The organism is Azoarcus sp. DN11, assembly GCF_003628555.1.
In the GTDB taxonomy this organism is placed as follows: Bacteria; Pseudomonadota; Gammaproteobacteria; order Burkholderiales; family Rhodocyclaceae; genus Aromatoleum.
The window spans coordinates 905,165-959,089 of the sequence record NZ_CP021731.1; the positions used below are offsets into that span (position 1 = coordinate 905,165).

General features: G+C 67.6%; 55 protein-coding genes and 1 tRNA gene (2 of these 56 only partly in view). 38 read left to right on the top strand and 18 right to left on the bottom strand.

Annotation, left to right across the window (positions count from 1 at the left end; all coding sequences use genetic code 11):
- On the bottom strand, positions 1-722 hold the 5' end (the start) of the coding sequence (locus tag CDA09_RS04050; RefSeq protein WP_121427443.1) for a tetratricopeptide repeat protein. 994 nt of this gene lie to the left of the window's left edge; the window shows 722 of its 1,716 coding nt (coding positions 1-722); it begins with the start codon at positions 720-722; the stop codon falls past the left edge of the window.
- Positions 723-936: 214 nt separating this feature from the next.
- Between CDA09_RS04050 and mutM the strand changes: the two genes are divergently transcribed.
- Together mutM and CDA09_RS04060 are read left to right on the top strand one after the other, a co-directional pair.
- The gene (gene mutM / locus CDA09_RS04055; protein WP_121427444.1) at positions 937-1,752 is read left to right on the top strand and encodes a bifunctional DNA-formamidopyrimidine glycosylase/DNA-(apurinic or apyrimidinic site) lyase; all 816 of its coding nucleotides are present in this window, start codon (positions 937-939) and stop codon (positions 1,750-1,752) included.
- A 171-nt stretch (positions 1,753-1,923) separates the two neighbouring features.
- Entirely contained in the window at positions 1,924-3,894 is a 1,971-nt protein-coding gene (locus tag CDA09_RS04060; RefSeq protein WP_121427445.1) for a dynamin family protein, read from the top strand.
- 94 nt (positions 3,895-3,988) lie between these two features.
- Here the strand turns inward: CDA09_RS04060 and CDA09_RS04065 are convergent, their stop codons facing one another.
- The 5 genes from CDA09_RS04065 to CDA09_RS04085 are packed head-to-tail and all read right to left on the bottom strand — an operon-like array spanning position 3,989 to position 8,063.
- Positions 3,989-4,243, bottom strand: a complete 255-nt coding sequence (locus tag CDA09_RS04065; RefSeq protein ID WP_121427446.1) for a YfhL family 4Fe-4S dicluster ferredoxin — start codon at positions 4,241-4,243, stop codon at positions 3,989-3,991.
- Positions 4,244-4,260: 17 nt separating this feature from the next.
- Positions 4,261-4,749 (bottom strand): pantetheine-phosphate adenylyltransferase, encoded by a 489-nt coding sequence (coaD, locus tag CDA09_RS04070; RefSeq protein WP_121427447.1) that lies wholly within the window; start codon positions 4,747-4,749, stop codon positions 4,261-4,263.
- The gene (gene rsmD, locus CDA09_RS04075; RefSeq protein ID WP_121427448.1) at positions 4,746-5,285 is read right to left on the bottom strand and encodes a 16S rRNA (guanine(966)-N(2))-methyltransferase RsmD; all 540 of its coding nucleotides are present in this window, start codon (positions 5,283-5,285) and stop codon (positions 4,746-4,748) included. The genes coaD and rsmD overlap by 4 nt, the downstream gene beginning before the upstream one ends.
- A complete protein-coding gene (locus CDA09_RS04080; protein WP_121427449.1) occupies positions 5,282-6,685 on the bottom strand; it encodes a M16 family metallopeptidase in 1,404 nt (467 codons plus the stop codon). Before CDA09_RS04080 ends, rsmD begins: the two co-directional genes overlap by 4 nt.
- A 1-nt stretch (position 6,686) precedes the next feature.
- Entirely contained in the window at positions 6,687-8,063 is a 1,377-nt protein-coding gene (locus tag CDA09_RS04085; RefSeq protein ID WP_121430726.1) for a M16 family metallopeptidase, read from the bottom strand.
- A gap of 141 nt (positions 8,064-8,204) precedes the next feature.
- On the opposite strand from CDA09_RS04085, the gene ftsY reads away from it, so the two are divergent.
- The 4 genes from ftsY (at position 8,205) to CDA09_RS04105 (ending at position 12,254) form a co-directional block, all read left to right on the top strand.
- Positions 8,205-9,278 carry a signal recognition particle-docking protein FtsY gene (ftsY, locus tag CDA09_RS04090; protein ID WP_121427450.1) on the top strand — a complete coding sequence of 358 codons (1,074 nt, stop codon included), beginning with the start codon at positions 8,205-8,207 and terminating at the stop codon, positions 9,276-9,278.
- On the top strand, positions 9,275-9,937 hold the full coding sequence (locus CDA09_RS04095; protein WP_121427451.1) for a cell division ATP-binding protein FtsE: 663 nt from the start codon (positions 9,275-9,277) through the stop codon (positions 9,935-9,937). The genes ftsY and CDA09_RS04095 overlap by 4 nt, the downstream gene beginning before the upstream one ends.
- Positions 9,934-10,836, top strand: coding sequence for a permease-like cell division protein FtsX (gene ftsX, locus CDA09_RS04100; protein WP_121427452.1), 903 nt, complete (start codon positions 9,934-9,936; stop codon positions 10,834-10,836). Before CDA09_RS04095 ends, ftsX begins: the two co-directional genes overlap by 4 nt.
- 287 nt (positions 10,837-11,123) lie before the next feature.
- Complete coding sequence (locus tag CDA09_RS04105; RefSeq protein ID WP_121427453.1) at positions 11,124-12,254, top strand: radical SAM/SPASM domain-containing protein; 1,131 nt, start codon at positions 11,124-11,126, stop codon at positions 12,252-12,254.
- Positions 12,255-12,257: 3 nt separating this feature from the next.
- Here the strand turns inward: CDA09_RS04105 and CDA09_RS04110 are convergent, their stop codons facing one another.
- Positions 12,258-13,973 (bottom strand): PAS domain S-box protein, encoded by a 1,716-nt coding sequence (locus CDA09_RS04110; protein ID WP_121427454.1) that lies wholly within the window; start codon positions 13,971-13,973, stop codon positions 12,258-12,260.
- A 203-nt stretch (positions 13,974-14,176) separates the two neighbouring features.
- On the opposite strand from CDA09_RS04110, the gene CDA09_RS04115 reads away from it, so the two are divergent.
- A complete protein-coding gene (locus CDA09_RS04115) occupies positions 14,177-15,184 on the top strand; it encodes a nucleoid-associated protein (RefSeq protein WP_121427455.1) in 1,008 nt (335 codons plus the stop codon).
- 10 nt (positions 15,185-15,194) lie between these two features.
- Here CDA09_RS04115 and CDA09_RS04120 read toward each other — a convergent pair whose 3' ends face one another.
- Positions 15,195-15,686, bottom strand: a complete 492-nt coding sequence (locus CDA09_RS04120; protein ID WP_121427456.1) for an acyl-CoA thioesterase — start codon at positions 15,684-15,686, stop codon at positions 15,195-15,197.
- A 477-nt stretch (positions 15,687-16,163) separates the two neighbouring features.
- Here CDA09_RS04120 and CDA09_RS23100 point away from each other — a divergent pair, with 477 nt between their 5' ends.
- The 3 genes from CDA09_RS23100 to CDA09_RS04130 all read left to right on the top strand — a co-directional run bounded on the left by CDA09_RS23100 (position 16,164) and on the right by CDA09_RS04130 (position 19,489).
- Positions 16,164-16,535, top strand: coding sequence for a hypothetical protein (locus tag CDA09_RS23100; protein WP_128106530.1), 372 nt, complete (start codon positions 16,164-16,166; stop codon positions 16,533-16,535).
- A gap of 154 nt (positions 16,536-16,689) precedes the next feature.
- Positions 16,690-17,718, top strand: coding sequence for a type I glyceraldehyde-3-phosphate dehydrogenase (locus CDA09_RS04125; protein ID WP_121427457.1), 1,029 nt, complete (start codon positions 16,690-16,692; stop codon positions 17,716-17,718).
- A 22-nt stretch (positions 17,719-17,740) separates the two neighbouring features.
- Entirely contained in the window at positions 17,741-19,489 is a 1,749-nt protein-coding gene (locus CDA09_RS04130) for a SulP family inorganic anion transporter (RefSeq protein WP_217351280.1), read from the top strand.
- A 25-nt stretch (positions 19,490-19,514) separates the two neighbouring features.
- On the opposite strand, the gene CDA09_RS04135 is transcribed toward CDA09_RS04130, so the two are convergent.
- From CDA09_RS04135 to CDA09_RS04145, 3 genes are all read right to left on the bottom strand, one after another.
- The gene (locus tag CDA09_RS04135) at positions 19,515-20,669 is read right to left on the bottom strand and encodes a DUF3734 domain-containing protein (protein WP_121427459.1); all 1,155 of its coding nucleotides are present in this window, start codon (positions 20,667-20,669) and stop codon (positions 19,515-19,517) included.
- Positions 20,666-20,932, bottom strand: coding sequence for an SDR family NAD(P)-dependent oxidoreductase (locus CDA09_RS23755; protein WP_353616640.1), 267 nt, complete (start codon positions 20,930-20,932; stop codon positions 20,666-20,668). The genes CDA09_RS04135 and CDA09_RS23755 overlap by 4 nt, the downstream gene beginning before the upstream one ends.
- Before the next feature lie 427 nt (positions 20,933-21,359).
- A tRNA-Met gene (locus CDA09_RS04145) sits at positions 21,360-21,436 on the bottom strand.
- Positions 21,437-21,488: 52 nt separating this feature from the next.
- Here CDA09_RS04145 and miaB point away from each other — a divergent pair.
- The 11 genes from miaB to CDA09_RS04200 all read left to right on the top strand — a co-directional run bounded on the left by miaB (position 21,489) and on the right by CDA09_RS04200 (position 34,275).
- Complete coding sequence (miaB, locus tag CDA09_RS04150; RefSeq protein ID WP_121427460.1) at positions 21,489-22,826, top strand: tRNA (N6-isopentenyl adenosine(37)-C2)-methylthiotransferase MiaB; 1,338 nt, start codon at positions 21,489-21,491, stop codon at positions 22,824-22,826.
- Entirely contained in the window at positions 22,827-23,810 is a 984-nt protein-coding gene (locus tag CDA09_RS04155; protein WP_121427461.1) for a PhoH family protein, read from the top strand.
- A complete protein-coding gene (gene ybeY, locus CDA09_RS04160) occupies positions 23,810-24,301 on the top strand; it encodes an rRNA maturation RNase YbeY (RefSeq protein WP_121427462.1) in 492 nt (163 codons plus the stop codon). Before CDA09_RS04155 ends, ybeY begins: the two co-directional genes overlap by 1 nt.
- A gap of 12 nt (positions 24,302-24,313) precedes the next feature.
- Positions 24,314-25,147, top strand: coding sequence for a CorC family transporter (locus CDA09_RS04165; RefSeq protein ID WP_121427463.1), 834 nt, complete (start codon positions 24,314-24,316; stop codon positions 25,145-25,147).
- Positions 25,148-25,191: 44 nt separating this feature from the next.
- Positions 25,192-26,670: an apolipoprotein N-acyltransferase gene (gene lnt / locus CDA09_RS04170; protein WP_121430727.1), complete on the top strand. Its 1,479-nt coding sequence runs from the start codon at positions 25,192-25,194 to the stop codon at positions 26,668-26,670.
- Positions 26,671-26,831: 161 nt separating this feature from the next.
- Positions 26,832-27,755 carry a glycine--tRNA ligase subunit alpha gene (glyQ, locus tag CDA09_RS04175; RefSeq protein WP_121427464.1) on the top strand — a complete coding sequence of 308 codons (924 nt, stop codon included), beginning with the start codon at positions 26,832-26,834 and terminating at the stop codon, positions 27,753-27,755.
- Positions 27,752-29,842 carry a glycine--tRNA ligase subunit beta gene (gene glyS, locus CDA09_RS04180; RefSeq protein WP_121427465.1) on the top strand — a complete coding sequence of 697 codons (2,091 nt, stop codon included), beginning with the start codon at positions 27,752-27,754 and terminating at the stop codon, positions 29,840-29,842. The genes glyQ and glyS overlap by 4 nt, the downstream gene beginning before the upstream one ends.
- A gap of 12 nt (positions 29,843-29,854) precedes the next feature.
- Complete coding sequence (gene gmhB / locus CDA09_RS04185) at positions 29,855-30,394, top strand: D-glycero-beta-D-manno-heptose 1,7-bisphosphate 7-phosphatase (protein ID WP_121427466.1); 540 nt, start codon at positions 29,855-29,857, stop codon at positions 30,392-30,394.
- 8 nt (positions 30,395-30,402) lie between these two features.
- On the top strand, positions 30,403-31,173 hold the full coding sequence (locus tag CDA09_RS04190) for a lysophospholipid acyltransferase family protein (protein WP_121427467.1): 771 nt from the start codon (positions 30,403-30,405) through the stop codon (positions 31,171-31,173).
- Positions 31,174-31,257: 84 nt separating this feature from the next.
- The gene (locus tag CDA09_RS04195) at positions 31,258-32,967 is read left to right on the top strand and encodes a sensor histidine kinase (RefSeq protein ID WP_286164374.1); all 1,710 of its coding nucleotides are present in this window, start codon (positions 31,258-31,260) and stop codon (positions 32,965-32,967) included.
- 90 nt (positions 32,968-33,057) lie between these two features.
- Positions 33,058-34,275, top strand: coding sequence for a PilT/PilU family type 4a pilus ATPase (locus tag CDA09_RS04200; protein WP_121427469.1), 1,218 nt, complete (start codon positions 33,058-33,060; stop codon positions 34,273-34,275).
- Positions 34,276-34,498: 223 nt separating this feature from the next.
- On the opposite strand, the gene CDA09_RS04205 is transcribed toward CDA09_RS04200, so the two are convergent.
- The 5 genes from CDA09_RS04205 to CDA09_RS04225 form a co-directional block, all read right to left on the bottom strand.
- Positions 34,499-35,065: a phasin family protein gene (locus CDA09_RS04205; protein ID WP_121427470.1), complete on the bottom strand. Its 567-nt coding sequence runs from the start codon at positions 35,063-35,065 to the stop codon at positions 34,499-34,501.
- 332 nt (positions 35,066-35,397) lie between these two features.
- The gene (locus CDA09_RS04210) at positions 35,398-36,174 is read right to left on the bottom strand and encodes an enoyl-CoA hydratase (RefSeq protein ID WP_121427471.1); all 777 of its coding nucleotides are present in this window, start codon (positions 36,172-36,174) and stop codon (positions 35,398-35,400) included.
- A 29-nt stretch (positions 36,175-36,203) separates the two neighbouring features.
- Entirely contained in the window at positions 36,204-36,749 is a 546-nt protein-coding gene (gene lptA, locus CDA09_RS04215) for a lipopolysaccharide transport periplasmic protein LptA (RefSeq protein WP_121427472.1), read from the bottom strand.
- A 5-nt stretch (positions 36,750-36,754) separates the two neighbouring features.
- Positions 36,755-37,330 carry an LPS export ABC transporter periplasmic protein LptC gene (gene lptC / locus CDA09_RS04220; protein ID WP_121427473.1) on the bottom strand — a complete coding sequence of 192 codons (576 nt, stop codon included), beginning with the start codon at positions 37,328-37,330 and terminating at the stop codon, positions 36,755-36,757.
- 55 nt (positions 37,331-37,385) lie between these two features.
- Entirely contained in the window at positions 37,386-38,381 is a 996-nt protein-coding gene (locus CDA09_RS04225) for a KpsF/GutQ family sugar-phosphate isomerase (protein ID WP_121427474.1), read from the bottom strand.
- 117 nt (positions 38,382-38,498) lie between these two features.
- Here CDA09_RS04225 and CDA09_RS04230 point away from each other — a divergent pair, with 117 nt between their 5' ends.
- From CDA09_RS04230 to murA, 11 genes are all read left to right on the top strand, one after another.
- Positions 38,499-40,469, top strand: coding sequence for a monovalent cation:proton antiporter family protein (locus CDA09_RS04230; RefSeq protein WP_121427475.1), 1,971 nt, complete (start codon positions 38,499-38,501; stop codon positions 40,467-40,469).
- Between the two features lie 156 nt (positions 40,470-40,625).
- Positions 40,626-41,444: an ABC transporter ATP-binding protein gene (locus CDA09_RS04235; RefSeq protein WP_121427476.1), complete on the top strand. Its 819-nt coding sequence runs from the start codon at positions 40,626-40,628 to the stop codon at positions 41,442-41,444.
- Positions 41,441-42,235 carry a lipid asymmetry maintenance ABC transporter permease subunit MlaE gene (gene mlaE, locus CDA09_RS04240; RefSeq protein WP_121427477.1) on the top strand — a complete coding sequence of 265 codons (795 nt, stop codon included), beginning with the start codon at positions 41,441-41,443 and terminating at the stop codon, positions 42,233-42,235. Before CDA09_RS04235 ends, mlaE begins: the two co-directional genes overlap by 4 nt.
- Positions 42,232-42,708, top strand: a complete 477-nt coding sequence (mlaD, locus tag CDA09_RS04245) for an outer membrane lipid asymmetry maintenance protein MlaD (protein ID WP_121427478.1) — start codon at positions 42,232-42,234, stop codon at positions 42,706-42,708. The genes mlaE and mlaD overlap by 4 nt, the downstream gene beginning before the upstream one ends.
- A 28-nt stretch (positions 42,709-42,736) precedes the next feature.
- Positions 42,737-43,504: an MlaA family lipoprotein gene (locus CDA09_RS04250; RefSeq protein ID WP_121427479.1), complete on the top strand. Its 768-nt coding sequence runs from the start codon at positions 42,737-42,739 to the stop codon at positions 43,502-43,504.
- 51 nt (positions 43,505-43,555) lie between these two features.
- Complete coding sequence (locus CDA09_RS04255) at positions 43,556-44,176, top strand: MlaC/ttg2D family ABC transporter substrate-binding protein (RefSeq protein WP_121427480.1); 621 nt, start codon at positions 43,556-43,558, stop codon at positions 44,174-44,176.
- Positions 44,173-44,457 (top strand): STAS domain-containing protein, encoded by a 285-nt coding sequence (locus tag CDA09_RS04260; RefSeq protein WP_121427481.1) that lies wholly within the window; start codon positions 44,173-44,175, stop codon positions 44,455-44,457. Before CDA09_RS04255 ends, CDA09_RS04260 begins: the two co-directional genes overlap by 4 nt.
- 13 nt (positions 44,458-44,470) lie before the next feature.
- Positions 44,471-45,367 carry an ABC transporter ATP-binding protein gene (locus tag CDA09_RS04265; RefSeq protein ID WP_121427482.1) on the top strand — a complete coding sequence of 299 codons (897 nt, stop codon included), beginning with the start codon at positions 44,471-44,473 and terminating at the stop codon, positions 45,365-45,367.
- Positions 45,357-46,127, top strand: coding sequence for an ABC transporter permease (locus tag CDA09_RS04270; RefSeq protein ID WP_121427483.1), 771 nt, complete (start codon positions 45,357-45,359; stop codon positions 46,125-46,127). The genes CDA09_RS04265 and CDA09_RS04270 overlap by 11 nt, the downstream gene beginning before the upstream one ends.
- Before the next feature lie 11 nt (positions 46,128-46,138).
- Positions 46,139-46,396: a BolA family protein gene (locus CDA09_RS04275; protein WP_121430728.1), complete on the top strand. Its 258-nt coding sequence runs from the start codon at positions 46,139-46,141 to the stop codon at positions 46,394-46,396.
- Between the two features lie 10 nt (positions 46,397-46,406).
- The gene (murA, locus tag CDA09_RS04280; RefSeq protein WP_121427484.1) at positions 46,407-47,669 is read left to right on the top strand and encodes a UDP-N-acetylglucosamine 1-carboxyvinyltransferase; all 1,263 of its coding nucleotides are present in this window, start codon (positions 46,407-46,409) and stop codon (positions 47,667-47,669) included.
- Between the two features lie 46 nt (positions 47,670-47,715).
- On the opposite strand, the gene rnk is transcribed toward murA, so the two are convergent.
- Positions 47,716-48,123, bottom strand: a complete 408-nt coding sequence (rnk, locus tag CDA09_RS04285) for a nucleoside diphosphate kinase regulator (protein ID WP_121427485.1) — start codon at positions 48,121-48,123, stop codon at positions 47,716-47,718.
- A gap of 130 nt (positions 48,124-48,253) precedes the next feature.
- Between rnk and hisG the strand changes: the two genes are divergently transcribed.
- Both hisG and hisD read left to right on the top strand, forming a co-directional pair.
- Entirely contained in the window at positions 48,254-48,895 is a 642-nt protein-coding gene (gene hisG, locus CDA09_RS04290) for an ATP phosphoribosyltransferase (protein ID WP_121427486.1), read from the top strand.
- The gene (gene hisD, locus CDA09_RS04295) at positions 48,892-50,205 is read left to right on the top strand and encodes a histidinol dehydrogenase (RefSeq protein WP_121427487.1); all 1,314 of its coding nucleotides are present in this window, start codon (positions 48,892-48,894) and stop codon (positions 50,203-50,205) included. Before hisG ends, hisD begins: the two co-directional genes overlap by 4 nt.
- A gap of 66 nt (positions 50,206-50,271) precedes the next feature.
- Here the strand turns inward: hisD and hisC are convergent, their stop codons facing one another.
- Complete coding sequence (gene hisC, locus CDA09_RS04300; protein WP_121427488.1) at positions 50,272-51,342, bottom strand: histidinol-phosphate transaminase; 1,071 nt, start codon at positions 51,340-51,342, stop codon at positions 50,272-50,274.
- A gap of 167 nt (positions 51,343-51,509) precedes the next feature.
- On the opposite strand from hisC, the gene hisB reads away from it, so the two are divergent.
- The 4 genes from hisB to hisF form a co-directional block, all read left to right on the top strand.
- Positions 51,510-52,097, top strand: a complete 588-nt coding sequence (gene hisB, locus CDA09_RS04305; protein ID WP_121427489.1) for an imidazoleglycerol-phosphate dehydratase HisB — start codon at positions 51,510-51,512, stop codon at positions 52,095-52,097.
- A gap of 43 nt (positions 52,098-52,140) precedes the next feature.
- A complete protein-coding gene (hisH, locus tag CDA09_RS04310) occupies positions 52,141-52,779 on the top strand; it encodes an imidazole glycerol phosphate synthase subunit HisH (protein ID WP_121427490.1) in 639 nt (212 codons plus the stop codon).
- 63 nt (positions 52,780-52,842) lie between these two features.
- Positions 52,843-53,592: a 1-(5-phosphoribosyl)-5-[(5-phosphoribosylamino)methylideneamino]imidazole-4-carboxamide isomerase gene (gene hisA / locus CDA09_RS04315; RefSeq protein WP_121427491.1), complete on the top strand. Its 750-nt coding sequence runs from the start codon at positions 52,843-52,845 to the stop codon at positions 53,590-53,592.
- A protein-coding gene (hisF, locus tag CDA09_RS04320) for an imidazole glycerol phosphate synthase subunit HisF (protein ID WP_121427492.1) crosses the window boundary here: on the top strand, positions 53,592-53,925 show its 5' end (the start). It continues 425 nt past the right edge of the window; the window shows 334 of its 759 coding nt (coding positions 1-334); its start codon is at positions 53,592-53,594; its stop codon lies beyond the right edge, outside the window. Before hisA ends, hisF begins: the two co-directional genes overlap by 1 nt.

The window sequence follows — 53,925 nt, forward strand, 5'->3', positions numbered from 1 at the left end:
ACGATCCGCATCGCTTCCTGCATGGCACCGGACTGCGAGAGCAGCTGCGCCTTGAACAGGACGGCGGGTTCCCAGTCCGGGCGCATGCGCAGCGCGGTGTCGATCGATGCGACCGATTCCATCGCGTCGCCGGCGGCAATGGCGGCCTGGGCGCGCGCGAAGTAGGCTTCCGGGTGGCCCGTGTAGGGGTCCGTCAGGCGCATGATGATGCCCTTGACGGCTTCCTTGTCCTGCACGCGGGAAAACGCGCGGTTCAGTCCCATCAGGTGGTTGTCGATGTTTTCCGGCGACTCGGCGAGCAGGCGCGCCAACTGGGCCTGCACCTGTTCGAGCTGACCGTCGCCGCCGGCGAGGAGCCCGGCGAGGATGCGGCGCGCTTCGTCGGACGACGGATCGGCTTCGGACCAGATCCGCGCCGCGTCGATCGCGGCCGGCATGTTGCGCGCGTACAGCGCGACTTCCATCGCCCGGCGCGCGATGCGCGGGTCGCGCGTGCGCTGCGCGAGGTCGGCGTAGGCCTGGACGGCGACGCCGATCTCACCGCGGGCGCCGGCGATTTCGGCCAGCAGGAAGGTGTACAGGGTGCGTGGCGTGAGTTCCTGCGCCGGCAGTGACGCGGTTGCGGGCTCCTCCGGGGAGGGGGTTGCTTGTGCAGAGATCGGGAAGGCGAGTGCGACGGCCAGTCCCAGACCGGAGGTGAACAAGGAGAGGAGGCGATTCATTGGCTTGGCCCAGAGGGAATTGCACGAACTTCAAACCGGCCCTGCGGTCGTGTCTGACGTATGCTGTTGCCGCGGTGCGTCGGTAGTCGTCTTTTAGAAGGCCCGGATGCGGATGCGTTCGCCGGATGTTATGCAGTTTCCTCGTCCGCGGGCAAGGGCGTTGGTCGCGCGCCCCGGTATCCGGCCCTGTCCCCATTCCTTTCGAGTGTCGTGAATGCCTGAATTGCCTGAAGTGGAAACGACCTGCCGCGGCATCCGCCCGGCGATCGATGGCCGGATCATGACCGGCGTGCGCGTGCGTAACGGGCGCTTGCGCGTGCCGGTGCCCGCCGACCTTGGCGAGCGCGTGACGGGGGCCCCGCTGCAGGCCGTGAGGCGGCGGGCGAAATACCTGCTGCTCGATTTTCCCGCCGGCAGCGTGATCGTGCATCTGGGCATGTCGGGGAGCCTGCGCGTGGTCGCGGCCGACCAGCCGCCGGGGGCGCATGACCACGTCGACCTGCTGTTCGGCGACTGCGCGCTGCGCCTGCGCGATCCGCGGCGCTTCGGGCTGATCGTGTGGCAGCCGGGGGATGCGCTCGCCCACCCCCTGCTCGCGCGCCTCGGCATCGAGCCGCTCGGTGACGAATTCACCGGCCCGTGGCTGCATCGCGCGTTCCAGGGCGTGCGGGCGCCGATCAAGCAGGCGCTGATGGACGGGCATCGCCTCGTCGGCGTCGGCAACATCTATGCGTCCGAGAGCCTGTTCCGCGCGCGTATCCACCCGCTCGCGCCGGCCGGCAGCGTCGGCCCGCGGCGCCTCGCGCGCCTGGTCGCGGCCGTGCGCGAAACGCTGCTGGCGGCGATCGCCGCGGGCGGCAGCACGCTGCGCGACTTCGTCGGCGGCGACGGCAGGAAGGGCTACTTCCAGCAGGACTACTACGTCTACGGCCGCGAAGGGTTGCCGTGCCGCGTGTGCGCAAGCCCGGTGCAGCGCGTGGTGTGCGGCCAGCGGTCCACCTTCTTCTGCCCGCGCTGCCAGCGCATGTAATCGGGGCACGGCGGCGCCGAATGCGCGTCCGCCCGCGTTCGTCGGCGCCGGTATGCCGTCGGTCGAGCAGGCGTTTTCACGCATTGGAGGGCGCCGGATTCGGCGCTATGCTGACGCGATGTAAAAACTGTGCGCGGCGGCTTCTCCCGGGCCCGCGCGAGCGAGACTTTCATGACCCTCGTGGATCAATTCTCCGCCTACAGCCGGTGGCGCGCCGACGCCGCCACCGCCGTGGGGCGCCTGCGCCAGTGGCTGTCGCGCAACGAACTCGGCGATGTGCAGGGCGACCTGCGGCTGCAGTACGTGCTGGACCGCCTGCGCGACGACAAGCTCACGGTCGCTTTCGTGGCGGAATTTTCGCGCGGCAAGTCGGAGCTGATCAACGCGATCTTCTTCTCGGGGCACGGCGACCGCGTGCTGCCGTCGAGCGCGGGGCGCACGACGATGTGCCCGACCGAACTGCAATGGACGCCCGGTGCGCGCGCCGAGATCCGCATGCTGCCGATCCGCACGCGCGCGACGCACGCGAGCGTGAGCGAACTCAAGCAGTTCCCGGATGAGTGGATGGTGCTGCGGCTCGACGCGGAGTCGCTCACGGACCTGCAGCAGGCCTTCGCGCGCGTCGGCGAAACCGAGCGGGTCACGGCCGAGATGGCGTCGCGCCTCGGGTTCGACATCGACGAGAGCGGCGAGAAGGGGCTGAAGCCGGGCGCCGACGGCACGGTCGAGATCCCGAGCTGGCGTCACGCGGTGATCCAGTTTCCGCATCCGCTGCTCGAGCAGGGGTTGGTCGTGCTCGACACGCCGGGCCTCAACGCGATCGGCGCCGAGCCGGAGCTGACGTTGTCGCTGCTGCCCAATGCCCACGCGGTGCTCTTCGTGCTGGCGGCCGACACCGGCGTCACGCAGAGCGACATGGCGGTGTGGCGCGAGTACGTGCAGGGCGGGCAGCGGCGCAGGGGCCGTCTCGTCGTGCTCAACAAGATCGACGGGTTGTGGGACGGACTGCGCGATGGGGCGCAGATCGATGCCGAGATCGCGCGCCAGGTGCGTTCGGTCGCGGAAACGCTGGAGGTTCCCGAGGCGGCGGTGTTCCCGGTGTCGGCGCAGAAGGGGCTGGTGGGGCGGATTTCGGGGGACGCGGAGCTCGTCGCGCGCAGCCGCCTCGACGAGCTGGAGCGGGCGCTGGCCGAGGATCTGCTGCCGACCAAGCAGGAGATCGTGCGCGACAGCACGCTCACCGAGGTCGACGATCTGGCCCGGCAGACCGGCACGCTGCTGGCGGCGCGGCTGTCGGGGCTGCGCGAGCAGCTGCAGGAGCTGACGGACCTGCGCGGCAAGAACCAGAGCGTCATCGAGTACATGATGCGCAAGATCCGCAGCGAGAAGACCGAATTCGAGCAGGGGCTGCAGAAGTATTATGCGGTGCGCAGCGTGTTCTCGACGCTGACGAACAACCTGCTCGCGCATCTGGGCATGGACGCGCTGCGTGACGAGACGCGGCGCACGCGCGAGGCGATGATGGAGTCGACCTTCACGAAGGGCTTGCGCCAGGCGATGGAGCGCTTCTTCCTTTCGCTGCGCGGCAACCTGGCGCGCTCGTCGGACGAGATCTCGGAGATCACGCGCATGCTCGACAGCATGTACAAGCGCTTCAGCGTCGAGCACGGGCTCAAGCTCGCCACCCCCGAGTCGTTTTCGACGCTGCGCTACGAGCGCGAGCTCGACCGCCTGGAGTCGGCCTTCAACCGCCAGATCAATTCCGCGCTGACGCTGGTGACGACCGAGAAGCACACGCTGACGCAGAAGTTCTTCGAGACCGTGGCGGTCGAGGCGCGGCGGACCTTCGAGGGTGCCAACCGCGACGTCGAGCAGTGGCTGCGTGCGGTGATGTCGCCGCTGGAGACGCAGGTGCGCGAATATCAGCTGCAGCTGAAGCGCCGCCTGGAAAGCGTCAAGCGCATCCACCAGGCGACCGACACGCTGGAGGAGCGCGTCGCGGAGCTGGAGCAGGCCGAGGCGGCGATGCTGCGGCAGCTGGGGGAGCTGAAGGACATCACCGAAGGCATCCGTTCGGCGCTGGGGGGGGCGGCCGAAGCGGCAGGCGCACCCGCTGCCGTGCCCGAGGGGTGCGCGGCCTGAGGGGACTGCGCGGCGCATCGCCTGCCGGCGTGAACGAAAAAGCGGACCCTTGCGGTCCGCTTTTTCGTGAATCCTCCGGCGCCGGCCGGGGTGTTCAGGCCTTCGCGGCGGTCAGGCGAACGAACTTCTGCATCAGCTGTTCCTTGGTTTCGACGACATCCGGGTTCATCGGGATACAGTCGACCGGGCACACCTGCTGGCACTGCGGTTCGTCGAAATGGCCGACGCACTCGGTGCACTTGTTCGGGTCGATCTGATAGATCTCGTCACCCTGGGAGATCGCGCCATTGGGACATTCCGGCTCGCACACATCGCAATTGATGCATTCGTCCGTAATCATCAGTGCCATCTTTCAATTCCTCGTTTTCACTTCACAGAAACTTTCTGCAGCAACCGCTGGTAGACCGCGGGCTGCACAAACTTGCTCACATCGCCGCCGAAACGGGCGATTTCGCGCACCATCGTGGCCGAGATGAACATGTACTCCTCCGCCGGCGTCAGGAACACTGTTTCGACGTCGGGAAAGAGCTTGCGGTTCATTCCGGCCATCTGGAATTCGTACTCGAAGTCCGACACGGCCCGCAGGCCGCGCAGGATCAGGCGCGCATTCTGGGCGCGCAGGAAATCCATCAGCAGGCCGTCGAAGCCGATGACGGTCACGTTGCCGAACGGTGCCACGATGTCGCGGGCGATTTCCACGCGCTCGGCCAGCGTGAAGATCGGACCCTTGCCGCGGCTCTCGGCGACGGCGACGACCACCCTGTTGAACAGCAGCGACGCGCGCCGCACGAGGTCCTCGTGCCCGCGTGTGAACGGGTCGAAGGTCCCCGGATAGATCGCCACCTCTTCCTTCATTCCTGCCTCCCATGCAGAAGATGAAAATGCACCTGGCCGGCGCGGCCGGCCTTGACCGTGCTCAATCCTGCCAGTTCTGCCACTGCTGTTTCAGATTCGGCGTAAATCCAGCCGTCCGGCTTCAGTACCCGGCCGAGCCAGGGCTCCAGCCGCTCGATCCAGCCCTTGTTGTAGGGCGGGTCGAGGAACACCACGTCGAACCTGTCGGAGGTGGTTCGCGCGAATTCTAGCGCATCGCCGCGCACGAGCTCCACCCGCGATGCTTGCAGGCTCTCCGCGGCCCGGCGCAGCGCCGCGAAGGCACGGGGGTCCGACTCGACGATCACGACGCGCTCCGCGCCGCGCGAGGCGGCTTCGAAGCCGATGATGCCGGAGCCGCCGAAGAGGTCGAGGCAGCTCAGGCCGTCGAGATCCTGCCCGAGCCAGTTGAAGAGCGTCTCGCGCACGCGGTCGGGCGTCGGGCGCAGGCCGGGGACGCTCGCCACGTCGATCAGGCGCGAGCGCCACTCGCCGCCGACGATGCGGACCCGGCTCAATTCCCGCGGCCCGCCTTCTTCGCGCCGCCGCCGTTAGCCGCCGTGTCGCCGTCGCCGCCGGCGACCACGGTGACGAGGTTGGCGGGCTTCACGCGGCGCGCGAAGGCGTCACGCACGGATTCGACCGTGACCGCGGCGACCTTCTTCGGGTAGGTCTCGAGCCAGTCGAGCGGCAGCTGGTAGAACGCGATCATGCCGACGTAGTCGAGGATCTTGCGGTTGGAGTCGAGGCGCAGGCCGAATCCGTTGACGAGGTTGTCGCGCGCGGCCTTCAGTTCGGCCGGGGTCGGCCCTTTGGCGATGAAGTCCTCCAGCACGTCGGTGGCCACCTTCAGCGCGTCGTCGGCCTGGTTGCCGCGCGTCTGCAGGCCGATCTCGAACGGGCCGGCGACGCGCAGCGGCATGAAGTAGCTCGACACGCTGTAGGCGAAGCCGCGCTTCTCGCGCACTTCCTTCATCAGGCGCGACACGAAGCCGCCGCCGCCGAGCACGTAGTTGCCGACGAGCAGCGGGAAGTAGTCGGGGTCGTCGCGGCTCATGCCGGGCATGCCCATCAGGATGTGGGCCTGCGCCGACGGGTGGGCGATGTGCTCGGTGCCGCGCGCGGGTAGTTGCGGCGCGGCGATCGGGGCCGGTGCCGCGCCCGTGGGGAGGCCCTCGGTGAGCTGGCGCGCGATCGCGTCGGCCTCGTCGCGGCTCACGTCGCCGACGATGGTCACGGCCGCGCTGCCGGCCGTGTAGTGCGTGCGGTGGAAGGCCTGCAGCTGTTCGCGCGTGATCGACTGCAGCGACTCGACGGTCGTGGAGCGGCCGTAGGGGTGGTTGCCGTAGATCATCGCCATGAAGCGGCGCGACGCGAGGGTGTCGGGCTGGGTGAGCGATTCCTTCAGGCCGGCGATGGCGCGGGCGCGCTCGCGTTCGAGGACGTCGGCGGGGAAGGTCGGCTTCGCGAGCAGGCGGGCTGCCAGCGCGATCGCGGCGTCGCGCTCGGTCGCGCTCGACAGGGTGCGCACCGACAGCGTCGCCATGTCGGTATCTGCACCGCCGCCGATGCGAGCGCCGGTGTCGGCGATGCGCTCGGCGATCTGCTGTTCGTCGAGGCCCTCGGTGCCGGCGTCGAGCAGGCCGCGCGTGAGGCCCGCGATGCCGCTGCCGCCTTCCGGCTCATAGGCGCTGCCGGCGGGGAAGGAGACCTGGATGTCGACGAGCGGCAGGGCGTGGCTCTCGACGAAATACACGCGCGCGCCGGTCGCGGCATCCCAGTGCTTGATGTCGGGGCCGACCGCCGCGGCCGGAAGGCTCGCGAGCGGAATCATCGCGGCGGCGAGGGCGAGCAGGGCCCGGAAGGGGCGGAAGTCGGGGCGGAGGATGCGCAATGCGGTCATGGGCTTCGTCTGCATGTCAGTGCTTCGCTCCGTGGGTGGCTGCGCGCGGCTTCGCGTCGGCGGGCAGCGGCAGCGGATCGAGGCGGGCGCGGGTGAGGTTGTTGTCGGTGAAGTACTTGCGGGCGACGGCCTGCACGTCCTCGGCAGTGACCTTGCGGATGCCTTCGAGGAGCTTGTCCTCGTCGCGCCAGGACAGGCCGCTGGATTCGAGGAAGCCGATCTCCATCGCCTGCCCCATCAGCGAGTCGCGCTTGTACACCTGGCCGGCGACGGTCTGCGTCTTGACCCGGCGCAGTTCGTCCTCGGCGACGCCTTCCTTCTGGATGCGTTCGATCTCGGCGCGCAGCGCGGCCTCGACGTCGGCGACGGTCTTGCCGGCGGCAGGCGAGCCGTCGAGGATGAAGAGCTGCGGACCGCGGCCGGTGCCGTCGTAGCCGGCGCTGGCCGACACGGCGACCTTGCTCTCGCGCACCAGACGGCGCGGCAGGCGGGCGCCTTCGTAGCCGTCGAGGATCGCCGCGAGCACCTTCAGCGCGTGCACGTCGCGGTCGTCGTTGGGGTCGTGCAGCGTCGGCGCGCGCCAGGCGAGCGCGATGTAGGGCAGCTCTGCCGGCGCCTTGACGACGGTTTCGCGCGGCCCGAGCTGTTCGGGTTCCGGGGTGATGCGCCGCACGGGCAACGCGTGCGATTTGATCGGGCCGTAGTACTTGCGCGCCATCTCGAACACGGCCTTGTGATCGACGTCGCCGACGACGACCAGGCGCGCGTTGCTCGGCGTGTACCAGGTCCGGTGCCACTTGCGCGCGTCTTCCGAGGTCATCGTGTCGAGATCGGTCATCCAGCCGATGACCGGGCGGCCGTAGGGGCTGGCCTGGAAGGCGGTGGCCATGAGCTGCTCGCTGACCAGCGAGCGCGGCTGGTCGTCGGTGCGCAGGCGGCGCTCTTCCTTCACGACCGCGAGTTCCGGCTTGAAGTTGGCGTCGGTGATCTTGAGGTTGCTCATGCGGTCGGCTTCGAGCTGCATCACGTCGGCGAGGCGCGCCGACGGGATCTGCTGGAAGTAGGCCGTGTAATCCTGCGACGTGAAGGCGTTGTCGCGGCCGCCGATCGCGGCGACGCGCTTGTTGAATTCGCCCGGGCCGACCTTGTCGGTGCCCTTGAACATCATGTGCTCGAGCATGTGGGCGATGCCGGACACGCCCGCGGGCTCGTCCATCGAGCCGACGCCGTACCACACCATGTGGACGACGGACGGGGCGCGGCGGTCTTCCTTGACGATGATCTTCATGCCGTTCGCAAGCGTGGTCTCGAACGGATTGGCATACAGCGGGCCGGCCGCGACGGTGAGTGCGGCGGCCAGCAGTGCGGCGCGTGGAAAGGTCTGGCGAAACATGGACATGTCCTGCATCTGGTAGAATTCTCGGCTCACGTCGCCCGTGGATGGGGCGTCCGAATCGACGCGAAGCCGCATCTTAGCGTTATTGGCAGTTCGGCGTCCGCCGAAGTTAGAACCTCACCAGAGACCCGAGTGAGCATGTTTGGTTTCCTGAAGAAATCCCCCAAGCCCGAGCCGGCGGTGCAGCCGCAGGCCGAGGTCGTGCCGTCCGCGACGCCGGACGTGCCCGTAGCAACCCCCGCGCCGACCCCTGCACCGGCCGCCGAGCCGGTGGTGAAGCGGTCCTGGACCGAGCGCCTGAAGGCGGGCCTGTCGCGCACGCGACAGCAGATCGGCGGCGGGCTGGCGAGCCTGTTCGGTCGGCGCAAGATCGACGAGGACCTGCTCGAGGAGCTGGAGGCGACGCTGCTGATGGCCGATTGCGGCGTGGAAGCGACGCAGCACCTGCTGGACGCGCTGCGCAAGCGCTGGAAGCGCGACAAGCTCGAGACCGCCGACCAGCTGCAGAGCGCACTCGCGGAAGAGCTGCTGGCGGTGCTGCAGCCGCTCGAGCAGCCGCTCGACGTGTCCGGGCATTCGCCCTACATCATCATGATCGCGGGCGTGAACGGCTCCGGCAAGACGACCTCGATCGGCAAGCTCGCGAAGTATTTCCAGTCGCAGGGCAGGAGCGTGCTGCTCGCGGCCGGCGACACCTTCCGCGCGGCGGCGCGCGAGCAGCTCATGACCTGGGGCGAGCGCAACAACGTCACGGTGATCGCGCAGGACGGCGGCGACTCGGCGGCGGTGATCTTCGATGCGATCAATGCGGCCAAGGCGCGGCGCATCGACGTCGTGCTCGCGGATACCGCGGGGCGCCTGCCGACGCAGCTCCACCTGATGGAAGAGATCGCCAAGGTGCGCCGCGTGATTGCGAAGGCCGAGCCGTCCGGGCCGCACGAGGTGCTGCTGGTGCTGGACGCGAACATCGGCCAGAACGCGCTCGCGCAGGTGAAGGCGTTCGATGCGTCGATCGGTGTCACGGGGCTGGTCGTCACGAAGCTCGACGGCACCGCGAAGGGCGGCGTCGTCGCGGCGATCGCGCGCCAGTATCCGCGCCCGCTGCGCTTCATCGGCGTCGGCGAGGGCATCGACGACCTGCAGCCCTTCAACGCGCGCGAGTTCGTCGAGGCGCTGTTCGAACCCGTCGCAGGAGCCGGCGGCGCGGCATGATCGCCTTCAACGAAGTCGTCAAGCGTTACCCCGGCGGCTACACCGCGCTGGCGGGCGTCAGTTTCGAGATCCGCCACGGCGAGCTGGCGGTGCTGTCGGGCCACTCGGGGGCGGGCAAGAGCACGCTGCTGAAGCTGATCGCCGCGATCGAGCGGCCGACCTCGGGCAGCGTGAGCATCAACGGGCAGGACGTCTCGGCGCTGCGCCCGCGTGCGATTCCCTACCTGCGGCGCAACCTCGGCCTCGTGCTGCAGGAGCACCGGCTGCTGTACGACCGCAGCGTGTACGACAACGTGATGCTGCCGCTGGTGATCACCGGACATCCGGCGCGCGACGCGGTGAAGCGCGTCGCGGCGGCGCTCGAGCGCGTCGGGCTGGCGGGGCGCGAGCGCGAGATGCCGGCGGGCCTGTCGGGCGGCGAGCAGCAGCGCGTCGCGATCGCACGCGCGATCGTGAATCGCCCGACCATCCTGATCGCCGACGAGCCGACCGCGCACCTCGACACCGCCTACGCGAACGAGATCGCGAACCTCTTCAAGTCATTCAACGCCGCGGGAGTCACCGTGCTGGTGTCGACGCACGACGAGCGCCTGTTCGCGCAGCACAACCCGCGCCGCCTGGTGCTCAGCAAGGGGCTGCTGCAGGGGGCGGGCGCATGATGAACTGGTTCTACCTGCATGGCCGCGCGTTCATGCAGGCGCTGCGGCGCCTCGCCTCGCAGCCGCTCGGCACGCTGCTGTCGGCGCTGGTCGTGGGTATCGCGCTGTCGCTGCCGGCCGCGGGCTACCTGCTCATCGACAATGTCGCCTCGCTCGCGCGCGGCGTGTCGGGGACGCCGGAGATCAGCGTGTTCATGACGCAGGATGCGTCCGCGGAGGACATCGCCGCGGCCGAAAGGCGCTTGCGGGGGGATGTGCAGCTCGCGGGCTACCGCCACGTCACCAAGGACGAGGCCTTGCACCAGCTCGAAAAGAGCGGGCTGGGCGATGTGCTCGGCGGCCTCGCGGCCAATCCGCTGCCGGATGCCTTCATCGTCACGCCGCGCGGCGAGGATCCCGCGCTGTACGACAACCTGCACGCGCGTTTCGCCGCCTGGCCGGGCGTCGCGCACGTACAGCTCGACTCCGCGTGGGTGAAGCGCCTGCATGCGCTGCTGGGGCTGGGCCGTTCGGCGGTGCTGCTGCTCGCGGGCCTGCTGGGCTTCGCACTCGTGATCGTCACCTTCAACACGATCCGCCTGCAGATCCTCACGCAGCGCCACGAGATCGACGTGAGCCGGCTGCTGGGCGCGACCGATCCCTTCATCCGCCGTCCGTTCTACTGGTTCGGCAGCCTGCAGGGGCTGCTCGGCGGTTGCGTGGCGCTCGCGACCGTGTGGGCGACCGTGCAGGCGCTGGGCCGTCCGGTCGCGAGCCTTGCGGAAACCTACGGCGCGGTGTTCGCGCTGAGCGGCCCGGGCTTGCCCGAGAGCGCGGCGATCCTCGGCTTCGCGGCTTTCCTCGGCTGGCTCGGCAGCGCGATCTCGGTGCGCCGGCACCTGGCTGAACGTTTGCGCTGAACCGCTGGCGTGCCGGGGCCTGCCTCCCGGCGGGCAGGCGCTCGCGGCCTTCGGCTTCCCGTGCCGCAACGGGCTGCGGGGGCGGCGACGCAAACTCGCCCGCGTTGCGCGGGCTCAGACATGCGTCGCCTTCATCCCCCGCATCCCGTCGCGGTACGGCGCTCGCGGACAGCCCGCCGGGAGGCAGGCCCCGGCACGCTTCACGCCATCCGAATGCACCGCGGGGCTGCGGCCCGCTATAATTTCCGCCCCCAATGTTGGGGGTAAATCTTTCATCGGACTCGCCCATGAATGCGCCGGAACTGCGTTCGCCCATCGTCGGCAATCGCGTCGAACTGAACATCTTCACGACGCTGACCTGCAACCTGAAGTGCTCGTACTGCTCGATCGCGGTCGGCGACGTCGTCGGTTCGCAGGGCAAGGCCGAGTATTCGCTCGATACGCTGGATGCCTTCGTCGCGACGCATCTCGCCGACAAGGAGATCTATGTCACCTTCTACGGCGGCGAGCCGACGTTGAACATCCCCTTCATCGTCGGGCTGATGGAGCGCCACCCGACCTGGCGCTTCCAGTTGCAGACCAACGGCACGCTGCTGCACCGCCTGCCCGACGCGGTGCTGGCGAAGCTGTCGAACGTGCTGGTGTCGGTGGATGGCGCGGAGCATACGACCGATCACTACCGCGGCCGCGGGGTGTATCGCAAGGTCACGTCGAACATCGAAAAGATCCGCCCGAAGCTCGGCGGCAAGCTCACCGCGCGCGTGACCTGGGGGCACGAGGACATCAGCTTCGAGGAACTCGACAGCCTGCTGCCGACCTTCGACTACGTGTATTGGCAGTTCGCGCAGGCGCACGGTTTCTATCGCCCCGAGCACATGCGCCGCAAGAAGGACGCGCTGGTGCAGCTGATCGACAAGTTCTTCGCCGTCGACGGCCTGTATCCGTTCATCCCGCTGATGGGCACGGTGCGCAACAAGGTGCTGCCCTCGCGTGCCCGCGAGGCGTGCAGCGGACACACGCAGTGCCGCTCGTCCACGCACATCCTCAACATCCTGCCCGACGGGCGCATCTTCCCGTGCCCGGATCTCACCCATCTGCCCGAACTGCAGAGCGGCGATCTGAACGCCAACTGGCTCAAGCCCAGCCTGCTGCAGCCCGCGCCGGAAATGCCCTGCGAGGGCTGTGAGGCCTTGTCCTTCTGTCGCCGCAACTGCATGAAGAACCTCTACGTCGGTTACGTGCTGGACGATGCGCCCTACCGCGAGCGGGTGGTCGAGCCGATCTGCGAGCTGGTGAAGTTCATGGGCGCGGAGATCGACCGGCGCGACCCGCATGCGTGGTATGCGAAGGCGTCGCTGCCGGTGCGGCGCGAGATTTCGGACTGTGAGATCTACGAGTACGTCGAGGTGATGCCCTGAGGCCTAAACCGGCGGTCGGTCCAGCACTTCGCGCACGATCTGCGCGAGGTCCTCGATCGCGTAGGGCTTGCTGATCATGCGGAACTCGCCGGGGATCGCCTCGTGTTCCTGCAGCGCGTTGCCGGTGTAGCCCGAGGTGTACAGCAGCTTCAGGTCCGGCCGCAGCTGCCGCGCGCGGCGGGCGATCTCGGGGCCGTTCATGCCGCCGGGCAGGACGACGTCGGTGAATAGCAGGTCGATGCCGGGGTCCTGGGCGAGGAGCGCGAGCGCCGTCCTGCCTTCGGCGGCCTGCAGGATGCGGTAGCCCAGCGCGTCGAGCACGCGGCACACGAGTTCGCGCACGTTGTCCTCGTCCTCGACGACGAGGATGGTTTCGCTGCCCGTCGCCTCCGGGCGTGGCGAGTGCGGGGCGTCGCCAGGGCGTGCGCCCGCGGGGCGGGCGATGACCGGCAGGAAGAGCTTGATCGTGGTGCCGGTCCCCGGTTCGCTGTAGATCTTCACGTGGCCGCCCGACTGGTTGACGAAGCCATGCACCATCGCCAGGCCGAGGCCGCTGCCCTTGCCGGTTTCCTTGGTCGTGAAGAAGGGGTCGAAGGCGCGCTGGACCACGTCTGACGTCATGCCGCAACCGGTGTCCGACACGGCGAGCATGACGTAGGGGCCGGGCTTCACGTCGCCCTCCAGCGCGGCATAGTGCTCGTCCAGGCTCACGGCGTCGGTCTCGATGGTCAGGGTGCCGCCTGCAGGCATCGCGTCGCGCGCGTTGACCGCGAGGTTGAGCAGCGCCGCTTCGAGCTGGGGCACGTCCGCGAGGGCCGGCGGCAGATCGGTGGCGGCATGGACCTTGATGTTGATGTGTGCGCCGAGGCTGCGCTGCAGCAGGCTGACCATGCCGGCGATCAGGTCGTTGAGATTCAGCGGGACCGGGGCGAGGCGCTGCTTGCGCGAGAAGGCGAGGAGCCGGCGATTGAGCTCGGCGCCCCGCCAGGCGGCGTCCAGCGCGCCCTTGACGAGCTCGGCCGCCGCGGCGTCGTCCCGCAGGCGGCGCGCGAGCAACTGCAGGTTGCCCATCACGACCGTCAGCAGGTTGTTGAAGTCGTGGGCGATGCCGCCGGTGAGCTGGCCGACCGCTTCCATCTTCTGCGCCTGGTGCAAGGCCCGCTCGGCGGCGGCGCGGTCTCCCATTTCCGACTTGAGGGCGCGATTGGCCGCTTCGAGCTCCGCGGTGCGTTCCTGCACGCGCAGTTCCAGCTCGTCGTGGGCCTTGCGCAGGGCGTCCTGTGACGCCCGGCGGTCAGTGATGTCGCGGATCGCGGCCGAGACCAGCACGCTGTCCCCCGTGCCCAGAGGGCTCAGGCTGATCTCGACCGGTACCTGCGAGCCGTCCTTCCTTTGGCCGGCGAGATCCAGGGCGGAACCCATCGGCCGCAGGGAGGGCGTGCCGATGTATCGGTCGCGCTTGCCGATATGGCCGTTCCGGAACTGCTGCGGGACCAGCAACTCGATCGACTGGCCGATGAGCTCCTCGCGCGCATAGCCGAACAGCCGCTCCGTCTGCGCGTTCACGAGGATGATGCGTCCGTCATGGTCGACGACGACGATCGCATCGGGGGCCGCCTCGATGAGCTGGCAAGCGCGCGCCTCCATCGCCCGGCTGCGGGCGAGTTCTTCCTCGAGGCGGGCAATTCCCGCTGCGTGTGATGTGCCGGATCCTTCCATCGGGAGCCCCTCTGCGGCCGGAACGGGACTGCGGGCGCTGCGCGCCTGCACACCCGCTTCGCCGTTTTGTGTCCGGGGTCTACCTGTTGTTGATCGGATGCGGTGCCTATCGGTTCCCGGGCCGCGGGCGCCGATGACGAGTGTCGTGGTGCGGGGGGCGGCGCCGTGCGAGAATCGCGCCCCGGTCATTCCGAGTCGCCGCCATGAGCCAGGTCCAGCACACCGTCACCCACCTCGCCGTCCACAAGCTCCACCGCTCGGGCGACAGCCCGGCGAGCGCCGAACTGCGCGAGGCCGCCTGTCGTGTCGATGACGCCGCCGTGCGCATGGTCGAGCGCCTGTGCAGCCACTACGCCGACCGCAGCAGCAAGGGTTACGGGCGCTTCGAGGAGGGCGAGGCGGAGTTTCCGCTGCCGCGCCTCGTGCGCGAGCACGTTGTCGACAAGGGCCTAGACTTCGCCGCGCTGTCGCACCGGATGATGGATGCGCTGCGCCGGTGCGCGGACGAGGAGGGCGCCGAGGTCTCGGGTTATGTCGTGATCGCGCGCATCGCCGAGGGCGCGACCGATTGCCTGTGGATCGCGGTGGTCGGCGAGGCGGTCGGCAGCGCGGTCACCGGCGCGCTCGACATCGTCGACTGCCTGCATCTCGACTTCGCGACGCTGCCCGCGGCCGGGCGCATCGACCTCAGCGGCTGGCAGCGCGGCGACGAACGCTACGTCAGTTTCCTCAAGGGGCGCGGCGACGTCGCGCCGTGGTTCAAGCGCTTCCTCGGCTGCAGCGACGTCGTGATCGCGCTGAAGGAAACGAAGAAGCTCGTGCAGCGGCTGTCGGATTTTGCCGAGACGCAGCGCCTGGAGCCGCCCGCGCGCGACGCGATGCTCGAACGCGCGCACGGCTACCTCGACGAACTGGGCGAGGCGGGCGCGCCGCTCGCGCTCGACGAGATCGCGCGCAAGGTCTGGCCCGAGCAGCCCGAACGCCTCGATGCGGCCCTCGCGGCGGGTGAGGCGCCGCTCGCCGGCGGCTTCGTCCCGGACCGCCGTGCGATCCGCCCGCTGGTCCGCTTCCGTGCCGCCGGCGAGCAGTGGAAGCTCGAATTCGATCGCGCGAGCCTGCATTCGGGCGCCGTGCACTACGACCGCGCGAGCGACACGCTGGTGCTGTCGGGCCTGCCGGACTACCTCAAGCGCATGCTGCAGGACGAGTAAGTCGCAGCGTTCAGCCCGCGTCGTCCGCGCCGTGTGTCTCCGCGAAGCGGCGCTCGAGCTCGAGCCGTAGCGCCTTGCGCGCCTCGGCGGCGGCGAAGCGGCGTTTCTCCTTCGGGCTGAAGGGGCGCAGCGTCGGTACGGCGACCGGTTTGCCGTCGTCGTCGACGGCGACCATCGTGAAGAAGCAGCTGTTCGCGTGGCGGACTTCCTGGGTGCGGATGTTTTCCGCCAGCACCTTGATGCCGACTTCCATCGACGATTTGCCGGTGTAATTCACGCTGGCGAGAAAGGTCACCAGCTCGCCGACCATGATCGGCTGGCGGAACATCACCTGATCCACCGACAGCGTGACGACATAGCGTGCGGCGTAGCGGCTCGCGCAGGCGTACGCGACCTGATCGAGCAGCCTGAGCACGGCGCCGCCGTGCACCTTGCCGGAGAAGTTCGCCATGTCCGGCGTCATCAGCACCGTCATCGTGAGTTGGTGTGCGGGAAGATCCATCGGGGCTCTCGTTGCAGGGGTGTGGTGAAAAGTGCCCTGTCGACAGGGGCTGCGGCCGGGTTTCGGGTGTGGGAATTCTGATTGCTGGCGCAGCGCGGAGCAAGGTCCGCAGCGAGTCGGGCGAGCGCGGCCCCGATCTCCAGAACTTCCATCACCACTGCTTTTTCTTCATCGTCGTCTTCATCTCATCGGACCATTCCGCATGGCCCAACCGTGGGGGCTCCCCGGGGGCATATTCCCCGCGGGTGGGGGGGGATGGCGTCACCGTGATGACGTGCGCGACTGTCCCGTGCGCCCGATGTGACGGTCGAGCGACGAGCTGCCAATAGAAACAAGCCCTTGGCGTCTCATTCCATCGAAAGTCTGGCGCTGGCACGCGGAATGCTCTGGGAGCTCCGTCGGGCTGGGTCTGGTGACGCGAAGTCGCAAGGAGCCTTCGGCCCGTGCCGCAGCCTCAACCCCAACAGGAGAAACAAAATGAAAACCCTTTCCTGCAAGCTCGCCGCAGCAGTCATTGTCCTCGTCGCGACGTCTGCCAGCCATGCCGCGACCACGTCCGCCACGACCTCGCCACAAGGTAGCCAGGCAAATCCTATTGCTGCGCCGGCGACGATACTGGCCGCGAAAGGGGCTGACACCCCCCTGCCGATACCGGGTTGTGACGACCACGGCACCAACACGTGCCATTCGACTGTCGTCGGAAGCGGACCGGATGACCCCGTGCCCGGCTGCGACGACCACGGCAGCAACACTTGCCATTCGACCGTCGCCGGCAATGGTGCTGACGATCCGTCGCCGTGCGATGACAAGGGCACGAACGTTTGCCTGATGTCAGTGAAGCAGGCCTGAGGTTTACGTCCCTCGCCGGATGCGTTCGCCTCGGAGCGGGCGCGCGGTGGGGGATCCGGCTCTGCCGGGCGGAGAAGGGGCTCGAGCGCGACGCGATACCCCTTCTCCGGCTATGCTTCGGTCTGAACGTCCCGACGCATGGTCCCTTTCCCGCATGACTTTCCGCATCGCCATCAACGGTTACGGCCGCATCGGCCGCTGTTTCCTCCGCGCCCTGCACGAATCGCCGCTGCGCCAGTCGCTTTCGATCGTCGCCATCAACGAGCCGGCAGACCTCGAGAGCATGGCCTACCTCACGCGCTTCGACTCGACCCACGGCTGTTTTCCGGGCACGGTCGGCATCCGCGACGGCTGTCTGCATGTCGATGACCGGAACATTGCGGTGACCCACGCGGCGACCCCGGACGGCGTGGATTGGCGGGCCTTCGAGGCGGACCTGCTCGTCGAGGCCTCGGGGCGCTACCGTTTCCGCCACGAGCTCGAAGCCTTCCTCGCCGCGGGCTGTCCGCGCCTGCTGCTGTCGCACCCCGGCCACAGTGCCGCGGACGTCGATCGCACCGTCGTGTTCGGCATGAACCACGAGGCGCTCGACGGCAGCGAACGCATCGTGTCGGCCGCCTCGTGCACGACCAACGCCGTCGTGCCCATTCTCGCGCTCCTCGAGCAGGCCTTCGGCATCGAGCACGCGCTGACGACGACGCTGCATTCGGTGATGAACGACCAGCCCGTGATCGACGGCTATCACGCGACCGACCTGCGCATGACGCGCTCGGCGATGCAGTCGATGATCCCGGTGCAGACGGGGCTGGCGAAAGGCATCGTCCGCCTGCTGCCGGCGCTCGAAGGGCGGATCGCGGCCAAGGCGATCCGCGTGCCGGTGCCCAACGTCTCGGCGATCGACCTGACGGTGACGCTCCGGCGCAATGCCACGGTCGAAACGATCAACCGCCTGCTGCGGCGCGTCGCCGAGGAAGACCGCCACGGCGTGCTCGCGTACTCGGACGGGCCGCATGCGTCGGTGGATTTCAACCACAACGGCTTCTCGGCGATCATCGACGGCAGCCAGACGCGCGCGAGCGGCGAACGCCTCGTGAACCTGCTGTTGTGGTTCGACAACGAATGGGCCTTCTCGCGTCGCATGCTGGATGTGGCGGCGTTCTGGGCGAAGCGGTTGGGGCGCTGAGCGCCATCGCACGGAGCGCCGAGTGTCGTCCCCGGCGCAGACCGAGCCCCCGGATTCGCCCGCAGCGGACGGCGCCTGGTGGCGCAGCCTCTCCTTCCCGGCGCTGCGTGCCGACCTCCTCGCGGGGCTTCTCGGTGCGCTGCTGGTGCTGCCGCAGGGGGTCGCGTTCGCGCGCCTTGCCGGCATGCCCGCGGAGTACGGCATCTACTCCGCGATCGTGCCGTGCATCGTCGCGGCGCTGTTCGGTTCGAGCCGCCATGTCGTCTCCGGCCCGACGAACGCGAACTCGCTCGCGCTCTTCGCGATGTTGTCGCCGTTCGCCCTGCCGGGGAGCCCGGAATACATCCGCCTCGTCCTGACGACGACCCTCATGGTCGGCGTGTTCCAGTTCCTCATCGCGCGCTTCCGCCTCGGCTCGCTCGCGAACTTCATCGCCCCGTCGGTGCTGATCGGTTTCATGTCGGGCGCCGCCTGCCTGATCGCCTATCACGCGGCGCTCGACCTGTGGCATCTGGTCCTGCGCGATGGCGGGACGCCGTGGGGTGCTCATTGGCGTGAACTCGCCGTTGCGCTGACCACCGTCACGACCACCGCCGTCGTCGCGCGCCTGCGGCCGCGCTGGCCGGCGATGCTGGCGGGGCTCGCCGCGGGCTACGTGCTGGCGGAGGTGTGGCAACTGCGCACCGGTGAAACCTACGTCCACCTGGAGGCGATCGCCTCGGTGTTGCCGCCGTTCAGCCTGCCCGATTTCTCGCCGGCGACGCTCGCGCAGCTCTCGGGCATCGCGCTGTCGCTCACGATCGTCGCGCTCGGGCAGTCGGTGTCGATCGCGAAGGCGGTCGCGGAGCGCTCGGGCCAGCCCATCGACGTCAATCGCGAATTTCTCGGGCAGGGGCTCTCCAATATTGCCGGCAGCTTCTTCTCCTCCTATCTTTCCTGCGGTTCGCTCAACCGCTCGATGCCGAACTACGAGGCCGGCGCGCGGACGCCGCTCGCCGCGGTGTTTTCGAGCGTCCTGCTGCTGGTGCTGGTGGGCGCGAGCGCCGATCTGCTCGCCGGGATCCCGATGGCGGCGATCGCCGCGCTGCTGCTGTACGTCGCCTGGACGCTGATCAACATCCCGAAGATCCGCGAGACCGTGCGCTTCAGCCGCCAAGAAGCGGTGTGCCTCGGTGCCACCTGGATGGCCACGCTGCTCATCCCGATCGAGTTCGCGGTGCTGATCGGCGTCGGCCTGTCGCTGGTGTTCTACCTGCATCAGACCTCGCGCCCGGTCATGCGCGTGCTCGTGCCGCACGGACCCGCGCGCCACTTCATGCCCGTCGAGGACATTGCCGATCCCGTCGGCGAGTGCCCGCAGCTCAAGCTCGTGCGCATGGAAGGCGACGTGTATTTCGGTGCCGCGCAGTACGTCGGCGACATGCTGACGCACTACCGCGAGCGCTTCCCCGGCCAGAAGCATCTGCTGGTGATGGCCAAGAGCATGAATTTCGTCGATCTCGCCGGCGCGCGGCTGTGGTCGCAGGAATTCCGCCTGCGGCAGGAAGCGGGCGGATCGCTGCAGTTCCATCGCCCGCGCGCGCGGGTCGTGAATGCCTGGCGGCGCAGCGGTCTCTACGAGCGACTCGACCGCGAGCACATCTTCGACAGCAAGTCGGACGCGCTCGCCGCCGTGGTGCCGAGGCTCGACCCCGACGTGTGTGCGCGCTGCACGAAGCGTATCTTCCTCGAATGCGCCGCGATGCCGGCGCCGCCGCCCGAAAAGGCTTGAAGACGAGCGCGCTCCCGGGCCGGCCTCACTGGCGGTGGAGGTCGTAGGTGACGAAACGCTGGTGGTGCGGCGGCAGTTCCAGCCACTCCTTGTGGGCGAGACTCGCACGGATGTCGTCGAGGCCGCTCGCCCAGTGGTCGCGCATCGTCTGCGGGCCGAACTCGTAGTCCTTCGCGAGCCCGTCCCATTCCTTCTCCTGGTAGATCAGGTGGATCACGCTCACCTGCCGCCCGCAGGCCCACTGGTCTGCGCGGGTGCACCAGTGGTCGGACAGCCGGGTGTCCTGCGGGACGTACTTCAGCAGCTCGCGCACGATGTTGCGCAGCTCCTGCTCGCGCGCCATCAAATCCGTGATCGCGCGCGTGCGGCTCGAATACTGGATGTCCTTCTGGCGCTCCTGCACGTCCCAGATATTCGTCGGCACCATCCCGAGCGCGCTCCACAGGTCGACCTGGAAAGCCAGCGTGTCATGGCGCGGCTCGTCGGCCAGCACGCGCCCCAGCGGCGTGTTCGACACCAGTCCGCCGTCCCAGTAATACTCGCCGTCGATCTCGACCGGAGGGAAACCCGGGGGCAGGGCGCCCGACGCCATGAAATGCTCGAGCCGCAAGCGCCCCTTCCACGGGCCGATGGTGTTGTCGAAATACTCGAAGTTGCCGGTACGGACATTGACGGCGCCGACCGACACGCGCGGGCTGCCGGCGTTGATGCGCTCGAGGTCCACGAGCTGCGCCAGCGTCGCGCGCAGCGGCGAGATGTCGTAGTAGCTCGCTTCCGCCGGCGGCAGGCTCACGGACAGCCAGGGTGGCGGCAGCCGCGGCTTGAAGAAGCCCGCCTGCCCTTCGACCACGCCGCGCCACGCCGTGGCGGCATTGAACGCCCGCCGCGCGTCATCGCCGAGATGGCCGACCCAGGACTGCATGACCGCGGCAAGCGGCTGGGTGAAGGCCGGGCGGCACACCGTCTCCCAGAAGGTGCGCAGGTTGGCGACCCGCTGCGCGGGCGGACTGCCGGCGATCAACGCCGTGTTGATCGCGCCGATCGAGATCCCGGCCAGCCAGTCCGGCTCGATCCCGCCATCGTTAAGCCCCTGATACACCCCCGCCTGGTAGGCGCCCAACGCGCCGCCGCCCTGGAGGACCAGGGCGATCGTCCGGAAAGGCGGCCTGGGGCGTCTCATGCGTGTGGTTTCGCGGGCGCGGAAGCGTGACCCGGCCAGTGCATGACCCAGCCGAAGCTCGGGCACACCACGTACGAGCGCACGCCATGCTTAGCGACACCCATCGCCACCCCGACCGCCCGTACCTGTTCGGCGCCCGCAAGATTGATGTCCGCGACCGCGACCATCGCGCCGGCCTGCGCCAGCTTCTCCGCGATCGCCCTGCCGATGCCGCTTCCCGCCCCAGTGACCACGGCCACCTTCCCGCCCATTTCCCGAGCCATGCTCCGCACTCCTTCGCACGCTGCGCATCGTTCCATACGGAAAAAGTCTGGGTGACCCGATCGGGGAAATCAAGATTCGCGGGGCGGACGCCTTGCCGCATCACGCTGCTCTTCTGGTTGTTGAAGTGGCGATGACCGTGATTCGTCTCGAATCATCAGGAAGACGTGCCCCCGATCCCATTCAGCATCTGCCCTGTCTGCCCGCCGAGGGCGTCGGGACTGAAGATCGACGATGTCGTATCCCGCTGGTCGGCGAGTTTGTCGAGTCGAAACCGGCCAGGGTGTCGGTGGCGGTGAAGGTGCGCGGTACTCGGTAGGCCACGCAGCCCTCGCGGCGGATTGCCCCGAACGGCGTTTGGACACCAAACCGTTTCGGAAGGCTGAAAAAGCGAAACCCGCTGACGAGTCAGCGGGTCTCATGATCCTGTGGTGGTGATGGGCAGAATCGAACTGCCGACCTATGGGTTATGAATCCATCGCTCTAACCGTCTGAGCTACATCACCGCTCGAGCCTGCTAATATAGCGGTTTGCGAAACCGCGCGTCAACATGCTTCAATGAAGAAACTGTATATCCGCACCTTCGGGTGCCAGATGAACGAGTACGACTCCGACAAGATGGCGGATGTGCTCGGCGCGACCGAGGAACTGGTCAAGACCGACAACCCCGAAGAGGCCGACGTGATCCTCTTCAACACCTGTTCGGTGCGCGAGAAGGCGCAGGAGCGGGTGTTCCACGACCTCGGGCGGGTGAAGCACCTGAAGCAGGCGAATCCGAACCTCATCATCGGCGTGGGCGGCTGCGTCGCGAGCCAGGAAGGGGCGGCGATCGTCGCGCGCGCGCCCTATGTCGACGTCGTCTTCGGGCCGCAGACCCTGCACCGCCTGCCGCAACTGATCGCCGAGCGGCGCTACAGCGGTCGCTCGCAGGTCGACATTTCCTTTCCGGAAATCGAGAAGTTCGACAACCTGCCGCCAGCGCGCGTCGAGGGGGCGAGCGCCTTCGTCTCGATCATGGAAGGCTGTTCCAAGTATTGCACCTACTGCGTCGTGCCCTACACGCGTGGCGAAGAGGTGTCGCGGCCGCTCGACGACATCCTGACCGAAGTCGCCGGCCTGGCCGATCAGGGCGTCAAGGAAGTGACGCTGCTGGGGCAGAATGTCAACGCGTGGCGCGGACCGATCACGAAAAACGGCGGCGAGACGGGCGACTTCGCCTTCCTGCTCGAATGCGTTGCCGAGATTCCCGGCATCGAGCGCATGCGCTACACGACTTCGCATCCGCGCGAGATGACGCCGCGTGTGTTCGACGTGTATGCGAACATCCCGAAACTCGTGAGCCACCTGCACCTGCCCGTGCAGTCGGGCTCGGACCGTATCCTCGCGGCGATGAAGCGCGGCTATTCGGTGCTCGAGTTCAAGTCGGTCGTGCGCAAGCTGCGCGCGGCGCGGCCGGATCTCTCGCTGTCGTCGGACTTCATCGTCGGCTTCCCGGGGGAGACCGAGGAGGACTTCGAGAAGACGATGAAGTTGATCGAGGAGGTCGGTTTCGATGCGTCCTTCAGCTTCGTCTTCAGCGCGCGCCCCGGGACGCCGGCCGCGGACCTCGACGACCCGGTGCCGCAGGAGACCAAGCTGCGCTGGCTCGCGCGCCTGCAGAAGCGCATCGACGCGCAGGCGCAGGCGATCAGCCAGGCGATGGTCGGGCGCGTCGAGCGCGTGCTCGTCGAAGGCCGTTCGCGCAAGGACGAGAACGAGCTGGCGGCGCGCACCGCGAACAACCGTGTGGTGAATTTCCTCGGCAATCCGCGCCTGATCGGGCAGTTTGTCGACCTGACCATCACCGCCGCGCTGCCGCACAGCCTGCGCGGCGAAATCGTGACCAGAGAGGCCTGAATGGGGCGACCCACGGAAGTGGTACTGGAGCCGCTGGACAACCAGCGGCTTGCGAACCTGTGCGGCGCGCTCGACGAGAACCTGCGCCAGATCGAGACCGCTTACGACGTGACCATCGCGCGCCGCGGCGAGCGCTTCCTGCTGCAGGGGCAGGCGGCCGAGGTGGCGCTTGCGGCCAAGGCGCTGCACGAGTTCTACGAGCAGGCGAACGAGCACCTCACCGTCGATGACATCCAGCTCGGCCTGATCGAGGTCGCCAACCGCCGCAAGTCCGACCACGCGGCGCCGGCGCTGATGACGCGCAAGACCGAGCTGCACGGTCGCACGCCGCGCCAGGTCGAATACCTGAAGAACATCCAGGCGCACGACATCACCTTCGGCATCGGCCCGGCCGGTACGGGCAAGACCTACCTCGCGGTCGCCAGCGCCGTGGACGCCTTCGAGCGCCAGCTCGTCGAACGCATCATCCTGACGCGCCCGGCGGTCGAGGCCGGCGAGCGCCTCGGCTTCCTGCCCGGCGACCTCGCGCAGAAGGTCGACCCCTACCTGCGCCCGCTCTACGACGCGCTCTACGACCTGATGGGCTTCGACCGCGTCGCCAAGCTCTTCGAGCGCGGCAGCATCGAGATCGCGCCGCTCGCCTTCATGCGCGGACGCACGCTCAACCACGCCTTCATCATCCTCGACGAGGCGCAGAACACGACGCCCGAGCAGATGAAGATGTTCCTCACGCGCATCGGCATCGGCGCGAAGGCGGTCGTCACCGGCGACCTCACGCAGATCGACCTGCCGCGCGGGCATCGCAGCGGACTGCTGGAAGCGCGCGAAGTCCTCGCGTCGGTGCGCGGCATCGCCTTCACCGAGTTCCAGAAGGAGGACGTCGTGCGTCACCCGCTCGTCGCGCGCATCGTCGAGGCCTACGACAACCAGGCGACGCGCGCCGCGACGCAGGCCGCGCTCGCGGCGAAGAAGGAGCAGGGGTGATGATCGACTCCCCGCCGCAACTCGCGCTCACGATCCAGAAGGCCATCGGCAAGGCCAATCGCGGGAGTGCCCCATCCTCGGCCGACATCCGACGCTGGGCGCAGGCCGCGCTGCAGGCGGGCGACGCCGAAGTCACGGTGCGCCTGGTCGGCGCGACGGAGGGGCGCGAGCTCAACCGCGACTTTCGCGGCAAGGACTACGCCACCAACGTCCTGACCTTCGTCTATGACGAGGGCGAGGACCTGCGCGGTGGCACCGACGCGCCGCTCACCGGTGATCTCGTGCTGTGCGTCCCGGTCGTCGTGCGCGAATCGGCCGAGCAGGGCAAGCCGCTGGCCGCGCATTTCGCGCATCTGATCGTGCATGGCCTGCTGCACCTGCAGGGCTACGACCACGAGGACAGCGACGAAGCCGAGGAAATGGAGGCGCTGGAAACGCGGATTCTCGCCGAACTGGGCTATCCTGATCCCTACGCCGAACGATCCGCCTGACCCGCCCGAAATATGGACCCTGCCTCACCCCGACCTAGTCTGCTCGAACGCCTCTCCGCGCTGCTCACGCGCCAACCCGAGGACCGCGAAGAACTGCTGACCCTGCTGCACGCGGCCTGCGAACGCGACCTGCTCGATACCGATGCGCTCGCGATCATCGAGGGCGCGCTGGAAATGTCCGAAATGCAGGTCGGCGACGTGATGATCCCGCGCGCGCAGATGGACATCATCCGCCTCGACGATCCGGTCGACGGCATCGCCGCGCACGTCATCGACACCGGCCATTCGCGTTTCCCGGTCGGCAACAGCAAGGACGACATCGTCGGCATCTTCCTCGCGAAGGACCTGCTGCGCTACTACGCAGGGCGCGATTTCGACATCGACGCGCTGCTGCGTCCGGCGGTGTTCGTGCCGGAGTCGAAGCGCCTCAACGTCCTGCTGCGCGACTTCCGCGTCAGCCGCAACCACATGGCGATCGTCGTCGACGAATACGGCAGCGTGGCCGGCCTCGTCACGATCGAGGACGTGCTCGAGCAGATCGTCGGCGACATCGAGGACGAGTTCGACCGCCTCGAACCCAGCGACAACATCCAGCTCGACGCGGACGGCTGCTACCGCGTCCGCGCGACCACCGAGATCGGAGAATTCAATGCCGCCTTCGCCGCGGATTTCAGCGATGCCGAGGTCGACACCGTGGGCGGACTGCTGATCTGCCAGCTCGGCCGCCTGCCGCGGCGCGGCGAAGTCGTAATGCTCGGGAACCTGAGGGTGACGGCGCTGCGCGTCGATGGCCGGCGAGTGCACACCCTGCTCGTGCAGCCCGCCATCGGAACGGCCGCAGCGTGACCGTCCTCGTGCAGGATTCGGGCGCCGTGCGGGCATCCGGGCGGATGCGCGGCCCGCTCGCGGCGACGCTGGCCGGTGGCGCATCGGTGTTCGCCTTCGCGCCCTTCGAGGCTTTCCCGCTGGCGGTGGCGAGCCTTGCGGTGCTGGCATTCCTCGCCGCGCGGGAATCGCGTGCCCGCAGTGGATTCGCGCTCGGCTTCGCGTGGGGTCTGGGTGCCTTCCTCGCCGGCGTGTCCTGGCTCTACGTCGCCTTGAACCGCTACGGCGGCATGCCGATGCCGCTCGCCGCGTTCGCGATCCTGCTCTTCTGCGCCTACCTCGCGCTGTTTCCCGCCGCCGTCGGTGCGCTGTTCGTGCGCCTCGGCCGCGGCGGCGTGTGGCTGCGTGCGTTGTGCTTCGCCGGGCTGTGGATCGGCGCGGAACTGCTGCGCGGCTGGCTGTTCACCGGCTTCCCGTGGCTCGCGCTCGGTTACTCGCAGACGCCGCCCAGCCCGCTTGCCGGCTACTTCTCCGTGCTCGGCGTATATGGCGTCGGCGGGCTGGTCGCGCTGATCGCGGCGCTCTTCGCGCTCACGCCCTGGCGCAGCCGGCGCGCGGCCGCGGCGACGCTGGTGGCGGTCGCGGCCCTGTCCGTCCTTGGCTACGGCCTTGGGCGCGTCGCGTGGACCGCGCCGGCCGGCAAGCCGGTGAACGTCGCGCTGATCCAGACCAACATCGAACAGAGTCTCAAATGGCGCCCCGAGCTGCTCTCGGAATGGCTGGAGAGCAACGCGCGCCTCGTGCGCGCGCATCCTGCCGACCTCGTCGTGCTGCCCGAGACGACGCTGCCGCTCCTCGCCGACCGCCTGCCCGACGGCTACCTCGAGGAGCTCGCCGCGCCGGTCGCGGCGCGCGGTGGCGATCTCGTGTTCGGCGTCTTCCTGCGCGATGCGCGCGGCGCGATCTACAACGCCGCGCTGAGCCTGGGCGCTTCTCCGTCGCAGGCTTACGCGAAGCAGCACCTCGTGCCCTTCGGCGAATATTCCCCGCCGCTTTTCGGCTGGTTCTACGACCTCGTCAGCATCCCGATGTCGGACCAGACGCGCGGCGCGCCCGACCAGCCGCCGCTGCACCTCGGCGGGCAGCGCGTCGCGGTCAACATCTGCTACGAGGATCTCTTCGGGCGCGAGCTGATCCACGGCCTGCCCGAGGCGACGCTGATGCTGAACCTGTCGAACCTCGCGTGGTACGGCGACTCCTTCGCCCAGCCGCAGCACCTGCAGATCGCGCGCGTGCGGGCGATGGAAACGGGCAGGCCGATGCTGCGCTCGACCAACACCGGCATGACGGCGCTGGTCCAACCCGACGGCCGCGTTGCCGGCGTGCTGCCCGAGTTCCAGGAGGGGGTGCTGAAAGTTGCGGTGCAGGGTCGTGAAGGGCTCACCCCTTATGCACGCTGGGGCGATGTGGCCGCCGTGCTGCTGGCGCTGGCCGCCGTCCTTGCCGGTGCAGTTCGCCGGGAGGGGCGCCGCAGGGCCGGATGAAATCCCGCCCTGCGCCATGCGGTCGTTTCCCCGTGGCATTTCGCCGCACGCCACCCAATTTCCGGCGGGCAAATTTCGCCCCTCGGTCGAATGCCAGTAAAATCCACCCTTTGCGTTTGCCGCGCGGCGCCCCCGTCGTCGCCCATAGCTGTCGAGAGACCATGTCCCTGCAAAAACCCACCTTCCAGCAAGTCATCCTGACGCTCCAGCAATTCTGGGGCGATCGCGGCTGCGTGCTGCTGCAGCCCTACGACCTCGAAGTCGGCGCCGGCACCTCGCACACCGCGACCTTCCTGCGCGCGATCGGCCCCGAGCCGTGGAACGCCGCCTACGTGCAGCCCTCGCGCCGCCCCAAGGACGGCCGCTACGGCGAGAACCCCAACCGCCTGCAGCACTACTACCAGTTCCAGGTCGTGCTCAAGCCCTCGCCGCTGAACATCCAGGAGCTCTACCTCGACTCGCTGCGCGCGCTCGGCATCGACACCAATGCGCACGACGTGCGCTTCGTCGAGGACGACTGGGAAAACCCCACGCTCGGCGCCTGGGGCCTCGGCTGGGAAGTGTGGCTCGACGGCATGGAAGTCACGCAGTTCACCTATTTTCAGCAGGTCGGCGGCCTCGACTGCAAGCCGGTGCTCGGCGAGATCACCTACGGCCTCGAGCGCCTCGCGATGTACCTGCAAGGCGTCGAGAACGTCTATGACCTCGTCTGGGCGGTCTATCCGGACGGCCGCAAAGTCACTTACGGCGACGTCTACCACCAGAACGAAGTCGAGCAATCGACCTACAACTTCGAGCACGCCAACGTCGACTTCTTCTTCTCGCTCTTCGGCAACTACGAATCCGAAGCCAAGCGCATGATCGAGATCGGCCTCGCGCTGCCCGCCTACGAACTGGTCCTGAAGGCCGCGCACAGCTTCAACATGCTCGATGCGCGTGGCGCGATTTCCGTCACCGAGCGCGCCGCCTACATCGGCCGCATCCGCAACCTGTCGCGCGCCGTCGCGCAGGCCTATTACGACTCCCGCGAGAGCCTGGGCTTCCCGATGCTCAACACCGCTGCAACCAAGACGGAGGCCGCATGATGACCGCCTCCCTGCTTGTCGAACTGCTGACCGAAGAGCTCCCGCCCAAGGCCCTGCCGCGCCTCGGCGAAACCTTCGCCGCGAAGATCTTCGACGGCCTCAAGGCCCGCGACCTCCTCGCCGAGGACCGGGGTTTCCGCTGGTTCGCCGCCCCGCGCCGCATCGCGATCACCGTGCCGCACGTGCGCGCTGCCGCCCCCGCGCGCGAAGTCACCGAAAAGATCATGCCGGTGCAGGTCGCGCTCGACGCCGAAGGCCGCCCGACCCCGGCGCTGCTGAAGAAGCTCGAAGCCAAGGGCATTTCGGCCGACGCCGTGGCGAGCTTCGAGCGCCGCCTGGACGGCAAGGCCGAAGCTCTCTTCTACACCCGTAACGAAGCCGGTGCGACGCTGGACACGGTGCTCGCGGCGATCGTCCAGGACGCCGTCAAGGCGCTGCCTATCCCCAAGCTGATGCGCTGGGGCGCGGGCGACGCGCAGTTCGTGCGCCCCGTGCATAAGCTCTCGATGCTGCACGGCGAACGCGTCGTCCCGGGCCGCGTGCTCGACCTCGACTCCGACCGCGTCACCCGCGGCCACCGCTTCATGAGCCGCGGCGACATCGCGCTCGCGACCGCCGAAGCCTACGAGCCGACGCTGCTCGCCGAAGGCAAGGTGATCCCGCACTTCGCCGAGCGCCGCGCCGACATCGAACGCCAGCTCCTCGCGGCTGCCGCGCGTGAAGGCGCGAGCCTGGGCGAATACGCCGACCTGCTGGATGAGGTCACCGCGCTCGTCGAACACCCCACCGTCTACGTCGGCGAATTCGAGGCCGAATTCCTCGCCGTGCCGCAGGAATGCCTGATCCTGACGATGCGCGCGAACCAGAAGTACTTCCCGCTGTTCGACGCCGCCGGCAAGCTGCGCAACCGCTTCCTGATCGTCTCGAACATGCATCTCGCGAACCCGGCGAACATCATCGCGGGCAACCAGCGCGTCGTGCGCCCGCGCCTCTCGGACGCGCGCTTCTTCTTCGAGCAGGACCGCAAGCACACCCTCGACAGCCGCCTGCCGCGCCTCGCACCCGTCGTCTATCACAACAAGCTCGGCAGCCAGTTGGAGCGCGTCGAACGCCTCGAACGCCTCGCCACCGCGATCGCCACCCGCCTGCATGGTGATGCGACCGCCGCCGCGCGCGCCGCGCGCCTCGCCAAGGCCGACCTCGTCACCGACATGGTCGGCGAGTTCCCCGAGCTGCAAGGCATCATGGGCCGCTACTACGCGCTCAACGACCAGGAAGGCGAAGTCGTGGCCGATGCGATCCAGTCGCACTACCAGCCGCGCTTCGCCGGCGACGCGCTGCCGGTGGGCAACGTCGCCTGCGCGGTCGCGCTCGCCGACAAGCTCGACGCGCTCGTCGGCTTCTTCGGCATCGGCCAGCTTCCGACCGGTGACAGGGACCCCTTCGGCCTGCGCCGCGCCGCCCTCGGCGTGCTGCGCATCCTGATCGAGACGCCGCTGCCGCTCGATCTCGCCGAGCTCGTCGCTGACGCCGCGGCCGGTTTCAAGCCCGGCCTGCTGACGGCCGCCGGTTTCGAAGCCCAGCTCCTCGACTTCATGTTCGAGCGCCTGAAGAACCTGCTGCGCGATGGCGGCCACGCGGGTGACGTCATCGATGCCGTGCTGGCGCTGCGCCCGATGCGCATGGACCGCATTCCTGCCAAGCTTGACGCCGTGCGCATTTTCCGCGCCCTGCCCGAAGCCGAAGCGCTCGCCGCCGCCAACAAGCGCATCATCAACATCCTGAAGAAGGTCGAAGGCGAACTGCCCGAACCGGACGTTGCGCTGCTGCAGGAAGAAGCCGAGAAGGCGCTCTTCCATCGGGTCGTCGACGTCGCGCCGCTCGTGCGCTCGCACATGGCGAACGAGGACTACACCGACGCGTTGTGCGTGCTCGCGGGCCTGCGCGCGGCGGTCGATACCTTTTTCGACGAAGTCATGGTGATGGCCGAGGAGCCGCTCACGCGCCAGAACCGACTGGCCCTTCTGCGCCAGCTCGCCGGTCTGATGAACCAGGTCGCCGACCTGTCGCGCCTGTCCGCCGCCTGACGGGAGCCGATCATGCCGAACAAGCTGATCATCCTGGACCGCGACGGCGTCATCAACTACGACTCCGAACAGTTCATCAAGTCGCCCGACGAGTGGAAGCCGATCCCCGGTTCGCTCGAAGCGATCGCGCGCCTCAACCAGTGGGGCTGGCGCGTGGTCGTCGCGTCGAACCAGTCGGGCGTCGGGCGCGGGCTCTTCGGCATGGACACGCTCAACGCGATCAACGAGAAGATGGTGAAAAGCCTCGCCCAGGTCGGCGGCCGGCTCGACGCGATCTTCTTCTGCCCGCATTCGGCCGATTCGACCTGCGACTGCCGCAAGCCCAAACCGGGCCTGTTCCTGCAGATCGCGGAGCGTTTCAACGTGAGCCTCGATCGCGTGCCGGCGGTCGGCGACAGCCTGCGCGACCTGCAGGCCGGCGTCGCGGTCGGCTGCAAGCCCTATCTGGTCCTCACCGGCAAGGGCGCAAAGACGCGCGACGATCCCGCGCTGCCGGAGGGCACGCTCATCTACCCCGATCTCGCGGCCGTCGTCGCCGATCTCACCGCCTGAAGGATATCGTGGTCGTCCTGCGCTCCCTGCTGTTTGCCGTCATCCTCGCGATCTTCACGCCGCCGTTCGCGCTGGGCGGCATCCTCGCCTTCCCCCTGTCGCCGCGCACGCGCCACCGCATCGTCACGGCCTGGGCGCCGCTGATGATGTGGTTCATCCCGCGCATCCTGGGCATCCGCTACAAGGTCATCGGGCGCGAGAACATCCCCTCCGTGCCCTCCGTGATCCTCTCCAAGCATCAGTCCGCGTGGGAGACGATGGCCTTGCAGGTGATCTTCCCGCCGCTGTGTTTCGTCCTCAAGCGCGAACTCCTCAAGGTGCCCTTCTTCGGCTGGGGCCTCGCGTCGATTCCCGGCATCGCGATCGACCGCGCCGCCGGCAAGGATGCGCTCGCGCAGGTCGTCGAGCAGGGCAGCGCCCGCCTGTCGGAGGGGTATTGGGTCGCCGTGTTCCCGGAAGGCACCCGCACCGCGCCCGGCGCGAAACGCCGCTACAAGGCCGGCGGGGCGGCCCTCGCGCAGCAGGCAGGTGCGCCGGTCGTACCCGTGGCGCATAATGCCGGAGAATTCTGGGGGCGCAATGCGTTCCTCAAGTATCCGGGCGAGATCACCGTCAGCATCGGTCCCGCGATCGACCCGGCCGGCCTGGATGCGGCGGAGGTGAATCGTCGCTCCGCCGCATGGATCGAAGGCGAGATGCACCGCCTGTTCCCGCACCACTACCGGAGCGGACGCGCCGCGGCCGGCCCGGTTTCAGGCGAGGTCGAAAAGGCGGACTGAGTCCCGCGGTTGCGGTTGTCCCGCAGCCCGGGTTGGCGGGCAGGGCAGGAAGGGAAAAGGGGAGGTGGGGGCAGGATGCAGGTGATGGATCGCCGCGGCAGGCCTTCGCCGGATGCCGCCGGGCCGCAGAAGCGTGCCGCCGGGCCGCAGAAGCGTGCCGCCGCCGGACAGTTCCGCCTGATGCGCTATTTCACGCTCGCCAGCCTCGCCGCGTTCGTGATCGTCGGGGGCGTGCTGTTCTCCCTCCAGCGCGCCGAGGTCGTCTTCTTTTCACAAGTCCAGCGCGAACAGGGCAATTTCTTCGCCCGGGCCCAGACCAACCTTGCCGCGAGGCAGGATCAGGCGGCTCGCGCGAGCCTGATCTCCCTGCACGAGGCCGGCCATGTCACGCTGACGCGCGTGGTCAGCAACGTGTTGTGGGATTCCCACATCGCACCGTTGGTCGCGCGGGCGCAAACCATCTCCATCGCACCCTGCCGCAACCTGCCGGTGGCCGAGACGGGGGCTACAGGGCCCGATTTGCGCCGTGCCTGCTTTGCGGAACTGGGCCGTACGCTCATGGGGCTGCCGGGTTTTGCCGAACTCGACGCCGAGGCCTACGCGACGATGCGCGCGAGCAGTGTCTTCAAGATCAAGGTCTTCGATCTGCGCGGCATCACGATCTACTCGTCGGAGCACGCCCAGATCGGCGAGGACAAGGCCGACAACAGTGGTTGGAAGAGCGCCGTGTCGGGCACGCCGGCAAGCGAGATGACACACCGCGAGCGTTTCAGCGCCTTCGAGGGCGTAGTCGAGAACCGCGACCTGATCTCGAGCTACATTCCCGTGCGTGAGCGCGGCAGCGACCGCGTCATTGGCGTGTTCGAGATCTACTCGGACGTCACCTCCTTCCTCGAGCGCATCAAGAACGTGTCGGCCGAAGTCGGCGAGCTCGCAGCGGCAAATCAACAGGCGCTGGAAGGTGCGATGGCCGGGAACCAGCGCAAGGTCGGTGACAGTTCGGATGCTTTCCTGCTGATCGTCTGCGGTACGCTGGCGGCGCTTTACGCCGTGCTGCTGGGGATCGTGCGCATCGGGCAGCGCATCATCGACTCGCAGGCGGACGCCCAGGAGCGGGCGATGGAGCGCGAGGAGCGCTGGCATCACGAGAAGATGGCCGCGCTGGCGACGATGGCGGCGAACGTGTCCCACGAAGTCGGCAACCCGCTCGCGACGATTTCGATGCTCGCGCAGGAGATGCAGCTGCACAAGGGCAGGACCGGCTGCGACGCCTGCAAGCCGGCGCAGATCCTCGAGCAGACCCGGCGCATCGCCGGGATGACGCGGCAGATCTCGGAGTTCGCCGCGGCACGGCGCGAATCGCGCGAGCTCGTCGACGTCAACCAGCTGGTCAAGGCCGTGCTCGATTTCCTTGGCTTCGACCGGAGGTTCCGCGCGATCCGGCTCGAGCTCAAGGCCGGCGAGGACCTGCCTGCGCTGTCGGTGATTCCGGACTATCTCAACGAAGTGCTGATGAACCTGCTGCAGGCCTGCACCGAGTGCCCCGCCGGACCCGGCGGGAAAGGCGGTGTCATCGTGGTCGAAACGATGGGCAGCGACGCGGAAATCCTGATCCGCATCACCAGCGAGTGCAAAGCCTATCCGGGCGTGTGCCGCGAGCACGCCCGCTTCGAGGACAGCCGTTTCGACGTCGTGAGAAGGCGAGTCCAGAGCATGGGCGGCCGTGTCACGCGCGAGCGCTCGCATTACGAGATCGCCCTGCCGGCTGAAGCGCCGGGCGCGCCCGCGTCCTGATTTCGCTGCCGATACTCTAAAATTCCGTTTTCATCTTGAATCGGGTCGCCCCGCGAGCGCGTGCCGGGTCTGCCCCCTGAAGGAAGCCTTATGTCGTCCGCCCTGGGTGTGGAAGAAGCCCGCAGCTACATGCACCGGCTGCTCAACGCGATGCACCAGATGGAGGGATCCGACCTGTTCATCTCGGTCGACTTCCCGCCCAGCGTGAAGGCGCATGGCACGATGAAGGCGCTCAGCCAGCAGCGCCTGACTCCCGACATCACGCGCTCGCTGGCGATGAGCCTGATGAACGATCGCCAGCGCGCCGAGTTCGAGGCCGAGATGGAGTGCAATTTCGCGATCTCGATCCCGGGCGTGTGCCGCTTCCGCGTGAATGTCTTCGTCCAGCAGCAGCACGCCGGGATGGTCATCCGCACCATCGCCTCCGAAATCCCCACGCTGGCCAAGCTCGGCCTGCCCGAGGTGCTCAAGGAGATCATCATGACCAAGCGCGGCCTCGTGCTGGTCGTGGGCGGCACCGGGTCGGGCAAGTCGACGACGCTGGCGGCGATGATCGACCACCGCAACAGCTCGGCGCCGGGCCACATCATCACGGTCGAGGATCCGGTCGAATACGTGCATCGTAACAAGCAGTGTCTCGTCACGCATCGCGAAGTCGGCGTCGACACGCATTCCTGGGAGCACGCGCTGAAAAACACGCTGCGCCAGGCTCCCGACGTGATCCTGATCGGCGAGATCCGTGACCGCGAGACGATGGAGCACGCGATCGCCTTTGCCGAGACCGGCCACCTGTGTCTTGGCACCCTGCATGCGAACAACGCGAACCAGACCATCGACAGGATCGTGAACTTCTTTCCCGAGGAGCGCCGCAACCAGCTGCTGATGGATCTTTCGTCCAACCTGCGCGCCATCGTCTCGCAGCGCCTGATCCGCACCGAGGACGGCAAGGGGCGCAAAGCGGCCATCGAGATCCTGCTCAACACGCCGACGATCTCCGAAATGATCTTCAAGGGACAATTCCAGTCGATCAAGGAGATCATGGCCAAATCGCGCGAGCTGGGCATGCGCACCTTCGACCAGGCGCTGTTCGATCTCTACGACGCTGGCTTCGTCAGCTACGAGGAGGCCATCCGCAATGCCGACTCGACCAACGAGTTGCGCCTGCAGATCAAGCTGAAGGCCGAGCGCGGCCAGCCGAAGACCTCCGCGGAGACGGAACTGAGCCTGTCGATCGAGGAGGAGAAGGAGGAAGACGCGGAGGCGGAGGGCGCTGCCGCTGCGCCGGGCATGAGCGCGGCAGTGAAGTAGCATACACCTGCGTTCGCTCCCGAACCGGTCGAAGGGCGGGAGCCATCCGGGGTCTCGATGCGGCATCGGGCCCGGCCCGAGCGGTTTTTGCGGGGCCGGGTGACAAGGACCGATGGCGTCGGCCCGAAACGCAAAAAGCCCCGCAGATTGCTCTGCGGGGCTTTCCGTTTTGCCCGAAGTGCCCATTTCAGCAGGGCACGTCGTCAATCCTGTCGGAGGGCGATCAGGCCGCCTTCTTCGGCGAGGCCTTGGCGCTGGCGCTCACGGCCTTGACGGTGGCGTTGGTCGCGGCAGCGACGTTCGCCTCGGCGATCTCGGCGACCTGCTTGGCAGCCTTGCTGACGCTGTCGTAGGCGCTGTTGGCGGCGGCGATGGCCGATTTGACGGCGGCAACCGCGACGTCCGAACCGGCCGGGGCCGACTTGGCAGCCTTGTCGAGGGCGGCAGCCAGCGACTTGTTCAGTTCGGCGATCTGGGCTTCGACCAGTTTCGACACTTCTTCCTGGCCTTGCGAAGCGATTTCATAGACGCTGCGGTTGTAGGCCACGGCCTTCTCGACCAGCGGCTGGACCAGCGAAGCCTGCAGGCCCAGGAATTCCTGGGCGTCCTTGGCGCCGAGCAGGGCCTTGGAGTTGGCCAGGCCGTCTTCGAGGATCGAGCGGGCGGTGTTCAGGTTCAGGGCGGCGAAACGCTCGGCGCTGGCGAACGCATTGTTGGCCAGGGTCAGCAGGCTCTCGACGTTGGCCTTGTTGGCGGCTGCGAACTGCTCGGGGGTAGCAAACATATTCATCTCCAGATGATGACGGTTACGGTGGATAGTTTGCTTCGCAACCGCGATGTGCATGGTGCGTCGCAACATATACTCGATTATAGGCCCGAACTACCTCGTGTCAACCGCAATTTGTGCGTCGCACAAAAAAATTCTTGCGGCGTACTGATATACAGGTAGTTTCGCTATACCCCTGTTTTTATTTCGTTTCAATTTGAAACAAATGACAAAGGGTAGGCGTTGTGCCTGTGCCAATGGCATCAATGGCGCTTTGCAGCATGCGCTGCGAAGATTACGCGAAAATTACATGGGGAGGGAAACGCCGCCACGGATTTGTGGCGGCGCAAAACGCATCAGCGATGCTTGAAGACGGGCTTGCGCTTCTCGACGAAGGCGGCCATGCCTTCCTTCTGGTCTTCGAGGCCGAAGGCCGAGTGGAACGTGCGGCGTTCGAACAGCAGACCTTCGTTGAGGCTGCTTTCGAAGGCGCGATTGACCGATTCCTTGATCATCATGACCACCGGCAGCGAGAAGCCGGCGATGACCGTGGCCGCTTCGATGGCTTCATCGATCAGGCGCTCGGCCGGCACGACGCGTGCGACCAGGCCGGCGCGCTCGGCTTCGGTGGCGTCGATCATGCGCGCGGTGAGGCACATGTCCATGGCCTTGGCCTTGCCGATCGCGCGCGGCAGCCGCTGGGTGCCGCCGGCGCCGGGCAGGACGCCGAGCTTGATCTCGGGCTGGCCGAATTTCGCGGTGTCGGCTGCGAAGATCATGTCGCACATCATCGCGAGTTCGCATCCGCCGCCCAGCGCAAAGCCGGCAACGGCTGCGATGATGGGTTTGCGGCAGGCCTTGAGGCGCTCCCAGTTGCGCGTGATGTAGTCGCCTTTGTAGGCGTCCATGTGCGAGTAAGTCGCCATCGCGCCGATGTCGGCCCCGGCCGCGAAGGCCTTTTCCGACCCGGTGATGACGATCGCGCCGACGTTCTCGTCCTTCTCGAACCCGTTCAGCGCGTGGCCGACCTCATCGATCAGCTGGTCGTTGAGGGCGTTCAGCGCCTTGGGGCGGTTGAGGGTGATGAGCCCGACCCGTCCGCGCGTCTCGACGATGATGTTGCTGTACTCCATGCTGTCTCCTCCGTGTCAGGTACAAACGGTCAGTTGGTCTTCTCGGTGCCGGCATTCTTGGGCTGGATCACCGCGCGCACGCGCCCGTCGCCGGTCGTGCGGGTCTCGGTCTTGCCGGGCGGGGTCGTGACGAGATAGTTCTCGCTCAGTGAGTCGTATTCGATATAGGGGCCCCGCACCTCGTCGGTGCCGGATTTGACGTGCGCCTGGTTGAACAGGCGGGCGCGCTCGGCACGGCTGTCGTACTCGATGCGCTCGGCCTCGCCCTCGACGTACTCGTTGCTGCCCTCGCGTTTCTGGCGAAAGGTCGCGAGGTGTTTGTCGCTGCCGGTCGCCACGCCCGACTGGAAGCCGTCGGCGCTCTGGGTCACGACGACCTTGGCCCCGGTGATGACGAGCGTGCCCTGGGTCAGCACGGCGTCGCCCTCGAACACGTGCACCTTGTTGCGATCGTCGACGGTGACGCGGTTCGCTTCGATATTGACGGGCTGGTTGCGGTCGGCCCGCTCGGCGAACGCCGGCAGCGAGGTCAGGGTGAGGGCGAGCGCCAGCGCGGCGGAATGTGAGGTGCGCATCGTGGTCAGTTCCGGGTGGTGCGCGGGATAAGCACGCGCGCGTTGCCGATGAGTTCCAGGGTGCCGAAGATGTTGTCGGACTTCATGCCGTTTCCGCGCGCCGTGCTCGCGCCCTGCGTGATCACGACGGGATCGTTGGTTTCGGCGCGTTCGTCATCGGGCCAGACGGTGAGCGACGCGGTCGCGAGGGTCATTTCCGGGCGATCCGGAGCCGCGCTGCGTCGGCCGCGCACGTCGCCGGCGAGATGCACTTCGTCGCCCCGCCGGAGAACTTCACCCTGGGCGGCGCTGAGATACAGCTCCCGTCCGTTGAGTTCGTAGTGCAGGCGCGGAAGTTCGAGCGTCGTGACGTCCGTTTGCGGGTGGTGCGTGATCTTGTCCGCCAGCAGTTCGTAGTGCTGGCGGCCGGCGTGGTCGAAGGCGATCAGCCGGGTCTGCTTGGCGACGAAGTCCGGGGCCGTGCGCGCCTCCGCCGACAGGCGAACCTCCGCCTCGGTCGTGATGCGCTCCAGCCAGAGCGAGGCTCCCGCCACGATGATCACCCCGAGCAGGGGGTAGAGTTGCTGGATGGACGGTTTCACGGCCGGGGCGTCGGTGCGCGCAGGGCGAGAGTGCGGGCGGGGCGGAGGCTGCGCATCAGATCACCTTCGCCCGCATGAGGTCATGGGTGGTCAGTGCACCCGCGAGCGCCCCCTGCGCATCCACCACCAGCAACTGGCTGATGCGCTCGCGTTCCATCATCTCGGCGGCGGCCGCCGCGAGGGCGTCGGGGCCGATGCTGCGGGGATTGCGCGTCATCACTTCGGCGATCGTCGCGCTGCGCGCATCGCAGCCGCGCTCCAGCGCCCGGCGCAAGTCGCCGTCGGTGAAGATGCCGATCGGCCGGCCGTCGGCGGCGACCACGGCGGTCATGCCCATGCCGCCGCGCGACATCTCGAGCAGCGCGGCCATCATCGAAGCGGGTGCGGCGACCTGCGGCACGTGCTCGTTCGGGCGCATCACGTCACTGACGTGGGTGAGGAGGCGACGGCCGAGGCTGCCGCCGGGGTGCGAACGGGCGAAGTCGTCGGCGCCGAAGCCGCGCGCATCGAGCAGCGCCACCGCGAGTGCGTCGCCCAGCGCGAGGGCGGCGGTCGTGCTGGCGGTGGGGGCGAGGTTCAGCGGGCAGGCTTCCTCGGCGACGGCGGCGTCCAGATGCACATCGGCTTCCCGCGCGAGCGGCGAGTCGGGCCGGCCGGTGATCGAAACCAGCTTCGCGCCACGGCGCTTGACCAGCGGCACGATGGTCAGCACTTCCTCGCTCGCACCCGAGTTCGACAGCGCGATCACGATGTCTTCCGGCGTGATCATCCCGAGGTCGCCGTGCGCGGCCTCGGCCGCGTGCACAAAGTAGGCCGGGGTGCCGGTGCTCGCGAGCGTCGCCGCGAGTTTGCGTCCCACGTGTCCCGATTTGCCGATGCCGGTGACGATGACGCGGCCGCGGCGCTGCAGGATCAGGTCCACCGCCTGCTCGAACTCGCTGCCGAGGCGCTCGGCCAGCGCCGTGACCGCGTCGGCCTCGATGCGGAGCACGCGCCGCGCCAGGGCGATGGCACCGGCTTCGCGAGCGGATTTGGGCTGGGGTGGGTTCATGGTGTTCGGAACGGTTACACTTTCTTTTGTAGAGCGTTGCGCGACGTTGCAGCGCACCAAGGCGGACGAGTATACCCGAAGCGGGTCCGCCGAACCCGATGCACAACGCGGAGCTCGATGCCCAATACCCTGGAGTTGGTTCTCCTGTTGCTGGCCGCAGCGGTCGTTACGGTGGCGATCTTCCGCAGCCTCAACCTGCCGGCGGTGCTCGGCTACCTGCTGGTCGGCGCGGGGGTCGGGCCGCATGCGCTGAAACTCGTGCCGGCGTCGGACGGCGCGAGCCATCTTGCCGAATTCGGCGTCGTGTTCCTGATGTTCTCGATCGGGCTGGAGTTCTCGTTGCCGCGCCTCGTCGCGATGAAGCGGACGGTGTTCGGGCTTGGCGCCGCGCAGGTGCTCGGGTGCATCGCGCTGGTGATGCCGGTCGGGCGCCTCTTCGGCCTCGGCTGGGGGGAGGGACTCGCGCTGGGCAGCACGCTGGCGATGTCGTCGACCGCGATCCTGTCCAAGCTGCTTTCCGATCGCATGGAACTCGACAGCAAGCACGGGCGCGAGACCATGGGCGTGCTGTTGTTCCAGGACATCGCCGTCGTGCCCTTGCTGATCCTGATCCCGGCCTTGTCACAGCCGGCCGATGCGCTGGCGGAGACGCTCGGGTTCGCGGCGCTGAAGGCTGTCCTGCTGCTGGTTCTGGTGCTCGGTTTCGGCCAGCGGCTGATGCGCGCGTGGTTCACGGTGGTGGCGCGGCGCCGTTCGGGCGAGCTTTTCATGCTCAACGTGTTGCTGATCACGCTCGGGCTGGCGTGGCTGTCGCAGCTGGTCGGCCTGTCGCTCGCGCTCGGCGCCTTTCTCGCCGGCATGCTGATCTCGGAGACGGAGTTCCGCTACCAGGTCGAGGAGGACATCAAGCCTTTCCGTGACGTGCTGTTGGGCCTGTTCTTCGTCACGGTCGGCATGTTCCTCGATGCGCATGTGATTGCGGAGCATCTGTTCGCAGTGCTGGGCATGGTCGTCGCGCTGCTGGTGGTGAAATGCGCGATCGTGTTCGCGGCTTCCCGCGCTTTCGGCGCATCGGCGGGGACGGCGCTGCGCACCGGCCTGTGGCTGTGCGCCGGGGGGGAGTTCGGTTTCGTGCTGGTGTCGCAGATCGACGGTCTCGGCCTGATGCCGCCCGCGCTGCTGCAGACCACGGTTGCGGCGCTGGTCGTGTCGATGCTGCTTGCGCCGCTGGTCGTGCAGGCGAGCGACCGGATCGTGATGCGTTTCGTCGCCTCCGAGTGGCTGCTGCGCTCGATGGAGCTGACCCGCGTCGCAGCGCAGTCGATGAGCACCAGCAAGCACATCATCATTTGCGGCTACGGCCGCAGCGGGCAGTACATGGCGCGCTTCCTGGAGCAGGAGAGCGTCAGCTATGTCGCGCTGGATCTCGACCCCGAGCGCGTGCGCGAGGCCGCCGCGGCCGGCGACACGGTGGTCTATGGCGATGCGTCGCGCCACGAGATCCTGATGGCCGCGGGAATCATGCGCGCGAGCGCGCTGGTGATCGCCTTCGGCGAGGTCGAGGCGGCCTTGCGCGTGCTGCATCGCGCACTCGCGCTGCGGCCGGATCTGCCCGTCGTCACGCGTGCCGCCGACGAGAAGGACATGGACCGCCTGTCGCAGGCCGGTGCCGCCGAAGTCGTGCCGGAGGCGTTCGAGGGCAGCATCATGCTCGCGTCGCATGCGCTCGCGCTGATCGGGGTGCCGCTCAACCGCGTCGTACGGCGTATCCGCGACGTGCGCAACCGGCGCTACGCGCTCATGCGCGGGTTCTTCCACGGCACCACGGATGCGGCCGACGGCCCCGAGGCGCGCCAGGTGCGGCTGCACCCCGTGACGCTCCCGGCCGGCGCGCACGCGGTCGGCCGCACGCTGGGGGCGATGGCGCTCGACGAGTTCGGGGTGAGCGTTTCGGCAGTGCGCCGGCGCAACATCCGCGGCCTCGCGCCCGGAGCCGATACGCTGATGCAGGCAGGCGACGTGGTCGTGCTCATGGGCGTGCCCGCCGATCTCGATAAGGCCGAAGGCCGGCTGTTGCGGGGAAAATGAGGCGCGGCGGCGTCGAGGCCTGAATTGCGTCGAGTGCTGTGGTGTTTGCAACAGTGTGTTCGTATATTCGTCCCGGATCCGGTCGGGCGCGCTGGCGGTCTGGCGGGGGCTGTCTGCTAAGATACCCAGCTTTGACGATCCCCGAGGGGCGGCGACTTGGTTTCCGAAACCGACAATCTGCTGGTGAGCGTGAAGGATGTCCGCTTCGCCTATGGCGAGCGTGAAATCCTGCGCGGCATCGACCTGAAGGTGCCGCGGGGCAAGGTCGTTGCGATCATGGGCGGCAGCGGCTGCGGCAAGACCACGCTGCTGCGGCTGATCGGCGGGCAGCTGCGCGCGACGGCCGGCACCGTCGAGGTCGCCGGCCGCGACGTCGCATCGCTGAATACGTCAGGACTGTACGAGATGCGCCGGCGCATGGGCATGCTGTTCCAGTTCGGGGCGCTGTTCACCGACATGTCCGTGTTCGACAATGTGGCGTTCCCGTTGCGCGAGCATACCGATCTGCCGTTCGGCCTGATCCGCGACATGGTGCTGATGAAGCTTAACGCGGTCGGACTGCGCGGCGCGGCCGACCTCATGCCCGCGGAACTTTCGGGCGGCATGGCGCGCCGCGTCGCGCTGGCCCGCGCGATCGCGCTCGATCCGATGCTGATCATGTACGACGAGCCCTTCGCCGGCCTCGACCCCATCTCGCTCGGCGTCATCGGCCAGCTCATCCGCAAGCTCAACGACGCGCTCGGTGCCACGACGATCATGGTGACGCACGACATCATGGAGTCGCTGCAGATCGTCGATTACATCTATTTCGTGTCCGACGGCCGTATCGTCGGCGAAGGGACGCCCGACGAACTGCGCGCCTCGCAGGATCCCTGGGTGTACCAGTTCATCCACGCCGAAGCCGACGGTCCCGTGCCTTTCCACTACCCGGCGGCAGCGCTGGACGAGAGCCTGATCGGCGGGAGGGCCGCATGAACGGCCTGCTGAACGTCATCCGCCGGCTCGGCGCGATGGTGGTCGAGGGCGTGTGGCGGATCGGTTTCGCCGCGCGTTTCTTCATGCTGCTGCTACGCCATTCGGGGCAGTCGCTGGCGCGCATCCACCTGACGGTGCGCGAGGTCTACTTCAGCGGTGTGCTGTCGCTGCTGATCATCGTCGTCTCGGGGCTCTTCGTCGGCATGGTGCTCGGCCTGCAGGGCTACGAGACGCTGCAGCGCTACGGTTCGGGCGACGCGCTCGGCGTGCTCGTGTCGCTGTCGCTGACGCGCGAACTCGGTCCCGTCGTCGCCGGCCTCCTTTTCGCCAGCCGCGCCGGGCTCGCGGTGACCGCGGAGATCGGCCTGATGAAGACCACCGAGCAGCTCGACGCGATGGACATGATGGCGGTCAATCCCATCGCCCGCGTCGTCGCGCCGCGTTTCTGGGGGGGCGTGATCTCGATGCCGCTGCTGGCCGCGCTGTTCTCCGCGATGGGCGTTTTCGGCGGCTGGCTGATCGGCGTCGTCTTCATCGGCGTCGATGACGGTGCGTTCTGGTCGCAGATGCAGGCGGCCGTGGATTTCCGCTTCGACATCATGAACGGCGTCATCAAGAGTTTCGTGTTCGGCGCCACGGTCGCGCTGATCGCCGTGTTCGAGGGGTACGACTGCACGCCGACCGCCGAAGGGCTGTCGCGCGCGATCACCCGCACCGTCGTCACCTCCGCGCTGGCCATCCTGGCGCTCGATTTCGTGCTTACATCTCTTATGTTCCGAGGGCAGTCATGAGGCGTACAACGCTCGACCTGTGGGTCGGTTTCTTCGTGGTCATCGGCATGGCCGCGCTGATGTTCCTCGCGTTCAAGGTCGGCAACCTGGGCGCGGCCAACGCCAGCCAAACCTATGTCGTGAGCGGACAGTTCGACAATATCGGCGGGCTGAAGGCGAGGGCGCCGGTCAAGAGCGCCGGTGTCGTCGTGGGGCGGGTCAGCGACATCCGCTTCGATACCAAGAGCTACCGCGCCGTCGTGACGCTTACGCTCGACGCGCGCTACCAGTTTCCGCGCGACACGATCGCGACCATCCTGACTTCGGGCCTCCTCGGCGAGCAGTACGTCGGGCTCGAGCCGGGCGGCGACGAGGCGATGCTGAAGACCGGGGACAAGCTGCAGATCACCCAGTCGGCGGTTGTCCTGGAAAAACTCATCGGCCAGTTCATGTTCGACAAGGCGGCCGAACACCCGGCGCCGCCGGCGCACTGATTCCGCAGTACGCGATCTGAGTCTCGCAATGAAAAAAAATATCACCTCCAAGTTTGCGCAGGCGCTTGTCCTGGGGGGGGCCGTCGTCGCGCTCGCCGGCTGTACGGCGCGCCTCGCCAATCCGGACGATCCGCTCGAAAGCTACAACCGTGCGATGTTCGCCTTCAACGAGAAGGTGGATGAAGTTGCAGTCCAGCCGGTGGCCAGGGCCTATGACAAGGTTGCGCCGCTGCCGGTGCGCACCGGTGTCGGCAATTTCTTCGGCAACGTCGGCGACGTGTGGATCGGCGGCAACAACCTGTTGCAGGGCAAATTCACGGATGGCCTGGGTGACCTGCTACGCTTCGCGCTCAACTCGACGGTCGGCATCTTCGGGGTCTTCGACGTGGCGAGCGAGCTCAATCTGCCCAAGCACGACGAGGATTTCGGTCAGACGCTGGGCTGGTGGGGCGTGGGCGAAGGCGCTTACTTCGTCGCGCCGTTCTTCGGGCCGCGTACCATCCGCGATGCGCTCGTCCTGCCGGTCGACCTGTACGGCGACAGCGTGTGGGGCATCGGCGACGTGCCGACGCGCAACAGCCTCACGGCGCTGCGCTTCGTGCATGCCCGCGCGGCCCTGCTCGGTATCGACAAGACACTCGAGGAGGGGACGCTCGACAAGTACGCCTACGCGCGCGACTTCTACCTGCAGCAGCGTCGCTACCGCGTGTTCGACGGCAATCCGCCGCTCGAGGATCCCGATTTGAACGGTGCCGGGCGGCAAGACGGGCAGCGCGTGAAGCCCGATGCGCAATAGGTTTATGACTGACGACAGGGGGCGTGCGATCGCCCGCCCCGAGGAGTGATGATGAAGAAATTCCTGCTTTCCCTGTGCCTGATGTTCTCGGTGCTGCCGGCGTTTGCCGCCGACGCGATCAAGGCACCCGATGTGCTCGTGCGTGAAGTCAGCGACGACGTCCTCGCCATCGTGCGTCAGGACAAGGCCATCCAGTCCGGTGACACCCGCCGCGTGATCGATCTCGTCGAGGAAAAGGTCCTCCCGCATTTCAACTTCCGCCGCATGACCATGCTCGCGGTCGGCAAGGATTGGCGGGAGGCCAATCCCGAGCAGCAGGGCAAACTCGTCCAGGCCTTCCGCACCCTGCTCGTGCGTACCTATTCCAACGCGCTGACGCAGTACCGCGATCAGAGCATCAGCTACAAGCCTGCGAAGGTCGGCGAATCCGAGACCTCGGTGCGCGTGCAGACCGAAATCCGCCAGGCCGGCGCACAGCCGATCAACATCGACTATTCGCTGGAAAAGACGCCCGAGGGCTGGAAAGTGTTCGACGTGGTCGTCGCCGGCGTGAGCCTCGTCACCAACTACCGCGGCACTTTCGCGCAGGAGATCCGCACCGGCGGCGTCGACGGCCTGATCAAGTCGCTGGAGCAGAAGAATCGCAACCTCGCTGCGTCGGCGCATTCATGAGCGTCGTTTCGGGCAGGATCCTCGCCATCGACGGCGAGCTGACGATGGCGACGGCCGCGCAGTGGATCGAACGCGGCCGTGCGCAGGCGCGCGCCGAGGATCTGGTGGTCGACTTGTCCGGCGTCACGGCGGCGGATTCGTCCGCGCTCGCGCTGCTGTTCGACTGGATACGCATCGCGCGCGAGAACGGACACGCCGTCCGCCAGACCGGGATGCCGATGGGGATGCGCAGTCTCGCGACACTCTACGGTGTCGACGAGCTGTTGCCCGCCGAAGCCTGATCCGCTGCCGTCGATGACAGTCCCGGCGATACGGATCGACTCCGCGACCAAGCGTTACGGTTCCCTGCAGGCGCTTGCCGGCGTCGACCTCGAAGTCGCGCAGGGCGAGTTCTTCGGCCTGCTCGGGCCGAACGGGGCAGGCAAGACGACGCTCATCTCCGCCCTTTCGGGCCTCGTGCGGCCGGATGGCGGAACCTTCGAGATCATGGGCTTCAACGTCGTTTCGGACTACCGCAATGCCCGGCGCAATCTCGGTGTCGTGCCGCAGGAACTGGTCTTCGACCCTTTCTTCTCGGTGCGCGAGCTGCTGCGCATCCAGTCCGGCTACTTCGGCATCCGCAACAACGACGACTGGATCGACGAGATCCTCGCGAGCCTCGATCTGACCGCGAAGGCGGAGGCGAACATGCGCATGCTCTCGGGGGGCATGAAGCGCCGCGTGCTCGTCGCCCAGGCTCTCGTGCATCGCCCGCCGGTGATCGTGCTCGACGAGCCGACCGCGGGCGTCGACGTCGAGTTGCGCCAGGGGCTGTGGCACTTCATCCGCAAGCTCAACCGCGACGGTCACACGATCGTGCTGACGACGCACTACCTCGAAGAGGCCGAGACGCTGTGCGGCCGCATCGCGATGCTCAAATCCGGCAAGGTCGTCGCGCTGGATACGACCGGGAATCTGCTGCGCCGCTTCGCCAGCCATTCGCTCAGCGTCCGCCTGGAGCGCCCCGAGGCGGCGCCGGCGCTGGGCGGCACCGCTGCAGCCGGCGGCTGGGCCGACTTCCCGCTGGATCGCTACGAGGACCTCGAGCCGCTCCTCGCGCGCCTGCGCGAGGCCGGTGCGCGGATTCTCGAACTGCGCATGGGCGAGGCGGACCTCGAGCGCGTGTTCGTGGAGGTCATGAATGGTGCATGACGCGCTGACCGGCTTCCGCACCCTGCTGTACAAGGAAGTGCTGCGTTTCTGGAAGGTGGGTTTCCAGACGGTCGGCGCGCCGGTCCTCAACGCGCTGCTGTACCTGCTGATCTTCTCGCACGTGCTCGACCGGCACGTCACGGTCTATGGCGAAGTCGCCTACACGGCCTTCCTCGTGCCGGGCCTCGTGATGATGTCGCTGCTGCAGAACGCGTTCGCGAACAGCTCCTCGTCGCTGATCCAGAGCAAGATCACCGGCAACATCATCTTCGTGCTGCTGCCGCCGCTGTCCTACCGCGAGTTCTACGCGGCCTACGTGATCGCGTCGATGTTGCGCGGGCTGTTCGTCGGCGTGGGCGTGCTGCTCGTGTCGCTGCCCTTCGTCAATTTGCCGCTCGCGGCCCCCGGCTGGATCTTCGCCTTCGGGCTGATGGGCGGCGCGATCCTCGGCTCGCTGGGCGTGATCGCGGGCATCTGGGCGGACAAGTTCGACCAGCTTGCGGGCTTCCAGAACTTCCTGATCATGCCGCTGACGATGCTCTCCGGCGTGTTCTACTCGATCCGTTCGCTGCCGGATTTCTGGCAGAAGGTCTCGCACATCAATCCGTTTTTCTTCATGATCGACGGTTTCCGCTATGGCTTCTTCGGCCAGTCCGACGTTTCGCCGTGGCTGAGCCTTGCGGTCGTGGGTATCTGTTTCGTGTTCCTCGCAGTGCTGACTCTGGCGATGCTCGCCCGGGGCTACAAGCTGCGGGCTTGAGGGTGGTCAAAATGTTTGAAGCAGCAGAAATCAAGCGTCTCATCGAGCAGGGCATGCCCTGCGAATTCGTCGAGATCCAGGGGGATGACGGGGTGCATTTCACCGGCATCGTCGTCAGCGCCGAATTCGAGGGCAAGCTGAAGGTGCGCCAGCACCAGGCGGTGTATGCGACGCTCGGCAAGCTGATGGGCAACGAGATCCACGCCCTGCAGCTGCAGACCTTCACGCCGGCGAAGTGGGCCGAAGTCCGTACCGACCTGGGTTTCTGAGCAGGACGCGATGGACAAGCTTCTGATTGAAGGCGGTTCCCGCCTCGCGGGCGAGACCGCCATTTCCGGCGCGAAGAACGCGGCGCTGCCCATCCTGTGCGCAGCGCTGCTCACGTGCGAGCCGGTCACGTTTACGAACGTGCCGCAGCTGAACGACATCGGCACACTGCTGAAACTCCTCGCGCAGATGGGCGTGAAGGTCAATCGCGGCTCCGGCAGCGAGGTCGGCACCGTGACGCTCGACGCCTCGGCGCTCGACAACCCGGTCGCGACCTACGAGATGGTCAAGACCATGCGTGCGTCGATCCTCGTGCTGGGTCCGCTGGTGGCGCGCTGCGGCGAGGCCAAGGTGAGCCTGCCCGGCGGTTGCGCGATCGGCGCGCGGCCGGTGGATCAGCACATCAAGGGGCTGCAGGCGATGGGCGCGCAGGTCACCGTGGAACACGGTTACGTCCATGCGAAGGTCCCGCGCCTCCAGGGCGCGCGCCTCTTCACCGACATGGTCACCGTCACCGGGACCGAAAACCTGATGATGGCCGCCTGTCTCGCCGACGGCGAGACCATCATCGAGAACGCCGCGCGTGAGCCCGAGGTGGTCGACCTGGCGAACTGCCTCGTCGCGATGGGCGCCCGCATCTCGGGCGCCGGCACCGACGTGATCCGCATCCGCGGCGTCGAGCGCCTGTCGGGCGCGACCCACCGGATCATGCCGGACCGCATCGAGACCGGCACCTACCTGTGCGCCGCCGCGGCGACGGGGGGCGAGATCCGCCTCACGCGCACCTCGTCGGCTTATCTCGACATCGTCATCGACAAGCTGATGGACGCCGGCTGCGATGTCGTCAGCGAGCGCGATGCGATCCGCCTGAAGGCGCCCCGGCGCCTCACGTCCGTGAGCCTCCGCACCTCGCCGTATCCGGCCTTCCCGACCGACATGCAGGCGCAGTTCATGGCGATCAACGCGGTCGCGGATGGCGCCGCGGTGATCCGCGAGACGATCTTCGAGAACCGCTTCATGCATGCGGTCGAGCTCCAGCGCCTCGGCGCCGATATTCGCATCGACGGCAATACCGCGATGGTGCAGGGCGTCGAGCGGCTGCAGGGGGCGACCGTGATGGCGACCGACCTGCGCGCGTCCGCGAGCCTGGTGATCGCCGGCCTCGTCGCCGAGGGCGAAACCGTCATCGAGCGCATCTATCACCTCGACCGCGGCTACGAGCGACTCGAGCAGAAGCTCGCCGATCTCGGCGCGCGGGTGCGGCGACTCGCCTGAGTCCGAGTGATGCGGGTGCCGGCCTTTCCGCCGGCGCCCGTTGCGATTACAGGTCGAAGCGCCCCGAAGCCTCGGGCTGCCAGGTCACCGCGAGCACCTCGAGCTTGATCGGGCGCCTGTCGGCGTTCACCCACTCGATCGCCTGGCCCACGGACAGGCCCAGCAGGGCGCTGCCGGCCGGCGTGAAGACCGACACCTTGCCCGCGTCGGGAGTCGCGTCGCCCGGGTAGACCAATGTCAGCTCGTGCTCCTGGCCACCCGACAGTTCGCGGAAGCGTGCGCGGCTGTTCATCGTGATGACGTTGGTCGGCATGTCCCGTGGTTCGCGGACGTCCGCGCGCGCGAGTTCGTCGCGCAGGGCGTCGAGGTCACTGCGGTTGCGGGCGACCGGCGCGGCCAGCAGCCCCTCCAGGCGTTCGAGGTCCTGCGACGAGATCACGATGTCCGGTTTCATGGTGTTTCGACTCCCTGCTTCGCGCCAAAAGTAAAAAAGGCCGAACCGCAGCGCGGTCCAGCCAGCACATGAAGGCTAACAGAAGGGCGGGCGGGTTACAATGTCAGCCCGATTTTTCCCGAGGCACGCTGTGTCCAGCATCACCCTCGCCCTCTCCAAGGGCCGCATCTTCGAGGAAACGCTGCCGCTGCTCGCGGCGGCCGGCATCACGCCGACCGACAACCCCGAGACTTCGCGCAAGCTCATCATCGGCACCAACCGCCCGGACGTGCGCCTCGTGATCGTGCGCGCGACCGATACGCCGACCTACGTGCAGTACGGCGCGGCCGACCTCGGCATCGCCGGCAAGGACGTGCTGCTCGAGCATGGCGGAGCAGGGCTGTACCAGCCGCTGGACCTCAACATCGCGAAGTGCCGCCTGTGCGTCGCGACGCAGAAGGGCTTCGACTATGCCGCGGCGACGCGCCCCGGCGGGCGCATCCGCGTCGCGACAAAATACATCAACAGCGCCAAGGCGCACTTCGCCGCGAAGGGCGTGCATGTCGATCTCATCAAGCTGTACGGCTCGATGGAGCTCGCCCCGCTGGTTGGACTCGCCGACGCGATCGTCGACCTCGTCTCGAGCGGCAACACGTTGCGCGCGAACAACCTCGAGGAAGTCGAGGAGATCATGCAGATCAGCTCGCGACTGGTCGTGAATCAGGCCTCGCTGAAATTGAAGCGCGAACTCCTCCAGCCGGTGCTGGACGCTTTTGCCGGAGCGGTGAAATGAGTGATGCGAGCCGCAGGATCCGCCGCCTCGACGCGCGCGATCCCGATTTCCTGCCGACGCTGGATGCGCTCCTCGCGTTCGAGGGCAGTGCCGATGCGCGCATCGACGCGGCCGTCACCGAGATCCTCGGCGCGGTGCGAACCACTGGCGACCCCGCGGTGATCGAATACACGCGCCGCTTCGACCGCCTCGACGTGAAGTCGATGGCCGAGCTCGAGCTGCCCAAATCGGAGCTCAAGGCGGCCCTCGACAGCCTGACCGTCGAGCAGCGCGAGGCCCTTCGCATCGCCGCCGACCGGGTGCGCATCTACCACGAGCGCCAGCGCGCCGAATCCTGGGATTACGTCGAGGCCGACGGCACGCGCCTCGGCCAGAAGATCACCCCCCTCGATCGCGTCGGCCTGTACGTGCCGGGCGGGCGCGCCTCCTACCCGAGCTCCGTGCTGATGAACGCCGTGCCAGCCAAGGTCGCAGGCGTCGGCGAGTTGATCATGGTCGTGCCGACCCCGAATGGCGAGAAGAATCCGCTCGTGCTGGCCGCCGCGGCGATCACCGGCGTCGACCGCGTGTTCACGATTGGCGGCGCGCAGGCCGTCGCCGCACTCGCCTACGGCACGCAGACCCTGCCGCAGGTCGACAAGATCGTCGGCCCCGGCAACGCCTATGTCGCCGAGGCCAAGCGCCGCGTATTCGGCACGGTCGGCATCGACATGGTGGCGGGGCCTTCCGAAGTGCTCGTGATCTCGGACGGCAGCGGCCACGCGGACTGGGTCGCGATGGACCTCTTCGCGCAGGCCGAGCACGACGAGCTCGCGCAGCCCATCCTGCTGTGTACCGACTCCGCCTTCCTCGACGCGGTCGAGTCCTCGATCGAGCGCCTGCTGCCGACGATGCCGCGCCGCGAGACCATCGCCGCGTCGCTCGCGAACCGCGGCGCGCTGATCCACGTCGCGAGCCTGGAGCAGGCCTGCGCGATCGCCAACCGCATCGCCCCCGAACACCTGGAGCTGTCGCTCGACGAACCCGAGCCGTGGATCGACCGCATCCGCCACGCCGGCGCGATCTTCGTCGGCCACTGGGCGGTCGAGGCGCTCGGCGACTATTGTGCCGGCCCCAACCACGTGCTGCCGACGATGCGCAGCGCGCGCTTCTCGTCGCCGCTGGGCGTGTACGATTTCCAGAAGCGCACCAGCATCATCCAGATCTCGGAAGCGGGCGCGCAGACGCTGGGCCGCATCGCCTCGACGCTCGCGCATGGCGAAGGCCTGCAGGCGCACGCGCGCTCCGCGGAGCTGCGACTGCACAAGTGAGCCGCCGCGCCGTGGGCGCGCGCCGGAATCCGGCAAGGGCGTCCCGACGGGGCGCCCTTGCCGCGTTTACGCGAGGATCTCCCGCAGCGCCCCGATCAGCGCGCCGCACTGCTCGTCCGTGCCGACGGTGATGCGCAGGAACTGCTCGATGCGCGGCTGGCGGAAGTGGCGCACGATGATCGCGCGCTGGCGCAGTTCGGCTGCGAGCTCGCCCGCGTCGCGCGCGGGGTGCGTCGCGAATACGAAGTTCGCCGCCGAGGGCAGCACCTCGAAGCCGAGCGAGGCGAGGTCCGCGACGAGCTGGCCGCGCGTGCGCATCACCGCCTGGCGCGTGCGCTCGAAGTACTCCTCGTCCTCGATCGCCGCGACCGCACCGACGATCGCCAGCCGGTCCAGCGGATAGGAGTTGAAGCTGTCCTTCACGCGTACCAGCGCCTCGACGAGGTCCGCGTGGCCGATCGCGAAGCCCACGCGCAGGCCGGCGAGCGACCGCGACTTGGAGAAGGTCTGCACGACCAGCAGGTTCGGATAGCGCGCCGTGAGCGGAATCGCCGACTCGCCGCCGAAGTCGACATAGGCCTCGTCGATGACGACCACGCACTGCGGGTTGCCCGCGACGATGCGCTCGATTTCGGCGAGCGGCAGCAGGCGCCCGGTCGGGGCATTGGGGTTCGGGAAGATGATACCGCCCGCCGCCTTGCCGGCCGCAGGCAGGTAGTCTTCGGGGCGGATCGCGAGGTGCTCGTCGAGCGCGACCGTCTCGAATCCGATCCCGTACAGGCCGCAATACACCGGGTAGAAGCTGTACGAGATGTCGGGGAAGCGCAGCGGCCGATCATGCTTCAGCAGTGCCAGAAAGGCGTGCGCCAGCACTTCGTCGGAACCGTTGCCGACGAAGACCTCCTGCGTCGTGACGCCGTGGCGTGCGGCGATGGCGGCTCGCAGGCGCTCCGAGGTCGGGTCGGGGTAGAGGCGCAGCGCGTCCGATGCCTCCGTCCTGATCGCCGCGATCGCCTTCGGCGAGGGGCCGTACGGATGCTCGTTGGTGTTGAGCTTGACCAGGTTGGCAATCTTGGGCTGTTCGCCCGGGACGTAGGGGGTCAGGCCGTGGACGACGGCACTCCAGTATTGGCTCATCAGCGGATCGGATGCTGGGTTGTAGGAGTCCCCGGGAGCGCCCGGTTGCGGCAGACCGCATGTGGCGCCCCCGCTGCCGGCATTGCGGCGGGACAGTCAGGCGATGGTATCATGCCCGAGAATGGCGCCCGAACGCGCCCGGATCCCTTATTTTCAAGCAGAATCCCATGCGGCAAGCCGAAGTCACTCGCGATACCCTGGAAACCCGGATCACCGTCCGCATCGACCTGGACGGCAGCGGCAAGGCCAGTCTCGCCACGGGCGTGCCCTTTTTCGACCACATGCTCGACCAGATCGCCCGCCACGGCGCGATCGACCTCGACATCAAGGCCGAAGGCGACACCCACATCGACGACCACCACACCGTCGAGGATGTCGGCATCACGCTGGGCCAGGCCTTTGCGCAGGCGCTCGGCGACAAGAAAGGCATCTTCCGCTACGGCCACGCCTACGTGCCGCTCGACGAGGCGCTGTCGCGCGTCGTCGTCGACTTCTCCGGCCGCCCCGGCCTGCACTATTTCGTGAATTACACGCGTGCGCGCATCGGCAACTTCGACGTCGATCTCGCGCGCGAATTCTTCCAGGGCTTCGTCAATCATGCCGGCGTGACCGTGCATGTCGACAACCTGCGCGGCGACAACGCCCATCACCAGTGCGAAACCATCTTCAAGGCCTTCGGTCGTGCGCTGCGCATGGCGGCCCAGCGCGACGAGCGCGCCGCCGGCGTGATCCCGTCGACCAAGGGCGCTCTCTGAGTTTCCGCCAAGCCTTCCGATTTTTCCTGCGAGCGATTCCGCGATGAGCGACGTAGCCATCATCGACTACGGCATGGGCAACCTGCGTTCGGTTGCCAAGGCGGTCGAACATGTTGCCCCCGGCAGAACAGTCGTCGTGACCTCCGACCCGTCGGTCGTTGCCGCCGCCGGGCGCGTGGTGTTCCCGGGGCAGGGCGCGATGCCCGACTGCATGCGCGAACTGGAACTGCGCGGCCTGCGCCGCGCCGTGCTCGAGGCCGCTGCATCCAAGCCTTTCCTCGGCATCTGCATTGGCCAGCAGATGCTCTTCGGCCACAGCGAGGAAGGCGACGTGCCCGGTCTGGGCATCCTGCCCGGCAAGGTCATCCGCTTCCCCGACGCGAAGATGGTCGCCGCCGACGGTTCGCGCCTGAAGGTGCCGCACATGGGCTGGAACGGCGTGCAGCAGCGCGTCGCCCATCCGCTGTGGGAGGGCATTCCCGACGGCGAGCGCTTCTATTTCGTGCACAGCTATTTCGTCCAGCCCGACGAGCGTTCGCTGGTTGCGGCCGAAACCGCTTACGGTTTGATGTTTACCAGTGCAGTCGCGCGGGATAACATCTTCGCGGTTCAGTTCCATCCCGAAAAGAGTGCGCAGGCGGGCCTGCGGATGCTTGCAAATTTCATCTCCTGGGCTCCCTGACGAGCGCCGTCGAGACTTCGTCCGTCGGCTCCCTTCCACACCTGAAATGCAACTCTTCCCCGTATGCTGCTGATTCCCGCTATCGATCTGAAGGACGGCCAGTGCGTGCGCCTCAAGCAGGGCGAGATGGACGACGCCACGGTGTTCTCCGAGCAACCGGCCGCGATGGCGCGGCACTGGATCGACCTCGGTGCGCGTCGTCTGCACCTCGTGGACCTCAATGGCGCCTTTGCCGGCAAGCCCAAGAACGGCACGGCGATCCGTGCGATCGTCGATGAGGTGGGCGACGATATCCCCGTCCAGCTGGGCGGCGGTATTCGCGACCTCGACACGATCGAGCACTACCTCGACAACGGCATCTCGTACATCATCATCGGCACGGCCGCGGTGAAAAACCCCGGCTTCCTGCACGATGCGTGCGGCGCCTTTCCGGGCCACATCATCGTCGGCCTCGATGCCAAGGACGGCAAGGTCGCCGTCGACGGCTGGTCGAAGATGACCGGCCACGACGTCGTCGACCTCGCGAAGAAGTACGAGGACTACGGCGTCGAAGGCGTGATCTATACCGATATCGGCCGCGACGGCATGCTCTCCGGCGTGAACATCGAGGCTACCGTGCGCCTCGCGCAGGCGCTGCGCATCCCGGTCATCGCCAGTGGCGGCATCGCTTCGCTGGCCGACATCGACGCCCTGTGCGCGGTCGAGTCGGAAGGCATCACCGGCGCGATCACCGGTCGCGCGATCTACGAAGGCACGCTCGATTTCGCCGCCGCGCAGGCGCGCGCGGACGAACTCAGCGGCGAAACCGCCTGATGCTCGCCAAGCGCATCATCCCCTGCCTGGACGTGAATGCCGGGCGTGTCGTGAAGGGCGTCAATTTCGTCGAATTGCGCGACGCGGGCGACCCGGTCGAGATCGCCCGCCGCTACGACGAGCAGGGCGCCGACGAGATCACCTTTCTCGACATCACAGCGAGCTCCGACGCGCGCGACACGATCGTCCACGTGGTCGAGCAGGTCGCCGAGCAGGTCTTCATTCCGCTGACGGTGGGCGGCGGCGTGCGCACGGTCGCGGATGTCCGCCGCCTCCTCAATGCGGGCGCCGACAAGGTCAGCATCAACACCGCCGCAGTGAATAATCCGCAGG

What these genes read in the sequence shown, in the direction of transcription:
- mutM (WP_121427444.1), top strand. Translation starts at nt 937, where the DNA reads ATGCCTGAATTGCCTGAAGTGGAAACGACCTGCCGCGGCATCCGCCCG.
- CDA09_RS04060 (WP_121427445.1), top strand. Translation starts at nt 1,924, where the DNA reads ATGACCCTCGTGGATCAATTCTCCGCCTACAGCCGGTGGCGCGCCGAC.
- CDA09_RS04065 (WP_121427446.1), bottom strand. Translation starts at nt 4,243, where the DNA reads ATGGCACTGATGATTACGGACGAATGCATCAATTGCGATGTGTGCGAG.
- coaD (WP_121427447.1), bottom strand. Translation starts at nt 4,749, where the DNA reads ATGAAGGAAGAGGTGGCGATCTATCCGGGGACCTTCGACCCGTTCACA.
- CDA09_RS04080 (WP_121427449.1), bottom strand. Translation starts at nt 6,685, where the DNA reads ATGCAGACGAAGCCCATGACCGCATTGCGCATCCTCCGCCCCGACTTC.
- CDA09_RS04085 (WP_121430726.1), bottom strand. Translation starts at nt 8,063, where the DNA reads ATGTTTCGCCAGACCTTTCCACGCGCCGCACTGCTGGCCGCCGCACTC.
- ftsY (WP_121427450.1), top strand. Translation starts at nt 8,205, where the DNA reads ATGTTTGGTTTCCTGAAGAAATCCCCCAAGCCCGAGCCGGCGGTGCAG.
- CDA09_RS04095 (WP_121427451.1), top strand. Translation starts at nt 9,275, where the DNA reads ATGATCGCCTTCAACGAAGTCGTCAAGCGTTACCCCGGCGGCTACACC.
- ftsX (WP_121427452.1), top strand. Translation starts at nt 9,934, where the DNA reads ATGATGAACTGGTTCTACCTGCATGGCCGCGCGTTCATGCAGGCGCTG.
- CDA09_RS04105 (WP_121427453.1), top strand. Translation starts at nt 11,124, where the DNA reads ATGAATGCGCCGGAACTGCGTTCGCCCATCGTCGGCAATCGCGTCGAA.
- CDA09_RS04110 (WP_121427454.1), bottom strand. Translation starts at nt 13,973, where the DNA reads ATGGAAGGATCCGGCACATCACACGCAGCGGGAATTGCCCGCCTCGAG.
- CDA09_RS04115 (WP_121427455.1), top strand. Translation starts at nt 14,177, where the DNA reads ATGAGCCAGGTCCAGCACACCGTCACCCACCTCGCCGTCCACAAGCTC.
- CDA09_RS04120 (WP_121427456.1), bottom strand. Translation starts at nt 15,686, where the DNA reads ATGGATCTTCCCGCACACCAACTCACGATGACGGTGCTGATGACGCCG.
- CDA09_RS23100 (WP_128106530.1), top strand. Translation starts at nt 16,164, where the DNA reads ATGAAAACCCTTTCCTGCAAGCTCGCCGCAGCAGTCATTGTCCTCGTC.
- CDA09_RS04125 (WP_121427457.1), top strand. Translation starts at nt 16,690, where the DNA reads ATGACTTTCCGCATCGCCATCAACGGTTACGGCCGCATCGGCCGCTGT.
- CDA09_RS04135 (WP_121427459.1), bottom strand. Translation starts at nt 20,669, where the DNA reads ATGAGACGCCCCAGGCCGCCTTTCCGGACGATCGCCCTGGTCCTCCAG.
- CDA09_RS23755 (WP_353616640.1), bottom strand. Translation starts at nt 20,932, where the DNA reads ATGGCTCGGGAAATGGGCGGGAAGGTGGCCGTGGTCACTGGGGCGGGA.
- miaB (WP_121427460.1), top strand. Translation starts at nt 21,489, where the DNA reads ATGAAGAAACTGTATATCCGCACCTTCGGGTGCCAGATGAACGAGTAC.
- CDA09_RS04155 (WP_121427461.1), top strand. Translation starts at nt 22,827, where the DNA reads ATGGGGCGACCCACGGAAGTGGTACTGGAGCCGCTGGACAACCAGCGG.
- ybeY (WP_121427462.1), top strand. Translation starts at nt 23,810, where the DNA reads ATGATCGACTCCCCGCCGCAACTCGCGCTCACGATCCAGAAGGCCATC.
- CDA09_RS04165 (WP_121427463.1), top strand. Translation starts at nt 24,314, where the DNA reads ATGGACCCTGCCTCACCCCGACCTAGTCTGCTCGAACGCCTCTCCGCG.
- lnt (WP_121430727.1), top strand. Translation starts at nt 25,192, where the DNA reads ATGCGCGGCCCGCTCGCGGCGACGCTGGCCGGTGGCGCATCGGTGTTC.
- glyQ (WP_121427464.1), top strand. Translation starts at nt 26,832, where the DNA reads ATGTCCCTGCAAAAACCCACCTTCCAGCAAGTCATCCTGACGCTCCAG.
- glyS (WP_121427465.1), top strand. Translation starts at nt 27,752, where the DNA reads ATGATGACCGCCTCCCTGCTTGTCGAACTGCTGACCGAAGAGCTCCCG.
- gmhB (WP_121427466.1), top strand. Translation starts at nt 29,855, where the DNA reads ATGCCGAACAAGCTGATCATCCTGGACCGCGACGGCGTCATCAACTAC.
- CDA09_RS04195 (WP_286164374.1), top strand. Translation starts at nt 31,258, where the DNA reads ATGGATCGCCGCGGCAGGCCTTCGCCGGATGCCGCCGGGCCGCAGAAG.
- CDA09_RS04200 (WP_121427469.1), top strand. Translation starts at nt 33,058, where the DNA reads ATGTCGTCCGCCCTGGGTGTGGAAGAAGCCCGCAGCTACATGCACCGG.
- CDA09_RS04205 (WP_121427470.1), bottom strand. Translation starts at nt 35,065, where the DNA reads ATGAATATGTTTGCTACCCCCGAGCAGTTCGCAGCCGCCAACAAGGCC.
- CDA09_RS04210 (WP_121427471.1), bottom strand. Translation starts at nt 36,174, where the DNA reads ATGGAGTACAGCAACATCATCGTCGAGACGCGCGGACGGGTCGGGCTC.
- lptA (WP_121427472.1), bottom strand. Translation starts at nt 36,749, where the DNA reads ATGCGCACCTCACATTCCGCCGCGCTGGCGCTCGCCCTCACCCTGACC.
- CDA09_RS04225 (WP_121427474.1), bottom strand. Translation starts at nt 38,381, where the DNA reads ATGAACCCACCCCAGCCCAAATCCGCTCGCGAAGCCGGTGCCATCGCC.
- CDA09_RS04230 (WP_121427475.1), top strand. Translation starts at nt 38,499, where the DNA reads ATGCCCAATACCCTGGAGTTGGTTCTCCTGTTGCTGGCCGCAGCGGTC.
- mlaE (WP_121427477.1), top strand. Translation starts at nt 41,441, where the DNA reads ATGAACGGCCTGCTGAACGTCATCCGCCGGCTCGGCGCGATGGTGGTC.
- mlaD (WP_121427478.1), top strand. Translation starts at nt 42,232, where the DNA reads ATGAGGCGTACAACGCTCGACCTGTGGGTCGGTTTCTTCGTGGTCATC.
- CDA09_RS04250 (WP_121427479.1), top strand. Translation starts at nt 42,737, where the DNA reads ATGAAAAAAAATATCACCTCCAAGTTTGCGCAGGCGCTTGTCCTGGGG.
- CDA09_RS04255 (WP_121427480.1), top strand. Translation starts at nt 43,556, where the DNA reads ATGAAGAAATTCCTGCTTTCCCTGTGCCTGATGTTCTCGGTGCTGCCG.
- CDA09_RS04260 (WP_121427481.1), top strand. Translation starts at nt 44,173, where the DNA reads ATGAGCGTCGTTTCGGGCAGGATCCTCGCCATCGACGGCGAGCTGACG.
- CDA09_RS04265 (WP_121427482.1), top strand. Translation starts at nt 44,471, where the DNA reads ATGACAGTCCCGGCGATACGGATCGACTCCGCGACCAAGCGTTACGGT.
- CDA09_RS04270 (WP_121427483.1), top strand. Translation starts at nt 45,357, where the DNA reads ATGGTGCATGACGCGCTGACCGGCTTCCGCACCCTGCTGTACAAGGAA.
- CDA09_RS04275 (WP_121430728.1), top strand. Translation starts at nt 46,139, where the DNA reads ATGTTTGAAGCAGCAGAAATCAAGCGTCTCATCGAGCAGGGCATGCCC.
- murA (WP_121427484.1), top strand. Translation starts at nt 46,407, where the DNA reads ATGGACAAGCTTCTGATTGAAGGCGGTTCCCGCCTCGCGGGCGAGACC.
- rnk (WP_121427485.1), bottom strand. Translation starts at nt 48,123, where the DNA reads ATGAAACCGGACATCGTGATCTCGTCGCAGGACCTCGAACGCCTGGAG.
- hisD (WP_121427487.1), top strand. Translation starts at nt 48,892, where the DNA reads ATGAGTGATGCGAGCCGCAGGATCCGCCGCCTCGACGCGCGCGATCCC.
- hisC (WP_121427488.1), bottom strand. Translation starts at nt 51,342, where the DNA reads ATGAGCCAATACTGGAGTGCCGTCGTCCACGGCCTGACCCCCTACGTC.
- hisB (WP_121427489.1), top strand. Translation starts at nt 51,510, where the DNA reads ATGCGGCAAGCCGAAGTCACTCGCGATACCCTGGAAACCCGGATCACC.
- hisH (WP_121427490.1), top strand. Translation starts at nt 52,141, where the DNA reads ATGAGCGACGTAGCCATCATCGACTACGGCATGGGCAACCTGCGTTCG.
- hisA (WP_121427491.1), top strand. Translation starts at nt 52,843, where the DNA reads ATGCTGCTGATTCCCGCTATCGATCTGAAGGACGGCCAGTGCGTGCGC.